We start from the raw sequence: 47,506 nt of genomic DNA on the forward strand, positions 1-47,506 counted from the left end.
CCCTGTCCGAGGCCGGCTTCGGCGCCGAGGTACGGCAGGCGCTGGATCGACGCGCGGATCATCTGGTCGGACAGGGCTTCGGCGAGCGACACGGCCAGCGTGTCACCTTCAATCGCGGGCTGATCGACACGCTGCGCCGTCGCGAGCTGGAAGCGGCCGGCGAAAAACTCTCCGCCGAAACAGGCCAGCCGTTCAATCGCGCGGGAAGCGGCGAGTATGTTGCCGGCACCTACCGCCAGCGTTTGGCACTCGCCTCCGGCCGCTTTGCCATGCTGGACGACGGCCTCGGCTTCCAACTCGTGCCCTGGTCACCCTCTCTGGAAAAGCACCTCGGCAAGCATGTTTCCGGCGTCGCCCGCGATGATGGCGGCATCGACTGGAGCTTTGGCCGCAAACGAGGGCTCGGCCTCTAACCTCTCTCCGAAAGGACCGTTCCAATGTCCGCCACGAAGATCCTATGGGGCCAGATCCTCACCGTTTTCCTGATCGTCCTCGCCACCACTTGGGGCGCAACGGAATGGGTGGCTTGGCGATTGGCGTTCCAGCCGGAGTTGGGCGCGCCGTGGTTCACGCTGTTCGGCTTTCCTTTCTATCTGCCACCCTCCTTCTTCTGGTGGTGGTACGGCTTCGACGCCTACGCACCCGCGATCTTCGTCGAAGGCGCTTTCATCGCGGCGTCCGGTGGCTTCATCTCGATCGCCGTCGCCATCGGCATGTCGGTCTGGCGTGCACGCGAGGCCAAGAAGGTCGAGACCTATGGCTCGGCGCGTTGGGCCGAGAAGAAGGAGGTGGAGACGGCCGGCCTTCTCGGTCCCGATGGTGTCGTGCTGGGACGCTACGAGCACGCTTATCTGCGCCATGATGGGCCTGAACATGTTCTGTGCTTCGCGCCCACCCGAAGCGGCAAGGGTGTTGGCCTCGTTGTGCCCTCGCTGTTGACCTGGCCGGGCTCGGCGATTGTTCACGACATCAAGGGCGAGAACTGGCAGCTCACCGCCGGCTTCCGCGCCAGGCACGGCCGCGTGCTGCTCTTTGACCCGACCAACACAAAATCCGCTGCCTACAATCCTCTGCTCGAGGTGCGCCGCGGCGAATGGGAGGTTCGCGACGTCCAGAACATCGCCGACATCCTGGTCGACCCAGAAGGGTCGTTGGACAAGCGGAACCATTGGGAAAAGACGAGCCATGCGCTGCTAGTCGGCGCGATCCTCCACGTCCTCTATGCGGAAAAGGACAAGACTCTGGCCGGCGTCGCGGCGTTCCTCTCTGATCCGAAGCGACCAATTGAATCCACCCTCGATGCGATGATGAAGACGGCGCATCTCGGCGACGCCGGACCGCATCCCGTGATCGCCAGCGCCGCACGCGAGCTCCTCAACAAATCCGACAACGAACGCTCAGGCGTGCTCTCTACCGCCATGTCGTTCCTGGGACTCTATCGCGATCCCGTCGTCGCCGAAGTGACGCGGCGCTGTGACTGGCGGATCTCCGATATCGTGGGCGGAAAATACCCGGCAACACTCTATCTCGTCGTGCCACCATCCGACATCAACCGCACCAAACCGCTTATCCGACTGATCCTCAATCAAATCGGCCGACGCCTGACCGAGGATCTGCAAGCAAAGGGCGAACGCCATCGTCTCCTGCTGATGTTGGACGAGTTTCCGGCGCTGGGGAGGCTCGACTTCTTTGAGTCAGCACTGGCCTTCATGGCCGGCTACGGTCTGAAGAGCTTCCTGATCGCGCAATCCCTAAACCAGATCGAAAAGGCCTACGGGGCGAACAATTCGATCCTCGACAATTGCCATGTGCGCGTCAGCTTCGCGACCAACGACGAGCGTACCGCCAAGCGCGTTTCGGACGCCCTCGGCACCGCCACCGAGATGAAGGCCATGAAGAACTATGCCGGCCACCGGCTGTCCCCCTGGCTTGGCCATCTGATGGTTTCGCGCTCGGAAACAGCTCGGCCACTGCTCACACCTGGCGAAATCATGCAGCTCCCTCCCACCGACGAGATCGTCATGGCGGCGGGCACGCCGCCGATTCGTGCGAAGAAGGCGCGCTATTACGAGGATGCTCGGTTCAAGGAACGCCTGCTGCCGCCGCCCGCGCTCACAACGTCGCAGCAAGGACAGCCCGACGATTGGACCACGCACCAGTTGCCAGCCCGACCACAGATTGCCGAGGCCACCTTGCTAGCGCAGCCCGCCGATGAAGATCCAACCGAGTCGGAACGCCGCCAGCAACCGGAACTCAATCGGGTGAACCCCGTCGAGAAGAAAGTGCCAATCGACAACCCGTTCGAGATCGATACCGATCGGGACGAGTCTGACGACGATGCCGTGCGCACCAGCCGTATGAACCGGCTCATGCAGGGCGTCGCGCGCCAGGTCTCGCTCGACCCCGGTGACGGCATGGAGCTGTGAGACGCCCGTGACGAAACCACCCCGCAAGCAACGCCTCTCCGTCTATCTCGACCCCTCTGTCATGAACCGGCTCGCAGATCACGCCGCGCGCCGCGACCATTCGCGATCGTTGGTCGCGGAGGCGGCGATCGAGTCATTCCTCTCACCCGATGCCGCCGAACGCCAGGAGGCCGTCATCACGAAACGCCTCGACCAGCTCGACCGACGCATGTCGCGGATGGAGCGCGATATCGGAATATCGGTCGAGATGCTCGCAGTCTTCGTGCGCTTCTGGGTGACCACCACACCGAGTTTGCCAGAACCTGCTGCGCAGGCCGCGCGCGCCAAAGCTGGCGAACGCTATGATCAGTTTGTCACAGCTCTCGGCCGCCGTCTCGCGAAGGGCCCGAAGCTTCATCAGGAGATTTCTGAGGACGTTGATGGCGAGGCAGAATAGCTCGTCAGATCGCGCACGCTCCTGCGTGAGCCCAAGCTGCTCTCCAAGGCCGCATTGAAGTCAGCAATAATCGACTGCCTCTCAATCCCTTATTCTTTCCAATCTCTCGGACATCCGCCCGAGTTCAAGCAAGGATGCCGCCTCCATCTTCCGCATGATCTGCGCCCGACACACCTTCACCGTGATTTCGCTGAGTGCAAACTTCGCAGCAATTTGCTTTGTGAGTTTTCCATCAAGTATCATGTCCATAACTTGGCGCTCGCGAACAGAAAGCGAATCGTACCGCGCGCGAAGATCAGCTGTCATTGTCTTCTCGTTTCGTCGGATTTGCGAAGTCTGGAGACCGAGATAGATCGCATCAAGTAGGTCTTGGTCCCTAAACGGCTTGGTCAGAAATTCGATCGCGCCAAACTTCATAGCCCGGACCGACATCGGGATATCCCCGTGCGCCGTAATGAACACGACCGGGATCTCCACACGCGTTCTGAAAAGCTCTTGTTGGAAATCCAAGCCGTTCTGACCCGGCATTCTAACGTCCAATACCAAGCAAATCGGCGTATCAGGAATCGACCACGCCAAAAACTCGTGCGTAGACGCAAAGGTGTGAATATCAAGTCCGACAGAACTCAGGAGATTTCTGAGCGCTTCACGCACGGAAAGATCATCGTCGACGACGGCTACCGTGCCGCCCACAACGACGGGCTGTTTCGACTGTCTCATAGTATTTTCTCCCTGTCGCCAGGCAGAGTAAAACAAAAGGTAGCGCCGCGCGGATTGGTCGGCTCAGCCCAAATATTACCGCCGTGAGATTCAATAATTGATCGGCATATTGAAAGTCCAATTCCCATGCCATCGCTCTTGGTGGAGTGAAAGGCATCGAAAAGATGCCTTACGAAGCCAGGATCGATACCGCCTCCCGTGTCTTCTATCGTGATCATCACGCCGGACGCGCTTGATTTAGCGGAGTTTATTCGAATCTCACGAACACTGCTCTGCAGCGTACCCATCGCATCTATCGCGTTCACGAGAAGGTTGAGTGCAACCTGTTGAAGTTGAATACGATCACCGAAGATCATGGGCAGATCACTCGACAGGTTCGTATAAACGGAAACTCGGCTTTCTCGGAAACGGCTTTGCAAAAGCCCCAGCACCTCTCTGATTACGACGTTGATCTCAATCCAGGACCTCTTTGGTTCTGCACGCATAGACAGCGCTTGGACGCGCTTGATGATTTCACTTGCTCGGTTTGCGTCGCTGACGATGCTATCTATCGAAGACGCGGCTTTTTCTAGGTTCGCGGGATCTCCGTGAATCCAGCGTGTACATGCATTGGCGTTGGTCACGATTGCGGCGAGCGGCTGATTGACCTCATGGGCGATTGAGGCAGCGATCTCGCCGAGAGTCGTGATCCGAGCGACGTGCGCAAGGCGGGTCTGCGCCTGTTCGGCCGCCACACGAGCGGTCTCCATCTTGACAGCGAGATAGGTCGTTGCCGCGATCGCCAGCAGGCTGATCGAGGTGTTGACGACTCCGGTTCCGAAGCTTCCACTCGGCGTCAGGATGTAGCTCGCGATCGTCAACGCGATGCATATTCCAGAGACCGTGCCCATGCCCCGCGTGTGGCTGAAGCGAGCCGACAATAGAACGACAATCACATAAAACGTCGCAGCGGATATCTCGTAAGGGGTTATGGTGTCGATGATGAAGATGCCGATAGTGAGGATGCCGATCAGCAAGGGAAGCGTTCCAGACCTAACGAGGCGCCATAGCCCATCGATGAACGTCAGTAGTTCCCTTGAACGGGTGCCGAGCGGGTATCGATGCGTCAAGTTTGCCTCGTGATCTATAGGATCGACGTGGGCAGGCTGATTGACTGGTGTTTTTTGTGGAGCCATCGCAGTTCACTTGATGTAGGTGTGCAAAACGTCGACTAATTCGAGCGCGGCATTACGTTCAGCTTCTGTGGGCGTGCGGTTCGCATCGACCATATGCGCTTGAATGTGCCCATTGACGACTTCGGCCATGATTCCGTTGATCGCACCGCGCGTGGCCGTGACTATCCGCATCACGTCGCCGCAACTCTCATCCGCGATGAGGGCCCGTTCAATCGCATCGACCTGACCTCGAAGGCGTCGGACCCTATTCAGCAGCTTCTGCTTCTCAGCCACCGCATGCGCCATCGCGTCCCTCCGCTATACCCGGGTATAGTTGTAATATACCCCCCAGAGTATATATGAATGTCGCGCGAAGTGAAGACCGGCAGGGTTGTTCGCGTCGTGGTCCAGTTCGTCGTGAATTGGATCCGGATTGGCACAGCAGAGGATCATATGAACCCGCGATCTAGCAACGACCCCTCGGAGGGAGATAGTAGGCGTCAGTCACCTGCTATCGACGCTCCGCTGGGTTGCATCATCGCTCGGGTCGGTTCTGCCGACGTAACTGCGCCAGCACTTCGACGCTGAGCACCGTCCGTCCAGGCCACCCGGGTTCGAGCAACTGCTTGAACAGACGGAGGTGGCCATGGCCGCTCATCTCAACATCGACACACGTCGGGCGCCACCGGTGGTCGCCCATGATGATATTCAATTCGCCGGGGTGTTTCCCGGCTTGAAATTGGGCGCTCGCAACTTGGCGAGACCAAAGCTTCTTGCCCATTGGCATCAGGAATCCGATGGCCGGCTGATTGGGGGCTGGCAATTGCAGACATCCGCCACTCTGAAGAATCCTGACGATTGATCATAGCGACACACGGCAATGCCGTGCGCAGCGTAGCGCTGCTGTTGGCAGCAAAGTTCAAACGAAGGGATTAACTAATGAATGCAGTGGTGGCTTTGCTGCCTGCGCGCCCCGCAGGCACTAATACGACTTGCGCGAATACTATCTTCGCCAACGATTTAGAGCAGCTCTACAACGCGCTGAATGATGTGACATTGACGGAGCATGCTCGCACGGCAGAGCTGATGAATGCCGGATTGCGGAAGATCTCGCAGAAGGTTGTCGAGGAGGCTGCCGAGGTCGCTCTCGAGGCGGTGAGGAAGCGGACCCAAAAGACGGTCAGCGAAAGTGCCGATCTTCTCTATCACTTGGTCGTTCTGTGGCACGCACTCAATATTGAACCCAGCGAAGTCTGGGCCGAGATGCGGCGCCGCGTGGAAAGCATGGGCATTGCCGAAAAGCTTCCTAAGCCGCGTCGGGGAACGACTGATCCCGCCCCGGTCAACGACAGCTCGGAAGGAAATCGCGTACCTGCGCCCTGCATCACCGCCAACTCGCGCGCACCAGCACCGTGTCCCGAAGAGCAGCCCGAAAGGACACGGCCATGCGCCTCCTAGTCTGTGGAGGACGTCACTTCGAGGACGCCGAGATGGTGCATCACGAACTAACTGCACTGCATTGGCGAAAGCCAATCAGCGTTGTGGTCCACGGCAGCATTGCAGGCGTCGGCATCATCGCTGAGGCGTGGGCGCGTCGCCATGGGATCGCTGTGGTGCGTTACCCGCCAAATTGGGAGTTTTACGGCAAGAAGGCCGAAGGGCTGCGCAGCGATTTCATGCTGACAGACAGCCGACCCGACTTTGTCGTGGCTTTCCCAGGGGGGCGCCACACCGCCGATCTCGTCCAACGGGCAATCAACGTCGGGCTCGCCGTGCTCGCCATTCCGCCCAACACGGCTGGAGCTTGCCCAGTCGCAAAGCATCCGCCGCAGCGGGGCCAGCCAACAACCGCTTCGCTCTGATCCAGTGAATTCACCCAAAAACGAGCAAAACTCAACGGAGTTTGAAATGTCCGATACCTCTGCGACATCGCTTGAACAAATCGAATTGGCCTCAAGCGCGCCCGCTGTCCTGGATAGCGCGCATATTGGCGACATCCACGGCGCGTTCGGCACCATCCGGCAGCACGACACCGGTGTACGAAAGACTTGGCGGGCTAGGCTGGCGACCTTGATGGCAATCGTCGGCCCGGGACTGATTGTCATGGTCGGCGACAATGATGCCGGCGCTTTTGGAACCTATACGCAGGCAGGTCAGAACTACGGCACCTCTCTGCTGTGGACGTTGATGCTCTTGATCCCGGTGATTTACGTGAATCAGGAGATGGTGTCACGGCTAGGTGCTGTGACGGGCGTTGGCCATGCACGACTGATATTCGAACGTTTCGGAAAGTTCTGGGGTGCCTTCAGCCTTATAGACCTAGTTCTTCTCAACGGACTAACCATTGTAACCGAGTTCATCGGCATCGTATTCGCACTCCAATATTTTGGTTTGCCAAGAGTTCCGGGACTGATTGTCGCGGCGGTGCTCATAGTGGCCGCCGTCAGCACCGGAAGTTTCAAGCGGTTTGAACGCTTCGCGATGGTTTTGGTCTTTGGCAGTCTGTTGCTAATACCTGTGCTCCTCGCCATCCATCCACCAATCGGTGAGATCGCCCATGGACTGCTCGTGCCGCAATGGCCCGCTCACTCCGACATGGCGGCAGTCATGCTGCTTGTCATTGGCATCGTTGGCACGACCGTCGCACCTTGGCAGCTCTTTTTCCAACAAAGCTATGTTGTCGATAAGCGGATCACGCCCGCCTTCAACGGCTACGAGAAAGTCGATCTTTGCCTCGGGATCCTCCTGGTAGTAATCGGCGCCGTTGCCATGATGGCGTTCTGTGCCGCATTGTTTGCCGGACGGCCGGAATTCGGCAATTTCACGGATACAGGTGCGGTGCTTACGGCGCTGGACAAATATGTGGGTCCATATTCGGCGACGATTTTTGCAATCGCTCTTTTGGATGCTTGCCTCATCGGCGCAGCAGCCGTCTCGCTCTCGACGTCTTATGCGATCGCCGACGTCCTCAGGGTGAGGCACTCATTGCATCGCAAAGTTACGGATGCCATCGGATTCTACGTTGCTTACGGGATTCTCATATTCATTGCCGCAGGCCTTGTTGCCTTCGCAAGTGATGCGCTGCTGGGCCTCTTTGTCAGTGCCGTGCAGGCTCTCGCTGGCGTGCTGCTACCAAGTGCCACGGTCTTCCTGCTCCTCCTTTGCAACGACAAGGCGGTTGTCGGCCCCTGGTCCAACGGTCCTAAGCTCAATGTATTCACCGGAGCAATAATCTGGTCCCTTGTGTTGCTCTCGATCATCCTCACCGTGGCGACCGTCTTCCCAGATGTGGCTGACAGCACAATTCTGAAAATACTGATTGGCGGCTCTTTGCTGGGGCTTTGCGGGTTCGTCTTTTCGTTCGCAGCACGCAAGCGTAGTTATGACGTGCCCGCTGCCGCATATGGCAACGATCAAGATCACCGCTTCGCCAAGATGACGATGCTCGAGCGCCGGAACTGGCGCATGCCGCCGCTTAATCGGCTGCCTGCCCTGCATATGACGTTGATGACGAAGGTCTGGATGGGCGTGCTACGCGGCTATCTTCTGATTGCTGTCGCGCTGATCGGCTTCAAGGTCTTCGTCGCCGCGACCGGCGTCGAGGTCAGCATCCCCCAGATCGGCGGAACGCCAACCAGCAACGACGCTGCTACAAGCAATACCGGCTCGAAGTAGCACGCAAGAAGGCGGGTGACGACGTTGACGCACGGGCGCGAGCACCGACATGTCCGCAATAGCCTCGCGGACGTTGCTATACCCCGCGTCGTCGCCTGCCAACCAAAACGAAAAGGAAACAATCTGAATAGACAAAACTCTTTTGTTCTAACTAGCTGATGGGGGCGCCTCATGTCTGAACAATTCAAGACTCTTCCCGAACGCATCCAGGCGCTTTCCGATGCAACTTCTTGTAGTTCTTTTTCGCTGACCTCAGTCGAGCAGACCAAGGGCTTTCAGATTATCGCTTTTGTCGACAGCTGTTTCGGCGATTCTCAATGCGAGATCGATGCTTGCGGATTGATCGCCGCTATGCTGATCGCTTTTGCCAAAGCGCGCAGCGATCCGTTCACGTTTCATTATTTTGCAACGCGTGCTCTCCATGACGGACTAGAACGTTGCATCGCTATCCTTGTCCAACGCGGCGAAAGGCTGCCCGTTGTCGCCTATGCGCTCATCGCAAATTATATCCGCTGGACGGCTCGACGCCGAGAGATGGCTTTAGCCGCGGCGTTTGAGCGTCTGCGCCTTTATCCGACACTTCCAAACATGTTGATCTGGCCGCCGAAGCGCACGCCAGGATAGCGTGCCAGCGCCTGAGATTCATCGAACAAAAAAAGCCGTGGCAGATTTTCTCAAAGGAGACGCAAAACAATGAGTAATCAACTATCGCATTGGCCTCCGCCACTTCGGATCCGCCTTCTGCTTTTTGTGGTGTCTCGCATCGAACACTTTCTCCTCTTAAGGTGTCCGAAAGGTCGCATCAGGCGATTGGGATTGGCTTGGGTCGACCAGATTCATGCGCGCGTGCGCAAAAAGCTCAGCCGTGCAGAGCTACCCGAAACGCGTTGATGTTTCTTCCGCGTTCGATCGCGCGTCAAATAGCCTTGAATCAGCGCTGAATGGTGAGGAAGCCTACAAATCTCTTTCCGCGCCGATCGGTCCGTCACCGTGATCTATAATCGACGAGGGCTTCATTGCGCCGCGCCGGTGTTAAACTGTCAAGGAGGGCGTTGGCCTTCTCAATTACCTTGCTGCCGATCTCGCGCTGTTGCCCTTGATTGGCTTTTCGGGCGCCCTCGGCGAACACCGATTCCGCGGGGAGTACCGCCGCAGCAAATGCGGCGGCGGCCAAAACCGATCTAAGAAACATAGGCTACTCTACTCGGCTGGGGTTCATGGCTGCAAAGATGCTATCGTACGTACCGTCCCGTTCAGCCCAACGCCGTGCATGATCCCGATTAAGAAGGATCTCACCCCCCGGATGATCTCCGCGATCGAGGATGTCCATCACCTCCACAACAAATGCATTGAGCGGTCATTGTGCGAGGATCAGACGCTTGCGCAGAGCCGGTCAAGCTCCGCGAGCGTATTGGCGTATCGTGCGTCCGACACCGCCGTTCTCCTGTATTTGCACGCTACACTACTACGTCGATGAATCTTTGTTGAATCGCCCCGAAATCTGGCCCCTTTAATCATCCCCGTCTGGGGAAGGACTGTATCGGCCCCGATAGAAACGGGGCACTATGACAGCATCACACCACAATTCGGAAGGCCTCGCGCGCGGCGCAAGGATGCTGCGCACTGCGCTCGGTCCTGCAATCGCGCGCTATCTTGATGACGCCAGCATCGTCGAGGTGATGCTCAATCCCGATGGGCGCCTCTGGATCGACCGACTCTCCGAAGGACTTTCCGATACCGGTGAGCGGCTGTCACCAGCGGACGGCGAACGTATCGTTCGCTTGGTTGCGCACCATGTCGGAGCCGAGGTTCATGCTGGTGCTCCTCGGGTATCCGCAGAGTTGCCTGAAACCGGCGAGCGGTTCGAAGGCCTGCTGCCACCCGTCGTCGCTGCCCCCGCATTCGCGATCCGTAAGCCCGCTGTCGCGGTGTTCACGCTCGACGACTACGTCGCGGCCGGCATCATGTCAGCGACGCAGGCCGAGATACTCCGCCGGAGTGTCTCCTCACGCGCCAACATCCTCGTCGCCGGCGGGACATCCACCGGCAAGACGACGCTGACAAACGCGTTGCTCGCCGAAGTTGCGAAGACCGCCGATCGCGTCGTCCTCATCGAAGACACCCGCGAACTGCAATGCGCCGCGCCGAACCTCGTGGCGATGCGAACAAAAGATGGCGTTGCCTCACTTTCCGATCTCGTTCGCTCTTCGCTGCGTCTGCGGCCCGATCGCATACCCGTTGGCGAAGTGCGCGGCGCCGAAGCGCTCGAACTGCTCAAGGCCTGGGGCACCGGCCATCCTGGCGGGGTCGGCACCATCCACGCCGGCAGCGCGATCGGCGCACTGCGCCGCATGGAGCAGCTCATTCAGGAGGCAGTCGTCACGGTCCCGCGCGCATTGATCGCGGAAACGATCGACCTCGTTGCCGTCCTCTCCGGTCGCGGGTCCGCGCGGCGACTCTCCGAACTCTCGCGCGTCGAAGGCCTCGGTCTCGACGGCGACTACCGCATCGCGCCGGCCACCACGGATGGCGACGGCAGCTCGAGCTTGTTCGTCCCAGCACCTGAAGGAGAAAGCCTGTGATCCAACGCCTGCGGCGCGCGCGCCATCATCTCGTCTTGACCGTTTCCATCGCCACTCTGTCGGCGGTGATGGCAGCCCCCGCTCACGCTTCCGGTTCGTCGATGCCGTGGGAACAGCCTCTCCAACAGATCCTGCAGTCGATTGAAGGTCCCGTGGCGAAAATCATGGCGGTGATCATCATCATCGTTACCGGCCTGACGCTGGCCTTCGGCGATACCTCCGGCGGCTTCCGCAGGTTGATCCAGATCGTGTTTGGTCTCTCGATTGCCTTCGCCGCGTCGAGCTTCTTCCTGTCGTTCTTCTCGTTCGGCGGCGGGGCGCTGGTCTGATGACGGGCGCTGTCGATCAGGGCGGCGACGTCCCAGGCTATACCGTCCCCGTTCACCGGGCACTGACCGAGCCGATCCTGCTCGGCGGCGCCCCACGGGCTATCGCCATCATGAACGGGACGCTCGCTGGCGCGGTCGGCCTAGGGCTTCGCCTCTGGCTGGTGGGGATCGCGATCTGGGCGATCGGCCACGTCACCGCGGTGTGGGCTGCCAAGCGCGATCCGCTCTTCGTCGACGTTGTGCGCCGCCATCTGCGCGTCCCCGCACACCTTTCGGTCTGAGGGGAGCGCGGCCATGATGAACCTTGCCGAATATCGCAATCGCAACAGCCGCCTGGCCGACTTCCTCCCCTGGGTCGCGCTGGTGGGCTCCGGCATCGTCCTCAACAAGGACGGCAGCTTTCAGCGCACCGCGCGGTTTCGCGGCCCCGATCTCGACAGCGCCGTACAGGCTGAGCTAGTCGCCATCGCCGGCCGCCTCAACAATGCGTTCCGTCGCCTTGGATCAGGCTGGGCAATCTTCGTCGAGGCGCAGCGGCAAGCTTCGAACCTCTATCCCGACAGCCGCTTTCCCGATCCCGCCTCGGCGCTGGTCGACGCCGAGCGCAAAGCGGATTTCGAGGAAGCTGGCGCACATTTCGAGTCGAGCTATTTCCTGACCTTCACCTATCTGCCGCCGGCCGAGGACGCCGCGCGCGCGGAATCCTGGCTCTATGAAGGCCGGGAAAAGTCGGGCCTCGACCCCAACGAGGTGATGACCGGGTTCGCCGATCGCACCGATCGCATCCTGCGCCTGGTCGAAGCCTTCATGCCCGAATGCCGCTGGCTTGATGACGCGGAGACGCTCACCTATCTCCACGGCTGCGTCTCGACCAAACGGCACCGTGTCCGCGTCCCCGAAACGCCGATCTATCTCGACGCGCTGCTCGCCGACCAGCCGCTCACCGGCGGGCTCGAGCCGCGCCTTGGCGCGTCGCATCTGCGCATCCTCACCGTCACAGGCTTTCCAACGGCGACGACACCTGGCCTGCTCGACGAGCTGAACCGTCTCGCATTTCCGTATCGTTGGTCGACGCGGGCGATCCTGCTCGACAAGACCGACGCGACCAAGCTGCTGACCAAGATCCGCCGGCAATGGTTCGCCAAGCGCAAGTCGATCGCCGCGATCCTCAAGGAGGTAATGACCAACGAGGCGTCCGTCCTCGTGGACACCGACGCCGCGAACAAGGCCGCCGATGCCGACATGGCGCTCCAGGAACTCGGCGCCGACTATGCCGGGATGGCCTACGTCACCGCGACGGTGACGGTGTGGGACGAGGATCCGCGCGCTGCCGACGAGAAGCTGCGCCTCGTCGAGAAGGTCATTCAGGGCCGCGACTTCACTGCCATGGCCGAGACGATCAACGCGGTGGACGCCTGGCTCGGATCATTGCCCGGCCACGTCTATGCGAACGTCCGCCAGCCGCCGATCTCCACGCTCAATCTCGCCCACATGATCCCGCTGTCGGCGGTGTGGGCGGGGCCGGAACGGGACGAGCATTTTGCAGCGCCCCCACTGCTCTTCGGCAAGACCGAAGGCTCCACCCCGTTCCGGCTTTCGCTTCACGTCGGCGACGTCGGCCACACGCTGATCGTTGGCCCGACCGGCGCGGGCAAGTCGGTCCTGCTGGCGCTGATGGCGCTGCAGTTCCGACGCTATGCTCGCGCCCAAGTCTTCGCCTTCGACTTCGGCGGCTCGATCCGCGCGGCGGCGCTCGGCATGGGCGGCGATTGGCATGACCTCGGCGGCGATCTCAGTGACGGCGCGACCGATAACGTCAGCCTTCAACCGCTCGCCCGCGTTCACGACGTGCCCGAGCGCGCCTGGGCGGGCGACTGGATCGTATCGATCCTGACCCGCGAGGGCGTGGCGATCACGCCCGAGGTGAAGGAGCATATCTGGACGGCGCTGACCTCGCTGGCATCGGCGCCCGTCGAGGAGCGCACGATCACCGGCCTGGTCGTGCTGCTCCAGTCGAACGATCTCAAACAGGCGCTCAGGCCCTATTGCGTCGGCGGTCCCTACGGCCGGCTGCTCGACGCTGAACGCGAGTATCTTGGCTCGGCGTTCGTTCAAGCGTTCGAGACTGAGGGGCTGATCGGCACCGGCGCGGCGCCGGCGGTTCTCTCCTATCTCTTCCATCGGATCGAAGATCGGCTCGACGGTTCGCCGACTCTTCTCATTATCGACGAAGGCTGGCTGGCGCTGGACGATGACGGTTTCGCCGGCCAGCTCCGCGAATGGCTGAAGACGCTGCGCAAGAAGAACGCCAGCGTCATCTTCGCCACGCAATCGCTCAGCGACATCGACGGCTCGGCCATCGCGCCTGCCATCATCGAAAGCTGCCAGACCCGGCTTCTGCTGCCGAACGAGCGCGCGATCGAGCCGCAGATCACGGCGATCTATCGGCGCTTCGGCCTCAACGACCGCCAGATCGAGATCATCGCGCGGGCAATGCCCAAGCGCGACTATTACTGCCAGTCGCGGCGCGGCAACCGCCTCTTCGAGCTCGGTCTGTCCGATGTCGCGCTCGCTCTGTGCGCCGCGTCATCGAAGACCGACCAGGCGGCCATTGCCCGCATCGTCGCCGAACACGGCCGCGACGGCTTCCTCGCCGCATGGCTCGATCACCGTGAGGTCGGTTGGGCCGCCGATCTCATCCCCACGCTCACCAACAAGGAGACGTCCCAATGAAACTGCGCAATTCCCGCGCAGCGCGTTTTGCTGCCGCGCTGCTGACCGCTCCCGTCGCGCTCGCGCCCATGCTGGCGACGCCCGCTCACGCCATCATCGTATTCGATCCCTCGAACTATGCGCAGAACGTGCTCACGGCGGCGCGATCGCTTCAGCAGATCACCAACCAGATCACCTCGCTTCAGAACGAAGCGCAAATGCTGATCAACCAGGCACGCAACCTTGCGAGCCTGCCGTTCTCGTCGCTGCAACAGCTTCAGCAGTCCGTCCAGCGCACGCAGCAGCTTCTCAACCAGGCGCAGAATATCGCCTACGACGTCCAGCAGATCGACCGGATGTTCCAGCAGAAGTACGGGAACGTCTCGCTGTCCGCTTCGGATCAGCAACTCGTCACCGATGCCCGCTCGCGCTGGCAGAACACGGTCGGCGGCCTGCAGGACGCAATGCGGGTGCAGGCGGGCGTCGTCGGCAACATCGACACCAATCGCACGCAGATGTCGGCGCTGATCGGCCAGAGCCAGGGCGCGACCGGCGCGCTGCAGGCGACGCAGGCCGGCAACCAACTCCTTGCGCTCCAGGCGCAGCAACTCGCGGATCTCACCGCCGTCGTGGCGGCCAACGGCCGGGCGCAGGCCTTGCAGTCGGCCGAGCAGGCCGCCGCCGCCGAACAGGGCCGCGAGCAGCGCCGGCGTTTCCTGACGCCGGGCTCGGGCTACCAGCCCGGCAATGCCCGCATGTTCCCGAACAGCGGCAACTGAGGCTGGCACGATGGACGGCAAGACCCTCGCTCGCGTCGGCGCCATCGTCTTCGTCGCGGTCGCCATCACGGCGACCGCGATCGAGATGAACCGCAAGGACGTTTCGACGGACGTCCTCGCGACGCGGGGCCGTCCAGTCACAGCCTTAGATCCACTCACCGCAGAACTGCTTCGCTGTTCCGAGATCGGCGAGGCCGGCACGCGTGACCCCGGTTGCCTGAAGGCGTGGGCGGAGAACCGGCGCCGCTTCCTCGGCCGGCCGGCACCGGTTTCATCACCGTCGCCGGTTGCGCCAGCCACGCTGTTTCCAAGCGCGCCCGCGTCGGCCGCTCCCATCCACAAAGACAGTGCGCCAGCGGACGTGACCGGGCCTGCGATGCAGGCCGAGCCCGCTCAGCCAGAGGTTCGCTGACATGGGCGGCACCGGTGTCATCGACCATTTCCTCGAGGTCTTCACTCGCTACATCGACGGAGGATTCGGGCTGCTCGGCGGCGAAGTCGGTTTCATCGCCACCACCTTGATCGTCATCGACGTCACGCTCGCCGCGCTTTTCTGGTCATGGGGCGCCGACGACGACATCATGGCGAGGCTGGTCAAGAAGACGCTCTTCGTCGGTGTCTTCGCCTACCTGATCTCCAACTGGAACAATCTCGCCCGCATCGTCTTCGAGAGCTTCGCGGGCCTCGGCCTGAAGGCTTCGGGAACGGGCTTTGCCGTGAGCGATCTCATGCGCCCCGGCAAGGTGGCGCAGACTGGTCTCGATGCCGGCCGGCCGCTGCTCGACTCCATCTCCAGCCTGATGGGCTACTGGTCGTTCTTCGAGAACTTCATCCAGATCGCCTGCATGTTTTTCGCCTGGGCGCTGGTGCTGCTGGCGTTCTTCATCCTGGCGATCCAGCTCTTCGTCACCCTGATCGAGTTCAAGCTGACCACGCTCGCCGGCTTCGTCCTCATTCCCTTCGGCCTGTTCGGCAAATCGGCGTTCATGGCCGAGCGCGTGCTCGGCAACGTCATCTCCTCCGGCATCAAGGTGCTGGTGCTCGCCGTCATCATCGGCATCGGCTCGACGCTGTTCTCCGAGTTCACCTCGGGCTTCAACGGCGCAACGCCATCGATCGACGATGCCATGGCGATCGTGCTTGCCGCGCTGTCGCTGCTTGGTCTCGGCATCTTCGGTCCCGGCATCGCTAACGGCCTCATCTCCGGTGGCCCGCAGCTCGGCGCCGGCGCGGCCATTGGCACTGGTCTTGCCGCCGGCGGCGTTGTCGCAGCAGGCGCGGCCGCTGCCGGCGCCGTCGTGACAGGCGGCGCTGCACTTGCTGGCGGCGCTGCCGCCGCCGCGCGTGGCGGTGCAGCCCTCGCCGGTGGCGCCTCCACCGCCTACAGCCTCGGCGCGGCCGGCCAGGCCGGCGCATCCGGCGTCGCGTCGGGTCTTGGCAGTGTTGCCAGCACCGGCGCGAAGGCGGCCGTCTCACCGCTGAAGCGCGCAGCCGGTCGTGCCGCCGACAGCCTGAAGCAGAGCTATCAGGCCGGTGGCCAGGCCGCGACGGAGATCGCCACCGGCGCATCCGGTGCTGCGACGACCGCCACCGCGGAGGCCGCATCTCCCGGAGCTGCGTCTTCCACCAGCGACGGGCCGCCGGCCTGGGCGAAACGCATGAAGCGCTCGCAGCAGATGTCCCATGGCGTTCAGGCCGCCGCCCACGCCGTGCGTAGCGGCGACAGCCATGGCGGCGGCTCCTCCGTCAACCTCTCCGAAAGCGACTGACCATGTTCAAGCGACCATCCACCCACTACGGCAAAGCCCCTCAGCCCGAGACTCCCTATCAGCGCGCCGCTCAGGTCTGGGACGATCGCATCGGCTCCGCCCGCGTGCAGGCCCGTAACTGGCGCTACATGGCCTTCGGATCATTGGCCCTCGCGGGCGGCCTTTCGGCCGCGCTGGTCTGGCAGTCCGCCAACGGCTCGATCGTGCCTTGGGTAGTGCAGGTCGACCGGCTCGGCCAGGCGCAGGCGATCGCGCCGGCGACCGCCGACTATCAGCCAAACGATCCGCAAATCGCCTTCTACCTCGCGCGCTTCATCGAGCAGGTCCGCTCGATCCCGTCCGACGCCATCATCGTGCGGCAGAACTGGCTGCGCGCCTACGACTTCACGACACAGGGTGGCGCGCTCGCGCTGAACGATTATGCGCGCGCCAACGACCCCTTCACCAAGGTCGGCAAGCAGCAGATCGCGATCGAAGTGTCGTCGGTGATCCGCGCCTCGCCGTCGAGCTTCCGCATCGCCTGGATCGAGCGACGCTATCAGGACGGCTCACTGGCCTCCACCGAACGCTGGTCCGCGATCCTCACCGTCGTCGTGCAGCCCCCACGCGACGCCGACACGCTGCGGAAGAACCCACTCGGAATCTACATCAACGCCATCAACTGGTCGAAGGAGCTTGGACAATGACGCCCGCACTCCGCAAAGCCGCCCCTTGGAGTGCAGGGCTCCCGGCTTTGCTCATCCACGTAGTTCCGGTTTTCCGCAAATCCGCTTTGCCGGGAATCTTGCTCGCCGGTTCGGCGCTGGCAGGGTGCGCCACTCACACCCCGCCGCCGGAGATTTCCTACGACAATGCGGTGCCGGCTGTGCAGACCTCCGATCCGCCAGCGCCCGTCCGGGTGGTGGAGCTTCCCAAACCGCTCCCGCTGCCTGGTCAGTTGAAGCCCATCGGCAAGGACGGCAAGCCCGAGCCGGAACCGTCCGATCCCGCCGCGCGCGTCAACCAGGCCAATGCCGCAGCGCGCGTCCAGCCCGTCCGCAACGGCTTCATCAACTCGATGCAGGTCTATCCCTTCGTCGATGGCGCGCTCTATCAGGTCTACGCCTCGCCGGGGCAGATCACCGACATCGCGCTTCAGCCCGGCGAGCAGCTCGTCGGCTCCGGTCCTGTCGCCGCTGGCGACACAGTGCGCTGGATCATCGGCGATACCGAGAGCGGCGTTGGCGCGGCCAAGCAGGTCCATATCCTCGTGAAGCCAACGCGGGCCGAGCTGATGACCAATCTCGTCATCAACACCGACCGGCGCACCTATCACATGGAGCTGCGCGCGACGCCATCGACCTATATGGCATCGGTGTCTTGGCAATATCCGCAGGACCAGCTCATCGCGCTGCGCCGCCAGAACAGCCAAGCCGAGGCCGCGCAGCCGGTGTCGGGCGGCATCGATCTCGCCCGTGTCAATTTCCGCTACGAGGTGACCGGCGACCGCGCACCGTGGCGGCCGCTGCGCGCCTTCGATGACGGCAAGCAGGTGTTCATCGAATTCCCCCGCGGCATCGGACAGGGCGAGATGCCGCCCTTGTTCGTGGTCGGACCGGAGGGCGACACCTCCGAGCTGGTGAACTATCGCGTGCGCGGCAACTACATGATCGTCGATCGACTGTTCGCCGCCGCCGAACTGCGGTTCGGCGCGGGCAAGAACCAGAAGCGTGTCCGCATCTCCCGCACCGACGGGAGGCCGGCATCGTGAGCGACGAACGCGATCCCGAAAAGGAGGAAGGCCGGACGCCCGGTTCGGCGCCCCAGCCTCAGCCGACCGACGACGACGCTCGGCCGCTGACCGGCGAGCCGGCCGCGACCATGCGGCTGCGCGCCGAGCCGCCGCGTGTGACCCGCCTGTCCCGCAAGGTGCTGGCCGGTCTGGGTCTTGCGGCAAGCCTCGGTGTCGGTGGGGCGCTGATCTATGCGCTCCAGACTCGTCACAGCGGCCAGGGTCAGGAGCTTTACTCTACGGACAACCGCTCGACACCGGACGGTCTGGCTGGATTGCCGAAGGATTATTCCGGCGTCCCGAAGCTCGGCCCGCCGCTGCCCGGCGACCTCGGTCGCCCGATCCTCAACGCGCAGAACGGTGGCACAGTGCCGCCGATCGGCGCACCGGCATCAGGTCCGACGGGACCGAGCCCCGAGGAACAGCGCCGGGCGCAGGAACTGGAGGCGGCTCGGACCGCACGGCTGTTCGCATCCACCGAGACTCGGCCCGCTACGGCTGGAGCTTCGACACAGCCGACTGCGACCGCCACGCCGTCGGCCGATCTCGCCAGCCTCGGCCTTGCGCCGCAGCCAGCGACACCCTCCGCGCAGGATCGTCAGCTCGCATTCCTCAATCAGACGCCCGACAAGCGCACTGTCTCGCCGGATCGCGTTGCCGCGCCAGCGTCGAAGAACGTCCTGCAGGCCGGCGCCGTCATCGCGGCCGCGCTCATCACCGGCATCCGCTCCGACCTGCCGGGTCAGATCACCGCACAGGTGACGGAGAACATCTATGACAGCCCGACCGGCAAGATCCTGCTTGTGCCACAGGGCACGCGCGTTATCGGCCAGTATGACAGTGGCGTCGGCTTCGGTCAGAGGCGCATACTTCTCGTCTGGAACCGGCTGATCTTCCCCAATGGCCGCTCCATCGTTCTGGAGCGTCAGCCTGGTGCGGACGCCGAGGGCTATGCGGGCCTTGAGGATGGCGTCGACTATCACTGGGGCGAACTGTTCAAGGCCGCTGCACTTTCCACGATTCTGAGCATCGGTGCGGAGGCGGGCTCGTCTGGCCAGGACAGCGATATTGTGCGGGCGCTGCGACAGGGTGCCTCCAATAGCGTCAGTCAAACCGGCCAGCAGATCGTCCAGCGCCAGCTCAACATCGCACCGACCCTCACCATCCGGCCAGGCTTGCCCGTCCGCGTCATCGTCACCCGCGATCTCGTTCTCGAACCCTACGGAGGCTGACATGACCAAGCTGAAATTGGGAGCGATCGTCGACGACAAACCGGTGAAGGTCACGGTGGAGTTACCGGCAAGCCTGCATCGCGACCTAACGGCCTACGCAGAAATTCTCGGCCGCGAAGCGAGGCAACCGCCGGCCGATCCCGTTCGCCTCATCGCTCCGATGCTGGAGCGGTTCATAGCCACGGATCGGGGATTTGCGAAAGCGAGGAAGTCAAAAGAACTGCCGAAACCGTCTGAATGATTGTGGCGGCAGCCGAGCGCGACATTGAACGCGCAAGACTGAGGAGGCGGCGCCAGGCCGGGTTATCATTCCGCGGCGACCACACCGCGCAGAACGGCAGAACCTCGCCGGCAAGCTGCCGATAGGCAGTTCCCGGAAACTGAGCCGCCGTCCCGGCCTCGCTCATGACCGTGACGCCTTGGCCGATCGCCACAAGCGACAGGAGATTGTCCCTCCCGACGTATTGGGTATCGATTTCTGGGTGACGCCCAAGATCGGCGAGGCGTTGAACCAAATAGTCGTGAATTTCCGATCCAGGGGCACCGTCACTTACAATGAATCTCTCGTCCACAAGATCACGCCAGCCAAGCTCCGATTTCTCAGAGAGAGGATGATCGCTGGGAAGTACGGCGAATACTCGCTCGGACCAAAGTTGCTCTGTTTCACAGTCCGACCACTGTGTGGTTCCCGTGATAAAAGCCACATCGAGTTGAAGTCGCCGGATCGAGGCAACGTGATCCGCAGGATCGCCGTCAAAAAATTCGACCCGTACACTTGCATGCTCCTTGCCGTAGGCTCCCAGCAGATCGGACAGGAATCCAGACGCGAGCGACGAAAAGATGCCGACCTTGATATGCCCCCGCTCGGAGCGACCTATGGCGGCCACATCCTTCGCGCCGCAGTCGATCTGTTGAAGTGCTTTGCGTGCTCGACGCACAAACTGCTGTCCTGCCAACGTCAGGCAGACGCCGCCGTTGTGCCTCTGAAATAGGGAAGCGCCGAGTTCGTCTTCGAGATCGCGAACGCGACGGCTGATCGCCGATTCCTGTATTCCCAAGGCCAAGGCCGCCTTTCGGAAGCTGCCATATTCGGCCGCCGCAAGAAAATACCGGATCTGGCGGAATTCAAGCATCGGTCAATTGCGACCGAGATCTATTCGAAATGATTCCTGGCCTCGCGACGGTCCATCGTCCGCTCGTTGCGAGCATCGCTCTGTAAGCACCATCTACCACGACCATCGCGCCCCGACCGCAGCTAAGGCAAGACCTCCCGATTCTCACCCTAGAATAGACGGCTACAGACGCTCATTGGCCGATGATCTTATATAGATTCGATATACCAACGTATCTTCGAAATATACCGTGTTCTGAAAGGGGGGGGGGTGGCACGCCCGCGCAGATCGCGCACCAGTTCGCGGTGCAGGGGCTCTCCTCTCAGTCGAGATTCAAACGCTCAAACTGTCCGACATTCTAACAAGGTCAATAATCGTCTTGGCCTGCATCTTCTGCATGAGATGGCTACGGCGAACCTTCACCGTGATCTCGCTAACATTCAGGTCGGCGGCGATTTGTTTATTGAGGAGGCCCTTTACAACGAGCTTGAAAACGTCTCGTTCGCCGGGCGTCAATGTCTCCCAACGCGCATTCAAATCCAGCGAACGCGCTTCGCTCTCGCGCCTTCGCCGGTCTTTTTCGATCGCTTGTTGGATAGCATCCAGCAGGTCTTGGTCGCGAAACGGCTTGGTCAAGAACTCGAAGGCGCCATTCTTGATGGCGTTCACGCCCATCGTGATGTCCCCATGTCCCGTGATGAATATCGTCGGCAGATGAATGCCGTATTCAGGCATTTGCCGATGAAAATCGATCCCGCTTTGTCCGGGCATTCTCACATCGAGCAGCAGGCAGCCGGGCGCGTCCGGCATGGAGCTTTCCAGAAATTCGGCAACCGAGCTATACGAGCGCACCTGTAGCCCAACGGATGCGAGCAAATCTTCGAGCGCGGCGCGAACGGACCGATCGTCATCGATGACATAGACGATGGGCTGCGGCCGCGAATCCGCCGTCGGTTCATTTTTCATCAGGCTGCCTCCATGTGGCGCGGCAGGCGCACCTCAAATACGGTCCCGCCTCCAGGGACTGGAGCCGCGGAAATCTGTCCGCCATTCGCTTCAACGATCGTCTGACTGATGGTAAGGCCAAGACCCATGCCTCCCTCTTTCGTCGTCCAGAAGGCGTCAAAGAGGTGCTCACGAGCTCCCGGCGCCAGACCGGTGCCGGAATCGGCCACCGCGAGAACGATCGCATCCCGTCCATCCTGCGAGGCGGCAATTCGCAGACGACGCTCGGGCAATGCGCGGTCCGACATCGCCTCGGTCGCATTGAGGACGAGATTGCTGATGACCTGCTGGATCTGGACCCGATCGGCAAAAACGCGAGGTAGGCCGTCATGCAGGTCCAGTTGCAAGGCGACGCCGCCACGCTCGATCTCGCCGCGCGACAAGGTCGCGATTTCCATGACAGCTTCCCTGAGGTCGAATGGTTGTCGGCGCGGCGCCTCGCCCTTCGAAAGGGCGCGAATGCGCGCGATGACCTGGCTTGCCCGGTTGGCATCGCTGACGATGCGGTCGAGCGCGAGGCGGGCCTTGTCGAGATTTGGCGGCTCCTGGGCAAGCCATCGGGTGCACGCGCCGCCGCTGGCGACGACGGCAGCCAGGGGCTGGTTGACTTCGTGCGCGATCGACGCCGACAGTTGACCGAGCGTCGTGACCCGCGCAATTCGCAAAAGCCGATCGCGCGCCTCCAGCGCCTCGGCCTTCGCAGCCACCATCCTTAAACTGAGATAGGTTGTAACGCCGATCGCAACGATACTAATCCCGGTATTGACGATGCCGACCTCATACGCACCGGAGTGGGTCAAGAAAAAACTGATCAGGGTCAGCGCGACACAAATGCAAGCGAGGGCCACTACAGCCGTGCCAGACAAGATGCGTGTCGCAACGAGAATGACCGCTGTGTAGAATACGGCCGCTGCGATGGCGTAGTCCGTGACCGTATCGGCGATAAAAATGCCGGCCATCGCAACGCCCATCGCGATCAACGTCAGCGCCGATCCGGGACGTATATCATTGGCGATCTTGAGCATTGTTCACCTTCTCGATCAACTTACCTACTTTCAATATTCTTCCCTGGAGAATCTACTCCGCCGTGTACCTAGATAACTATTGCTTCTCGGTCACTCGCCTGGCTCGAACCGCCACCGAGCAGATGTTACCAGCGGCTCCAGACTGAGACGACCGATAATCTGTTCCAAAAGGCGATCCTGCCGAGTGTCGGCTCGCACTGTCGCGCTCACCTGGACTCGGTTTGTGTCCTCGATATTCGTGCTTTCGAGGTCGCGGATGTGCAGCGCACCGGCGAGATCGCGAAGAAGAAGCGCCCGAACATGCGCCTCAGCCTCTCCATGGCAGATGATGCTGATCGCATATGCGCTGTCCAACGGGCTTGCGGCGAATGACTGGCGCTCAACGAGGCGCACGAGCGGGCGCAGAACTGCGTTGACGGCGATGACGAACGTCGTCGCAATCAATGCATGAAAGAAAAATCCGGCCCCACACAGCGCGCCGATCGCGGCGGAGCACCACAGCGTCGCGGCGGTGTTGAGCCCGCGCACATTCAACCCTTCCTTGAAGATGATGCCGGCGCCCATAAAGCCGATGCCGGAAACAATCTGGGCCGCAACGCGCGTCGGGCTCGCCTCGCCGGGGAACAGCCCGGCAAAGAGGACGAAGATGGCCGCGCCGAGCGCGACGAGGGTATTGGTTCGCAGCCCGGCCAGGCGCTGGCGCCATTGCCGTTCGAAGCCGATCAAGCCGCCAAGAAGGAATGCGCCCCCGAGCGTGAGTGCGGTGTGGCCAAGGCTTTGCCAATCCATCTGAATGTGTTCCCATCTCGTTGCGTCGGTCGCGCCCTCCCGAGGCGCAAGCCCGCGCTATTGCTGGAATTGCCACTCCACTCGCTGTCAGAATTCGGCGTGGGCGCGAAGCGACAGAATCGAGGCTGGTCCGCGGTCGGCGTTGTAGGCGGGGTTTGCAACAAACTGATAGTCGAAGGTGACGGTGCTCCAGCCGTTGACCCGCAAGGCGTAATACGCCTCGACGATCGACTCGTGGCCGTAGCGCAGTCTCCCATCACCGATCAGCAACCCCGTGCCTCCGGCGGCGAGGAAGTTACGATGTGCACTCGAGAGGCCGTTGACCGCAGCACCGACTCCGATCGTGTCCGCAGGCCGTCCCCATGCAGAACCCTTTAGGGAGAAACCACCGGAAATGCTGCGGTCGATGTCCGTGAAGGAGAGGATTTCGGTGCGGCCGTCGTTCCAGCTTGCACGGGCGAAAAGCCCGAGGTCAGCTGTCAAAGCCTGTTCGATATTTCCATAAAAGCCATACTTATTCTGATTGCGGCGCAGGGCCGTCATCGCATCGTTGATATCTGTTTGAGGGCTCGCTTGCGCGAGGTTGATAGCGTCGCGATACGCGCCGGTGTAACCACGGTTGATGAAAGCGCCGATCCGAACCTTACCCGGCTGCCCGAACAGGCTGTGCCGTTCCTCGAACTCGACGGCGCCACCGCCGCCCCCATTGAAGACCAAAACATCACTGTTCGGCTCCCTGGGCACTTGGAAGGCCCCGGCTCGCACAGCCCAATCCTTACGATTCAGCTCGATGACCGCACCGCGCGTCATGCCGGGAAGGTCGGCGGGGAAGTCATAGGCCCCCGACGACCAGATTGCCCAATTCATGAAATCCGCGCGCGGATCCTTGGCATAGGCATTCGCGTCGAAGAAATCGCCAACCGCGAAACGACCAACCGTGACAGTGACGCGATCGATATCGCGTCGCCCCGCCAGTTGCAGGGGGCCGTCTGCGACATCCTCCTGCTCGCCACCAAGACCGAATGTCTGCTGAAGATAGTAGCGCTGTGGCCGAAATTTCGGAAATTCAGCGCCGCCTTTTTGCGCTTCTCCATTTGGAAAGCCTGCGAGTCCGAGCGTCCCGTTCAGCCCGAAGCCTTGGGCTAGCTCGGGATTGAAATAGAACGCACCACCGTCCCAAAGCCTCACGCCAAGAAATGCGTCCGCGGTCCACGTCTCACGAACTTGCCCACCACCGGGCAGGCTGGCGCTGGAAGCGTAGGGGGAACGAATCGCGGGATAGCCTTGGGCGATGAATGTGGTCTGGCCATGAATATTCCAGTCCGGCGACATTTCGACAGTTGCCGGTGGTCTTGGGAGTGTCGAGGCCACATCGCCCAGTCGGTAGTTCAGGCCAAGCGTGAACCTCTGGGTTCGGGGGCGGACGGACACATCGCGCAGTCCGGCACCATCGAGTCGATAGGTCGAGGAAGCCAGATCGAGGTAGTCGTACTGGACGCGTGCCGTCCATGGTCCGCCTAAGGCCATTTCGACACCTGCGCCTGCCGTCCACCCAGCGTGCCAGCGCCCCAGTTTTGACAAAACGCTGCCGTCATCGCCATTGATGTCGACGTTCGTTCGTGTCCAAGCGAGGCCTCCCGTTGCATAGGGGAGGAATGGGCCAAAAGCATAGCCGATCCTGCCACGCACCGTCCCCACGACATCCAGGGATGTGTTGAAGGGAGCCGGTATCCGTCGCGTCTCATCGGGCGGGCTCACAAAAGTGACATCGGCTTCCGCGCCGAGCACCCAACGATCGCTGGCCTGAAAGTTGTAGCCTCCCTGAAAGCCGCCGATCATTCCTGTCACCGTAGGCGGCAGGCCAACGGACTGATTCAAGACGGGGTTCGTTCCCGGGCCAAGGCTGCCAGCCCCGAAACCGGTGTGTCCGCCAAAATAGACGCCCGACCAGTCGGGCCCGCCCGATTCCACCTTATTGTCACGCGAGGCCCCCGGTGCCTTCGTTGGCATCGCCAGGATGGGTTGCGGTCCACTAGTGTTGAGCCGTGCCGCATCCGGATGGCCGGGAGTCGTTTGAAGTTCTTGCGCGTGCGCTTTGGTTACCTGAAGAACCGCTACAAGACCGAGCGCCAGCAAGTAGAAAGCGATCACCATCAGTCGGCAAAAAAGAACCCGACGACGCCTGAAAACCTTCAGTCCGGTGGTGATAGTGAAATTGGGAAGTCCGTGGGTCGTAAAATAAGTCATGGGCTACTCCTGGCGTCGGGTTGCGAGAGCGCCCGGCGCCAATAGCCGCGAGCTGCCCTCCTAGTTTTCTCGTGAATTCAAGCGGCGCGAGTTGTTGGTCGCGCCGCGACTAGATGGGTCGTCCATTTGAAGCTCCTTGCTGATCGAAGTCCGGTTCAGGTCCGGGCCTCGTGCTTTGGTTCCATGCAAGCGATCGTTTTGCGCTTGTGTGGCTCACCAGCGGCAACGCCGCATTCGCGATATCGCCGCTCTGTTCAACCGTGCGCCGCAACGCAGCAGGAATCTGAGCTTGAAACCGTCCAGCAGACGGCGACGAGCAAGGTGAACGGCCGCATGCGTCACGAACATCGCCAAAACCGCCAAAGCCCAACACAAACGTCTGTCCAACCGATTCCGAAGCGACGACCTGGCATCGCCCGGCTCGCGATTGTGGGGCGGACGCGGCGCTTGTCGCCTCGGCGGTGGCGGCCCTTGTCGCGGGCAGTCTCCAGCCTGCGGCGGCGCAAATCTCAGGATCAACGGTGATGTGGACATGATCAGGACCTCTCATGCGCTTGGCCGTCAGAACCATTGTCCGAACCGGCGGATGTAGACGGTCTTCATCAGTTGAGCGACGAGGCAGTAGCAGAGCAGCGTTCCGGCCAGCCACGGGAAGTAGGCGATAGGCAGGGGCTGCAATCCGATGGCTGCTCCCAGCGGAGAGAACGGCAAATAGATCCCCAGTACGCAGATGACGCTCGACATCAGCAAGACCGGCAAAGCCGCTGTGCTGTTGACGAAGGGAATCTTCTGGGTACGCAGCATATGGACCACGAGCGTTTGAGAAAGCAGGCCCTCGATGAACCAGCCCGACTGAAAGAGCGATTGATGCTCCGGGCTATTGGCGGCAAAGACGAACCACATCAGAGCGAACGTCGTGATGTCGAAGATCGAGGACGTCGGCCCGATCCAGATCATGAAACGACCGATATTCTTGGCATCCCACTTCCGCGGTTTGCTGAGAAACTCCTTGTCCATGTGATCCCAAGGCAGCGCCAATTGGGAAATGTCGTACATCAGGTTTTGCACGAGCAAATGGATCGACAGCATCGGCAGGAACGGAATGAATGCGCTCGCCACCAGCACTGAAAACACGTTTCCGAAGTTCGAGCTGGCGGTCATGTTGAGGTATTTCATGATGTTGCCGAAGGTTTCGCGCCCCTTCAGCACACCCTCCTCAAGAACCATCAGGCTCTTCTCGAGCAGGATGATATCGGCCGACTCCTTCGCAATATCGGCGCCGCTATCGACGGAAATGCCGACATCGGCATCGCGCAGCGCCGGGGCGTCATTGATGCCGTCACCGAGAAATCCGACGGTATGACCGTTAGCCTGAAGCGCCTGCAATACACGCGACTTCTGGAGCGGAGTGAGCTTCGCGAAGATCGTCCGCTCCTCGACCAAAACGCGAAGCGCGGTGTCGTCCAATTTTTCTATGTCGCGCCCGAGTACGGCTTGGCCCGGTTCAAGTCCTACTTCACGGCAGATCTTGGCACTCACGACCGCATTGTCGCCCGTAAGAACCTTGACCTTGACGCCATGCTCCGCGAGCGCAGCGATTGCTGGTCCAGCCGTCTCCTTTGGCGGGTCGAGAAAAGTAAGGAACCCCTGAATCGTGAGATCGGCTTCGTCCGCGATGGCATAATGCGTCTTGGCCTCGGACGCCACAAACCCTCGGGTGGCGACGACCAGCACACGGAATCCGTCCTCGTTGTACGCCCGAGCCATCGCAGCCAGATTCTTGCGCTCAACGTCACCAAGGCGGATCAGATCTTTGCCTCTTCTGACGTGCGTAGAGATCGACAGCATCTCCTCAACCGCGCCCTTGCAGATGAGCAAGTGATCTCCGTCCTCGCCCTCGACGACCACTGAGAGTCGGCGGCGCACGAAGTCGAACGGAAGTTCATCGACTTTTCGGTAGCTCGCGGCCGTGTTCGTGATGGCTGGCTCCGCCCCGGCGAATCGCACGACGGCCTGATCCATCAGGTTCTTCACGCCGCTCTGGTGGTAGCTGTTCAACCAGCCCAACCGGAGAACGTCAGCGTTGGGTTGCCCGGTAACGTCGACGTGGTGCTCCAGAATGATCTTGTCCTGAGTCAGCGTGCCGGTCTTGTCCGTGCAGAGAACATCCATCGCGCCGAAGTTCTGAATGGCGTTGAGTCGCTTCACGACGACTTTGCGCCGCGCCATCGCTACGGCGCCCTTCGCGAGGTTCGAGGAAACGATCATCGGCAGCATTTCGGGGGTAAGTCCGACGGCGACGGCAAGGCCGAACAACAGCGCTTCCACCCAGTCGCCTTTGGTCAGGCCGTTGATGACAAAGACGACAGGAACCATGACGAGCATGAAGCGGATGAGCAGCCAGCTCACACTGTTGATGCCGCGATCGAACGCCGTTTGAGCGCGCGATCCGACGATCGCCTTGGCTAACGATCCGAAATAGGTGCGAGCACCCGTGGCAACGACAAGCGCGGTCGCCGTGCCGCTCACGACGTTGGTGCCCATGAAGCAGACGTTGGGCATGTCGAGCGCGTTCATTTCGCTGGACGCTACGCTCGCCGCGGACTTCTCGGCGACAGACCCGAGCGTGTCATACTTCTCAACAGGGATGGCCTCACCGGTGAGCACTGCCTGGCTCACAAACAGATCGCGGGATTCGATCAGCCTCACGTCTGCCGGGATCATATCCCCTGCTGAAAGACGCACGATGTCGCCGGCGACGATCTCTCGCATCGGGATTTCGAATGCTTCGGGATTTGACGTTGCCGATCCTCGACGAAGAACCGTCGCCGTCGTGCGGACCATCGCCTTCAGAGCTTCGGCCGCAGCGCTCGATCGGTACTCCTGAACGAAGCGCATCAAGGCGCTGGCAAGCACCATCACGATGATGATGGTGACTTTTGTCGGATCCGCATCCTCGCCATGTTGAAGCCGAAGCCAGATGTCCGTTACAGCGCTGATCCCAGCCAGGATCAGCAGCACTGCAATGAACGGATTCTTGAAAGCGCCAAAAAACTGAACAACCGCTGGCAGGCGTCGCTCTTGCGCAACCTCATTGGGGCCGTCTTTTGCCAGCCGTTCGATCGCATCTCGGGCAATCAGGCCGTTGCGGTCGCCTTTGACGTTTTCGAAGGTGTCATCCAACCCATTCTGGGCTTCACGGACCGCCTTCATCGACAGCTTGCGTTCGTCTTTTCCGCGCGGCTTGAGAGCCGCCTTGAGGATGGGGGCATTCATTGGATGAATCTCCTGCCGCAAGCGCCGAGACCATGCGCCTCTCGGCACGGTCTTCGGCGCTTGGGGTCTTGGTCGGCTGAGGGGATAATGAAACCGATGCATCTTCACGACGCTCGGCATTCGGACCGCGCTTGAGCAGCGCAGCCGCTCTTCACCAGGGAGGGTCCGCACCTTCGCGCGACCGTGCGATTCTGCGCGAGTACGGATTGCCGCCCCGGCGGGGGTGAAGCCCGTCCAGGCCGGCGGACACCAGAACCATCGCCGTGCTGGCCTTATGCAGCGTGAGGGAATGCATCACACGCCTCACGCCGCAAAGCGACCATGCTGGTAAACTGCAAGAAGGAGTCCGGCGCGCTCGATCAATCGGCGCAACCCGCCGCCCGTGTCTGGTTCGGCGTCAAGCATCCAGATGCATTCGAGCCGACCGGTCTCGCCATTGACACGCCACGCCGCGACCAGTCGAGTCCGGTTCGTGCGGGGAGACTTCGTGAAAGGACGGTCACGCTCGCATCGCGGGTCGGCGAATGCGGGATTGCGTTTCGGCGAGGCGATCCGCGAAACGCGGAGCGAAGCCGGCAGAGTAAAAAATTGGAGAGTCATGTCTCACCTCCGTGACGAGCCGCTCGGCCGTCACAGGCGAGACTGATGATTCAGACTCGCGAGAACGACCTGAGCGGCACGCTTGCTCGACTACTGTCGCTTGGCATTGCTCGTTGATCCTCATGCGTCGGCAGCGGGTTGGAGCCGCTAGATGACATTGGCTGGATATCACCGTCATTCCTTGAGTGACAGTGTCTTGCGGGGTTGATCCGATATACAAAACAATATCCGGGATATACCATCGTATATTGTAAGGTCTTCGGCGATAACTACCTGCGCAATATCAAGCCGCTTAGACTCACCGGACACGGGCGCGTCGACTTCACTAGCGATGTGATCGCTCTGATTTATTTCGATCCGAGGTCTAGTGTGGGTATCGATATGGTTCTTGTCGAGCGCATCGTCGCGCGAAGCCCTCGTCTTCGGCGATTGCTTTATTCGTTGTCCTTAACCTTTCTGAAAGCGGCGTTTCGGTTTCGCCGCACGGGCTTGGATGCCTTTGCCCGACCGACATTGCGTTTATCGCAGTGTCTCTTTCGTACTGCCTCTTCGCGGATACGACGTCGTTATGCAGCCGAGCCGAAAATGACGTCGGACTCGCGCTTTGTGCTCCGTCGCCTTTCTCTCAAACTTTTGATCGTGCTGATCTTTGCCGGTGCTCAAAGCCCGCTGCCCTGGGGATTCGGGAAAGCGCTTACGATGATGCTGTTTATGAGCGCGGCTATCAGCTGTGCCTTGGCCCTCATGAACCACCAACGATTCAGATTGGGAGTCTTGAGCTACTGGGACGAATCTTTGGCCTTTGTCCTGCTCGGCCAAACCGCGCGGATGGTGTTTCTACGTTGAAGTATTGCGAGTGCGCTATGCCGGGGGCTCTCGTCTTCAAAATACTCGCCAATAACCTGCCACGCGATACGGGAATCGCGAAGGTGGCCGTCGAGGCGAGACGCGGGGCAGCGACAACCGCCTGCGGCGTCGTTTGGTATTGGTTATGACGGAGCGTCGCACCACTCGCCGTCGCCGCACGCTGTTGACGGGGAAGATCATTCTCAATCAGCGATCGTCCGTGATAAGTTGCGTCGTCCGAAACTTGTCGGACACAGGCGCCTGCCTCGAAGTTCCTGCTGCCCTGAACATTCCGGATGCCTTCGAGCTGAAAATAGAACCTGGCGGCGCTTGCTCACAGTGTCGAATAGTCTGGCGGAGCGCTACGCGCATCGGCGTGGCGTTCGATTGACACAAAGCTAGAACGCGCCTTCACTTTCAAGGGCGAGTGTAAAGGCGCTGGCCCGAGATACTGGCCGCGCGCACGGCGCTGCAGGCGTGACGGCTGATATGGCCGGACGGCAGGCTACAGAAATAACAAGGACAATGTGTGGGGGAAAGAGCCAATCTCACAAGGAGAATGGCGCGCCGTACTGGATAAAAGTGCGAACGCATATGTGATTGAATCTGCGATTAATTTATTTTGGGGCATCGTGATCCTCTCATCTTTCAGCGTTCGCCGGCTGCCGCCAATAGCCCCACCCAAACGGGTGCGCCGAACCGAACGCGGAGCTGATATCGGACCAAGTACAAGGTATCCGGTATTTTGCTTCTCCCGGGTCTATGAGGAAATGACTAGCTCTTTCCAAATCTGGGCCGCGTACGCAGTGGCTCTCTCCTAGTCCTGAAGTCCGCGGCATGTGTGATTGGGTACCGCTGGAATACATCGCAGAAAATCCCATTCTGCAGCGATGCAAATATCGAGTGCAAAATCGATTAAAAAATAGAGAGCTCCGCGAACTAGACGGCTCGACCGATGAGGGCACCAATGGTCGCAGTTGAGGCCATGGCGACTGCTCCCCAAAACACGACCCGAAGAGTGGGTTTCCATATGCTGGCGCCGCCAGCGCGAGCGCCGATCGCTCCGAGAACGCCAAGTCCGATGAGGCAGGCAATGGAGACGGTCCAGGTGGCGGTCCAGGCCGGCGACAGGAGAGCGACGGCCAGCGGCAAAGTCGCGCCAGATGCGAAGGTGACCGCCGAAGTGAAAGCCGCTTGAACTGGCTTCGCCATCACATGACTGGTCAGTCCGAGTTCATCCCGCGCATGGGCCCCGAAGGCGTCCTTTGCCATCATCTGCTCGGCGACCTGTCGCGCCAGTTCGGGCGTTACACCACGCTGCTCGTAGATCGCGGCGAGTTCGGCCAGCTCCGCTTCAGGTTGCGTGGCAAGTTCGCGGCGCTCACGCGCCATGTCGGCTTCTTCCGTATCGGCCTGGGAACTGACCGACACATATTCGCCTGCAGCCATCGACATTGCTCCGGCGACGAGCCCCGCTACGCCAGCAACCAGAATTTCGTGGGAAGCGGCGGTCGCGGCGGCAACACCGACGATCAGACTCGATGTTGAAATCAGCCCGTCATTGGCGCCTAGCACCGCTGCGCGAAGCCAACCTATTCGTTCGATCAGATGGTTCTCTTTATGAAGGGCTCGCATGGAACATGGTCCTGAATTACATTTCTAAGGCTTTGTAACGCGGCGCTGAGCACATAGGAAAAGGCGCCTTGCCTTCGAGATCGATCTGGAAACTTGGCCGGTCAGGCTGATCAATGATGCTATCTTCCGATGAAACGCCTACCGTTCCATCGCCACATACGCTGTAGTCCAAAGCCGCATTCAACTTCAATCGCCGGAGTGTTGTCCAGGCCTCTCAACGTGACTTCATTTGCCCTGACACTCATCACCAGATGATATCGTCCGTGGTGCGACATGTAGACCTGATGGAGGCATTTTCCGCTGCTACAAAACGTAAGGCGGTCGCCACATCTGAGTTCATGAAGATGAAGAGCGATGAGACGAACGTTCCCAACGTCAATGAAGCGGCTGAAGCCACGCGTTGTTGTCAATTCATCGCCACATACCTTCCTGTATTTTTGAAGGCCTGCCCGCACTTCCGCCGGCAGGTTTTGCACGTAGAAAGGACTGGGTTGATTGTCATGGACAGGAGAACTTGCGAGCGAGAGGGCCGGCGAGACAAAGAAAAGTGACGTCATAGCGGCTAAGATTGCCACGTCACGGAGCCGATTCGATCTTTTCATGCTGAAACCTCCACTTCCAACGGCTGTTTCTCTCGTTCGACGACGGCTGCGGAGCGGCGCTCCATCCATCGGTAGATCGCCGGCAACAGCAGCAGCGTCAGAACGGTGGACGACAGGACGCCGCCGATGACGACAGTGGCGAGCGGTCGTTGCACCTCCGCTCCCGCGCCCTGTGAAATCGCCATCGGTACGAAGCCGATTCCCGCGACCATGGCGGTCGACAATACCGGACGGAGCCGATCCGTGGCGGCTTGCCGGACTGCCTCGATAACAGGCAGCTTCCGCCGCAACGCATTGATATGATCGATCAGAACGAGACCATTCAGCATCGCGATGCCGGAGACCGCGATAAAGCCGATCGCGGCGGTGATCGAGAATGGCATGTCACGTAGCCAGAGTGCCAGCACGCCACCGGTGATCGCAAACGGAATACCGGTATAGACGACGGCGGCATGACGGACGCTCCCCAACGCCGAATAAACGAGCAAGAAGATCATCAGCAGCGCCGCCGGCACGACGATCATCAGACGGGCTCGGGCCGCTTCTAGCTGACGGAACTGGCCTCCGAACTCGATGCGATAGGATTCAGGCAGCGCAAGCTTGCCGTCGAGGCGTGCACGCGCTGCGGTCACATAACCTTCGATGTCGCTGGTGTTGAGATTGACCATCAAGGCGGCGCGGCGCTTACCATTGTCGTGCAGGATCGGTTCGACCGTTCTCATCTCGCGCAGACTTGCAACGCGGTCCAGCGGCACAAGGCCGGACGCGCCGACGCGCAATGGAAGGGAGAGGATCGATTTTGTGTCCGCGCGTAAGGACTCGGGCATACGAACGACGATCGCGTGTCGATGCTCTCCGTCCGCGATGAAGCCGACCTCGTCCCCACCGATCGCTGACGCAATGGCACGGTTGACCTCGGCGGTTCCCAGCCCCAACCGCACCATCGCGTCGTGATTGATCTCGACCACCACACTGTGGGTGCGGCTGGCCGCTTCGAATGCGGCATTGGCGGTGCCGGGCACGCCTTGCAATTCCTCTCGCGCCTGCGCGGCGAGCCGCTCAAGCACGTCGTAGTCGTCTCCGAATATCTTGACCGACAGATCCGCCCGCGTGCCCTCCAACATTTCGTTGAAGCGCATCTCGATAGGCTGCGCGAAAAGGAATGACTGCTCCGGCGCCAGCGCAGTGGCAGCCTTTTCGATCGCCGCAACCAGCTCGCTCTTGTTGCGCGGCATGTCCGGACCTTGCGGCCATTGGTCGAGCGGCTTGTAGAAGATGTAGAGGTCGTTCTCATTCGGCGGCATCGGGTCGGTCGCAACCGCGCTGGTGCCGATGCGGGAGAAGGTTCGGGTCACTTGCGGAAAGCGACGCAAAATTTCACGCTCGGTTTGCTGCTCGATCTCAAGGCTACGGTCGAGCGACATCCCCACGGGCTTGTAGACCATCGCCGTGATGGAGCCCTCATCGAGGCGTGGCGTAAACTGCGAGCCAAGGGTCAGGAATATCCTCAATGCCACGGCCAACAGGACTGCCGATGGAACGAGAAGGGCAGCGGGATGACGGAGGGCGAAGTCCAGGACGGGACGGTAGCCCCGGATCACGAGGCCGGCGAAGCCACCGTTATGCGTGATGTGGTTGTCGGCGGTTATCTCCGGGAGAGAATCTTCCTTTTCACTGACGCTCGGCTGACGCACCTTCTCGCCTCGTAGCAGCCGGGCGCACAGCGCCGGCACTAGCGTAAAGGTAACGATCAGCGCCGCTGCCAGCGCCAGCATCACGGCTTGCGCCATCGGCTGAAACAGCTTCCCCTCGACGCCGCCCAGGCTGAGTACCGGCACATAAACCAGCGCGATGATGGCCATGCCGAAGAACACGGGCCGCGCCACGCCCCCCGCAGCGTTGATGACGATGCGACGGCGTTCATCGGCCGTCAGCTCGCGCCCCTTGAGGCGCTGTGCCTCGCCCATCAGACGCAATGTGTTTTCCACGACGACGATCGCGCCATCTACGACCAGGCCGAAGTCGAGCGCGCCGAGGCTCATCAGATTGCCCGATATACCGAGCGCATGCATGCCCGAGATCATCATGAGAAAGGCCAGCGGGATGACCGACGCGACGATAAATGCCGCGCGCCAGTTGCCGACCACGATCAGCAATACGACGGCGACCAGCAACGCTCCCTCGCCAAGGTTGCGCTCGACCGTCGCGATGGTGCGATCCACCAATTCTGAACGATCGTACTGAACCTGAAGGATCATGCCTTTGGGCAGCGCGGCGCGCAGGTTCGGCAATTGCGCATCGACGCGCCGGGCAACGTCCCGGCTGTTCTGCCCGACCAGCATCATCACTGTGCCGAGCACGGTTTCCTTGCCGTTGGTGGTCGCGGCGCCATCGCGTGGAGCATGGCCGATGGTCACGGTCGCCAGATCCGCTACAGTCAGCGGCCGCACGCCACCTGCGAATTTCACGGGTAATGCGCGGATCATCTCCGCCGTCGTGACACGCGCTTCGGTTCGGACGGTGAAGCGTTGGCCGTTCTTGGTGATGGTCCCGCCGCCGGCATTGGCGACGTTGGCGCCAACAGCCTGGGCAAGCTCGCTCGGCGTGATGCCCGCTGTCGTGAGCTTCTTCAGATCAGGCTCGATGACAAACTGACGTTCGAGGCCGCCGTTGGAATTGACGTCGGCGACCCCCTCGATCGCGCGCAGCATCGGGCGCACGATATATTCCTGAGCCTCGAACAACTCCATCAGTTGTTGCCGCTCGTCCAAATCGGACGGCGGTTGCGCCCATTCGAGTGTGTAGTACCAGATTTCGCCAAGCCCGGTGGTGATCGGAGCGAGGCGCGGCGATGATCCGGCTGGCAGCATGTCGCGCACTGCGGAAAGCCGCTCGTTGACGAATTGGCGTGCGCGAAGCTGGTCCGTGCCGTCCTGATAGATGAGCGTGACCTGTGACAGTCCGGTCTTGGTGAGCGATCGCATTTCCCGCAGGCCCGGCTGACCACCCATGCTGCGCTCGATGGGCAGCGTCACAAGACGCTCGATTTCCTCTGGCGCCAGGGCAGGAACAGTCGTGTTGATCTGCACCTGCACGCCTGTGATGTCGGGAATGACATCGATTTGCAGATTCACGAAAGACCAGATTCCAAGACCAGCGATCAGCAAAGCGATGATCATCACCGTGGCTGGTCGACCGGTTGTCCATTCCAGAATCCGCCGCGTCATCGGGACACGCCGTCGAAGCTGCGGCCGCCATTGAGCGCCCGAAGTTGAAGCATCGCTTCCATAGCCTCACGTCGCGTGTCGAGCAGAGCCGACAGCGCGTCCAGATACTGGCGCTGCATCTCGACGTAAGTTGCGATCGGGATCGCTCCCTGGCGATAACTATCGGCGGCGGCGGTAGCTGCGGCCGCAAATTTCTCGGTGGCCCCGGCTGGCCAGCCCGCAAGGGCTCGACGCTTCGCCTCGTAGTAGGCTGCCTGTTCGTAAACCTGCCTCGCGATCCGTCGGTTGGCGGCGAGCAGGGCCGCATCGCCCTGGGATTGACGGCTCAACTCCTGTGCGAGGCCAGCAGCCTGGCTATTCCAAAGCGGCAACGTCGTCGTCAGCCGTATGCCGAAATTGGTCTCGCGGCTGTCTGACTTCGCGCGATTGAAGTAGGGACCGACTGAGACGTTCGGCACACGCGCTGCTTGTGCGAGGTCAACGCGCAACCCTTGCTGCTGCAATTGCGCGCGCAGCGACTGAATCTCGAAATTGTTGATGCCAGCTTGTTGCGCCATGCGCTCGACCGACGGAAGGCCGGGCAGCGTGATATCGGGCGGAGCAATGCGGAGCCGCGCTTTGAGCGGCGCGCCGCGAAGTTGATTCAGTTCGTAGACGATCGTGCTGGTCTCGGAATCAGCCATCGCGGCATTTCGCTCCGCCGTGATGGCACCCGCATCCAGAATGGCCGTGTCCAGCGTGGTGGCGATGCCCGCCGGATCCCGCTGCTCCACAACGCGTGCAAGCTCGCGCATCCGCGCGGCAACGTCGCGTGCCGCGGCGGCTTTCCGCTCGGCCGCGAACAAGGCATATCCCAAAGAGCGTGCCCGGCTTGCGAGCGTTGCGTCGAATTGCGCAAGACCGAGCCGCGCCAGCGCGATCTGATGCTCGGCGATGGCGCGACGGAGCGCCCCGCGTCCGGCAAAGTCGAGCGGCTGCATAATCGACAAGCCATATGTCGGCCCGGCGCCTTTCGGTGCACCTGTCAGGCCGTCGGCCATCCGGCGTTCGCCTAACTCGAATGCAGCTTCAGGGTCCGGCAGGCGATCAGCCGCGTCGCGCTCAACACCTGCAAGCCCGATCTGCTGGAAATAAAAGCGTCGTTCGGGGTTACTTGCCACGACGGAATTGGCAAGTGCATCAATCGACAGCACGGCGGCCTGCTGAGCGAAGGCTGGGGTCACCAAGATAATTGTTGATATGCGAACGATTATCAGGAGCAATTTTAACATTGGCACGAGTCTCAACACTGACTTCTAGACGCCTGATTGCCACGCTAGTCTGAACACAAGCTGTCAGCGTAAATGCAGGTTGATCCAGTATCGGACTGCAGCAATCAGGAGACATGACCATTCGCATTCTTCTTGTCGAAGACGATCAGGACATTGGCGCCCGCCTGAAGGAAGGGTTGGCCAGCTTTGGCTTTGTCGTTGAGCATGTGGAAGATGGTGAGCACGCCCTTTCCTTCGCGCTGCAAGAAGAATTCGACGCGATCGTTCTCGATCTCGGTTTACCCGGCCTGTCAGGCATCGAGGTCTTACGGAGGTTGCGACGTACCGGGGCCGCCACACCGGTCCTGATCCTGACTGCGCGCAGCAGCTGGACTGAGAAGGTGGAAGGTCTCAATGCAGGGGCTGATGACTATGTGGCGAAGCCGTTTCACGTCGACGAAGTCGCAGCTCGCCTGCGCGCGCTGATGCGGCGCGTCGCGGGCCAAGCCACCTCCGAATTGCGCCACGGAGATATCGTGCTTGACCCCGTTGCCGGCACCGCCAATGTTGCGGGCCAGCCGATCGAATTGACGGCACAGGAATTTCGCCTGCTCCACCTCTTCCTGCATCGCGTCGGCCGCGTCGTGACGCAAGCCGAGTTGCTCGACCATCTCTACGGCCTGAATGAGGAACGCAGCTCGAATACGATCGAGGTCTATGTCGGTCGGCTGCGACGCAAAATCGGCCGCGATACCATCAGGACCCTGCGCGGTCTGGGCTACAGGTTCGGCTGATGGTCAGAAGTCTGCGCGCCCGGCTGCTGGTTGGCGTTATTCTCACGACCGTGACAGGTATCGCTGTCGCTGGCGTTTCGATTTCCGCGCTGTTCCGGGCGCACGTCACGGAGCTTGTCAATGCCGAGCTGATCGGTCATCTCGACGAGCTCGAAGGTCTGTTGGCCCGCACGGCCGACGGACATGTCGCTCTGGCACAAAGGCTCAGTGATCCGCGCTTCGCGCAGCCCGGGACTGGCTATTACTGGCAGGTGAGCGATCGCAACGGCATCGTCCTACAATCAGCCTCCCTCGAACCGCAACGGCGTTTTCCGCCACCCGCGCGGGGGGCGGATCGGCAGCTTACTCGCTCAGTCGAAGCTGGCCCGGCTGGTGAGCCGATGATCGCATATGAGCGACCGTGGCAGACCGCTGAAAACGGTTACGTGCTTCAAATTGGCGCCGACCAGCGGATCGTCGATGATGTACTGAGACATTTTAATCAGGCGCTGGCCCTGTCACTCGGCACACTGGCAATAGCCCTAATTGGGGCCGGCACGTTGCAGGCCTGGTTTGGTCTGCGTCCCATGCGCCGTCTGCGCGACGCGCTGGGCGACATTCGCGCGGGCAAAGCAGAAACCCTGCCTGGTGACTTCCCGTCCGAAGTTCGGCCGCTGGTCGATGATCTCAACGCTCTGATCGACGCCAATACCCAGATGGTTCGCCGCGCCCGCACGCAGGCGGGCAATCTCGCGCATGGCCTGAAGACACCATTGGCCGTGCTGACGGACGAAGCGCGCCGGCTGCTCGCGAGAGGTGATACCGAGGGCGCCGCGGTCCTGACTCAGCAAACAGGGCGGATGCAGCGCCAGATTGATTTCCAGCTTGCCCGAGCCCGTGCCGCAGCCAACGCCGGCCTGCCTGGCGTCATCACGCAGGTCGAACCTGCCTTCGCATCAATAGCCGCGGCGATGCGGCGGCTCTATGCTCATCGTGAGCTGACGATCGTCCATACAGCCGAGACGGAATTGCTTGCCGCCGTCGATCCCAACGACCTTGACGAGATGGTCGCCAACCTGGTCGATAATGCCTGCAAGTGGGCTCGTGGTGTTGTCTCGATCAAGGCTACGCGCGATACCCCGACGGGGCAGCTCCTTATTACGATCGTTGATGACGGGCCAGGCATCCCGGCTGATGCACTAAACCGCGCGTTCGCCCCAGGCGAGCGGCTCGACGAGGCCAAACCGGGAAGCGGGCTCGGACTCGCAATCGTCCGCGATCTCGCCACACTGCACGGCGGCTCTGTCGAACTATCCAATGGCAGAAATGGAGGCCTTCACGCGGAGTTGCGGCTCCCATCAGCCTGACAAGTTCAACGGCGTCTAGGTTGGGCGAGTTTCATCGTGGCCGCGTCGTCCGCGCACCATTCGACCTGAGCGATTCGGCGCGCTCGAAATCAGCATCCGCGCCGCTCTGATCTCCAGCGTTCGCTTTCATCGTTCCGCGTTCGAACAAGAAGGTCGGATTCTTCGGATCAGCCTTGATGACCAGATCATAATCCGCGATGGCACGATCAAAGAGTCCTTTACGCCCGAGTGCCTTCCCGCGATTATAATAGGCACCGAGGTAGTCAGTCCTCAGTTGTACGGCGCGATCGAAATCAGAAATCGCGCGATCAAGCTCTCCCTTGCTCATTAAAGCAACGCCTCGGTTGTTGAGCGCGACATAGTAGTCGGGGGACAAACGAAGTGCTCGATCGTAATCCTCCATGGCACGGTCGATATCTCCACTCGACCGCAGCGCGACACCGCGATTGTTATAAGCCGCCGCCAACTGGGTGATCATCCGCTCGCCTGCCTGGATAACCGCTGTGCATCCCCGGATCGAGCGATCGGGTACGATTTCGGCCGCATGCACGCACGAGTCCCAATCCTCGTCGCTCAAAGCTGATGTGGGCGACGAGTTAATTGCAAAGTACGCAATAAATATCGTTGTGCTCAATAACGTAAGAGCACAACGCTTCCAGCGGGTGGTTCGCGCTAGGATCGATGCAGTTCGTGTTCTCGTATACAGCGGCGTAATGCAAATGAGCAAAGAGTAGCCTCAAGTACGTGCATTATATTATTCCCAGTTTGTTCTCTAACAATCCTGTCTGAATTTTCCCTGACAATCGACGTTTGAGACATCCGATCTGGTCGCTTCCCGAACGAGAGTACACCCGTCGAGTGCTATAGAGATTACCAAGCGAGCGCCGTGCGTGCCATCCGACAGGGACAGATCCAAGACTCCCGGACTAAGCCTCAGTCTGGTAGCATGAAGACATCAGCGGTGTTTGATGTACTAGCAGCGGCAATCGACGGGACGGGATGGATCCGGACTCGGTCACGGGAGGGCAACGAGGAGCCGCTATCCGGAAGAAATCGTCCTGCAAGAATTGAACATCGCGCTCTGCGGCGCTGCCAACTTGAATGACCTCTGAAATATCTGGAGGTCAATACGGCGAATTGCTCTGCAACGGCGCTCCGCAAATATGCAAGATATCAACCTAATATTAAGTTGGCGCGCCACTCAGAACAAAACTACGAATTTATATGTAATTGAAGTCGCAGTCTAATTCTACTCTTCTTGAGCGCACCAGTTGCTTAGGGGGGACGCCTTTCGTCCGTCGGGAGTTCGAGTCGGGGCGCGCTACCGCCTTTCCTCACCCCGGCGGAGCCAATGATACATCAACCAATCTTCTGCGCAGGCAGCTCGTCGAAAGCTGCTTCACGTGTTCAGCGAGAGGAAGGGGATAGTCGTGAGCAGGTCATGCGAAGCAGGTGGTATCAATCTTGGCCATTGAAGCAGGTGGTATCAATCTTGGCCTTTATCGGCACGTCCGCGCGGCTGCGGCGCGGCGATGGCTGATCTGAGGTCGTTCTCTTTGGCTCCGAACCCAAAATGGTGTCCAGGAAAGGATTGGGGCCAAATCCATCGAATTGCAGCAAAAACAACTACTTATTAAGTCCGCTCGTTTATCGTTTGTACCACTGGGCTGTGCTTCTGTCGACACTGCTCAGATCGCCACGCCGCGCGCTCTGCTAAGCGGGGCCGACCAGCAGACAGTCCCCGGTAGTCTAGACGAATGCGCCCCTATGCTCCGTTAGCACGGGATCGACGCCCAGCGGATCGCTCCGCGGGCCGCCAAAGTGCCGACTTCATCGCCGCCATGAGGCGGACCAGAAGAGCCGGGAATTGCCGTTCCGTACGCACGCCAGCCACTGATGACCAGTGTTTTTCCTATCCCGGCTCAAACCATAATTTGCGAACCTTGCGGCCTTAGCAAACCTGCAGCGAGGGAGATGGTTTTTATCCAAATCCGCCTGGTTCGCGCCATGTATTGCGACTGGTCTGCTCTCATGAGCGGACCAGTTCCTGATCCACGCGGAAGGACAGCTAAGGGCCAATAGCCGATTTTCACTCGCGTCCACTCCTCTCAGGACAGAGAAGCGGACTCCTCCAATTTCGGCCAGGGTACGAAGGGATGGCTTCCGAGAAACAGCGATGGAAGCGGCTGCCGCAACAGCGCCTCCGAAAGGGCTAACTGATTGCGCCCTCGGGCAATCATCTCTGCTTCGAATGATGCAACGAGGCGCCGGCGATTGATATGGTCGGTCATGATCTTGAGCGTGCCCAACACAGCGCGTCTCCCTCGAGTAGCAGGCGGGAGCGCGAACATCTCTCAGGCACCGACGCCTACGGGCAGAGCCTCAGCCGGTGACAGAGGGAAACTAACACAGATTAATTTGGTTCCACAGCCGTTTGGCGTCACGGCTGGCGGTTGCCGCGACGAGCCTTGCTTTCCGCCCGCTCCATGGCACTTTCGAGGACAGCGCGCCTGAGCTCCGATCGCTCAAATCCGCACTCTTCAACGAGCAGATGGCGCTCGCGCTGGAGTGCCTGGCTATCTGCAATGGCGCGTCTGGCGCGATCTGCGAGTTCGTCCACGCCGCAGAGCGTGCGCCTATTGCAGCGCATCTCCAATAACTTGAATTAGCAATTCTCCCTCAGGCGAGGCCCACCACTCGTTGGGAAATGGCTCCAGCGGAATCTCGACTTGGTTGTCGTTCGCAGGGTGCGGGAGCGGAATACGGCCAGTACGCGATAGCAGGCTCCCGCTCATCCCAGTAGCGGCGAAAAGACAGCGCGATTGCCTTCCATGACAGGCGTTGTTGGACTGGTGGGCGCTCCCCGCTAGAGCAGATGAGTCTCCGTTGACGGCGCCGGCTCTTCAGCTCCATATTGTCGAAAGTAGGTTGTCGAGCTCTTGAGAAGCCGGATGACGCTGTCGGATCGCGTGAAGTCGACTATGGAAGTCGTGTTGGAAGAGACGTGCCGTGAGCTTCCGAACGGCGGTGACCATGAGAGCCGGAAGGTCATTGCTGAACAGCTTCTTGCAGTTGCCGAAGCGGGGCACACCACCCTGGAGGAGCTGCGGGCTGCTGCGCTGCGTGTATTCCCCAGCGCAGCAAAGATCACTCGACAATAGAAGCCATTGGAGACGGCTTGTGGCTTCGGTGCTGCTTGTTGAGGATGAAGCACTCATCCAGATGATGATAGCCGACGTGCTCGCAGAGCTGGGCCACACCGTTGTGGCCGAAGCCAGTGATCTGGCCACCGCCCTGGAGCTCGCCAACAACGCCAATATGATTGCGCTGTGGTGGATGTTTTGCTTGGCCGCACTAGCAGGTCGCGGCGGTCCTCGCCGAGCGTAAGATCCCGTTCGCCTTTGCGAGTGGCTACGGGGCTGACGGAATGCCGGACGGATTTCAGGATCGCCCGCTTCTCACCAAACCTTTTCAGATAGATCAGCTCGAACGCTGTAAAGCCAGGCTTGTGGATCGAGGGTGAATGCGGAACGGCTAGCAAACAAGGACGTTGCGAAAGTACCTTTGAAGTTGGGGTCATTCGCGATGCCGCGCTATTGCCTCAATGTTACTCACGAACACACGGAGGTTGATCGCATCGGCGAGGAATTGCCGGACAAGCACGCGGCGTGGAAAGAAGCGACCGTAGTGGCGGGGCAGACGCTGCAGGGTATTGATGGAAAGCTGGTGCCCGGCAGGAATGGCGGATGGAGGTCTGACGAGTTTCAAAACACTCCCTTTATCCTGCACATCAACGCCGAGAAGCCGGACTGATGGATCGAGCGACCTGGTGGTGGAATGAAGTGCTTGATCCGTGGCGGGCTTAGGAACGCGATAGAAGCGTCCGCAACTTTTCATTCAATTGGTCTATGGAGAAGGGCTTACCAATCGCGGGGGCACCCTTGAACTCCTCGTCGAGGGGGGGTGCCCCGTAGCCCGTGCTGAATAGGAACGGAATCCCCCGCTCGCGTAAGACGCGAGCCACCGGGAAAACAAGCTCTCCAGCCAAGTTGACATCCAGAAGGGCCAGATCGAATGAGCCGGTCGTCGCCAACTCGCATGCCGTATTGAGATGAGCCGCAGAGGCAACAACCTTAAGGCCCAATTCCTCCAGCATGTCTTCGATCATAAGGGCGACCAAGCCCTCGTCCTCGACGAGGAGAACCCTGGCGGCCGATACTTCAGACATTGGTGGACGTGACCCTAATGGGAAACTTCATGCGGCAGCGCGTACCCTCCGCCTCGAACACCAGGTCGAACTCGCCGGCGAGATCATGTTCGACGCAACGCTCCATCAGCCGCGTGCCGAACCCGCGCCGCTTAGGTGGCGCAACCGGGGGACCTCCGCGTTCGCTCCATTCGCATGCTAACATGAATTGAGCCCGTTCGCCGTCGACGACCCTCCAGACGAGCGACACGGATCCACCCGGTACAGATAGGGAGCCGTACTTTGCCGCGTTCGTCAAAAGCTCGTTGAGCACCATGGTGACGCTTAGCGCCGTGCGCGCGTCTAGATGGACGTTCGGCCCGCCCGTGACAACCCGACCGCCGGAGACCGGCGCGACGATATCGTGGACCATTTGCTCGAACGGGGCATCTTGCCAATTTCGTCTTGTCAGAAGGTCATGGGCACGCGCGAGGGCCAACAGCCGTCCTGTAAAAGTCGGCAGAAATTCCTGCAGATCGGCAGCATGGCGGGCGGTCTGGCTCGCGAGGGACTGTACAGTGGCAAGCGTATTTTTGACACGGTGGTTCAGCTCGTCGATGAGCACCTTCTGGGCATTCTCTGCCAGCTTACGCTCACTGATGTCGACGAGCATGTTGATGGCGCCGACCAAGTTTCCGTCCGCGTCGCGCAGCGGCGTCGGATAAGGAATGAAAGGCACGCGTTTGCCGTCCGGACGCTCGGCAATGGCCTCCGCCCCGCGAACCGAGCGATTTTCACGCAGCGCGACAGCCATTGGACATTCATCGTGCGGCAGAGGCGAACCGTCGGGCCAATAGAGTTTCCAGGTTACGCACCATTCATCGCCAGGCTGGGGGGTTCTACCCGCCATCTCGACCGCGGCGCGATTGAAGAAATTGATCCGGCCCTCTGCATCGGTGGTGTAGATCGCCGCGGGCAGAGCCTCAAGGAGATCGCGCATGCGCTGCTCGCCTTCACGCAGTCGATCCTCCAGCTGCTTTGTGGCGGTGACGTCCTGGGCAACACGCACGCCATAGAGGAAGCGACCACTCGGGTCGCGCACCGACGAACTCGATATATCGAGATGGCGTACCGAGCCGTCGGGCCGCAGAGCACGCTTGCGGATCGTGTAGTTCTCGACCTCGCCGCGCACCTGAGCTGCATAGAGTTCGGCGTCCTTTGCCCGGTCATCCGGATCGGTGTAGTCGAGGAACGTCATTCTGAGCAATTCATCGCGTGAGCGCCCAGTTATTCCACAAAGTGCATCGTTCACCCGCAAGAAGCGGCCGCTCTCGTCTGCCTCCGATATGCCGACGATTGCAGCCTCGTACGTTGCCGCAAGTCGGGCATCACTGGCCTGCCGTGCTTCGTTGGCAGCCTGCAATTCCGTGACGTCGAGGGTGAAGCAACGTGTGTTGACGAACTTGCCGTCGACAAATCGGCTGTTTGACGTAATCAGTACATGCTTCACCGAGCCGTCGCGCGCCCGCAACCGCGCGGGATAACGTTCGAGCGGCTGGCCGCAGGAAAGGCGCTGAAGGATGTCGCCGATCACGGGAGCGTCCGCATGAAACTCCGCGATGTGACGGCCAATGTACTCCTCTGGGCTGTACCCGAGCAGAGCCAGCTCGGCTCTGTTTGCACGAAGGATGATGCCTTCGCCGCTGACGATATGAAGACCGACCGCGCTGTTCTCGAAGAAGTCCTCCAGGTCCCGCGTTTTCTGTCGAACCTCTTCTTCGATCCGCTTTCGTTCAGTGATGTCTTGAAAGCAGTTGATGGCGCCCTGGATGACGCCCGAGTGGTCGCGCAACGCTCGGATGTTGACCAGGGCCGTAAAGCGAGAGCCGTCCGGCCGCGCCATGATGACTTCGGCGTTGCGCGTGGGCGTTCCAGCCCGAACCGCCGTGGCCATGGGACAATCGCTGTGGGCCAGCGGACTTCCGTCGAGAAGGTAGAGTTGGTGCGAACCGCAGAATCGTTCCTTTCTGGCAGGGTTGGGGGTCCTGCCCCACAATTGCACCGCCTCGGTGTTGTAGGCGACCAGCAATCCCTCGGCATCGCAAAGGTAAACCGCCCCAGGAATGGCATCCAGCGCGGCTTGGCCGGCTGCCACCAGCGCCTCGAACTCCGTCGGTTGACGACGGGAGGAGAGCGGAAATTCCTCGACATTGGACATAGGGTAAGCTCTCGGGGCGAGAGGAGGCCCAACGCCGGGCCGCTGTTCGGGAGGAGATTGGCAGACACCCCCGTTGGCCAGCCAACAAGCCAGAACGCCTAAGAACGTCGATGGTTCCCTTCTACCTCAACGGCTGGGCGATGGGTAGGCACCCACTGAAGCTTTGACCATCGACCCTCGGTCTTGAGGGCAGGCTGTGAGTTCCAATGCTCGTTCCGCGGAGGAACCTAAGTCGAACGTCGCGCGTTGGATGTCAAGACTGCCAGGCGGGGGAGTTCGGGGAGATTCCGTTATGCGGCGCCGCATCAAGCAATCCATTCCTTTTAGTCAGCGGCTCGCGGATGAAGCTGCAAAATTTCGGAAAGCCGCTGAAGAGTTGCCGCCCGGCACTACACGAGAGCTGCTGATGAAGCGGGTTAGGCAGGCTGAAGCCGCACTGCAAATCAATGACTGGCTGGCCACGCCCGGCTCAGCGCCACCCTCTGCGCTTGAGCAACTCAACGCGAGAACGACGCGCGACATCCCATGAAGCTGCACGGTGGTGACCTCAAGGGACCGGAATGTGACTACGCAGCGAAAGTCGTCGCATCCCGGCGCTGGAATGAGTCAGGCCGATGCGGATAAGCGCGTCGAAGACGTCCTGACTCCAGTGAAGGCTGATATTGATACCGCGCGCAAGGCAATAGCGTCTCTTGCCTTCTGGCTGACTGCAGCACTGCCTCGCGGCGACGAGGGCGGCAGTCTCCGTGATAGTACCCGGCATCTGCGGCATTGAAATCAAGGAAGATACCGCGCCCATTCTGCTTTGGCTGATCGGAATCCCGATCCCCCTGAGAGCTGCATCCAAACGAGAGAATTGCGTCGTCAGGGCGGCTGGTTGTGCGGAAGCGGAGTTGGTCACTTCTCGTCGAGTATCTTCCGGACTTTCTCGGCCAATGCCCGAAAGGTAAACGGCTTGCTGATGAGATTGACGCCGGCAACGAGGCGGCCGTCGTGGACTATTGCATTGCGCGTGTAGCCTGTTGTGAATAGAACCTTGGTCGCGGGATGCAGCCTCTTTGCGTGATCAGCAATGTTTTTGCCGTGAAGCCTATCCGGCAGAACAACATCGGTAAAAAGCAGATCAATGGACCGAGAGGATTCAAGAAGAGCTAGAGCTGACGCCGCATCGGCCGCTTCAAACACTTGGTATCCGAGGTCACGGAGAACTCCGCAGGAATACGCCCGCAAGTCGTCATGGCTTCGACAACCAATATAGCTTCGTTGCCACCTAACATTGTTACAGTCGGTGAAAGGCGGTTTACCTGCTTATCGGCGGCGTCGGTCTGGGATCGAGGAAGATAGATCTTAACCGCTGTGCCATGACCCAATTCACTATAGATCCTGATGTGCCCTCCCGTTTGTCGGACGAAGTGGTCTGAGCCCCTCGCTTCATCCAGCAATGGAAAGAGTCCCGGTTGAATATGAGCCCAAGGGGCTCGGTGAAGCAACGGGGCGGGGCGCGGAGCCCTCGGCATAGCGCAGCGTCCCGTCCCGTTGCGGCCCAAGAGCGTTGCGTTTGGCGTATTCGGTCGGCGTGAGGTTGCCCAGGGCGCTGTGCGGCCGGGCGTTGTTGTAGTCGTCTTTCCAGGCGGCCAGCACGGCTCGCGCCTGTGCGAGCGAAGTGAACAGCGTCTCATTGAGGAGTTCATCGCGCAGGCGGGCGTTAAAGCTCTCGATGAAGGCATTCTGGGTCGGTTTGCCGGGCGCGATGTAGTGCCACT

Annotated in this window: 46 protein-coding genes; 27 read left to right on the forward strand and 19 right to left on the reverse strand. The window is 60.7% G+C overall.

What is annotated here, in order from left to right:
* The 3 genes from K408_RS39715 to K408_RS0135065 form a co-directional block, all read left to right on the forward strand.
* Positions 1-413: DUF3363 domain-containing protein (locus tag K408_RS39715; protein WP_035698859.1), on the forward strand; the 413-nt coding region annotated here is incomplete at its 5' end.
* A 24-nt stretch (positions 414-437) separates the two neighbouring features.
* Entirely contained in the window at positions 438-2,426 is a 1,989-nt protein-coding gene (locus K408_RS0135060) for a conjugal transfer protein TraG (protein ID WP_006022599.1), read from the forward strand.
* Between the two features lie 7 nt (positions 2,427-2,433).
* Entirely contained in the window at positions 2,434-2,862 is a 429-nt protein-coding gene (locus K408_RS0135065; protein WP_006022598.1) for a hypothetical protein, read from the forward strand.
* A gap of 81 nt (positions 2,863-2,943) precedes the next feature.
* Here the strand turns inward: K408_RS0135065 and K408_RS0135070 are convergent, their stop codons facing one another.
* The 3 genes from K408_RS0135070 to K408_RS0135080 form a co-directional block, all read right to left on the reverse strand.
* Positions 2,944-3,582: a response regulator transcription factor gene (locus tag K408_RS0135070; RefSeq protein WP_006022597.1), complete on the reverse strand. Its 639-nt coding sequence runs from the start codon at positions 3,580-3,582 to the stop codon at positions 2,944-2,946.
* Positions 3,579-4,598 (reverse strand): sensor histidine kinase, encoded by a 1,020-nt coding sequence (locus K408_RS0135075; protein ID WP_197057830.1) that lies wholly within the window; start codon positions 4,596-4,598, stop codon positions 3,579-3,581. Before K408_RS0135075 ends, K408_RS0135070 begins: the two co-directional genes overlap by 4 nt.
* Before the next feature lie 165 nt (positions 4,599-4,763).
* Positions 4,764-5,042 (reverse strand): metal/formaldehyde-sensitive transcriptional repressor, encoded by a 279-nt coding sequence (locus K408_RS0135080; RefSeq protein ID WP_006022595.1) that lies wholly within the window; start codon positions 5,040-5,042, stop codon positions 4,764-4,766.
* Between the two features lie 340 nt (positions 5,043-5,382).
* On the opposite strand from K408_RS0135080, the gene K408_RS42480 reads away from it, so the two are divergent.
* The 5 genes from K408_RS42480 (at position 5,383) to K408_RS0135105 (ending at position 9,035) form a co-directional block, all read left to right on the forward strand.
* Positions 5,383-5,598, forward strand: coding sequence for a hypothetical protein (locus K408_RS42480; RefSeq protein WP_155248796.1), 216 nt, complete (start codon positions 5,383-5,385; stop codon positions 5,596-5,598).
* Positions 5,599-5,675: 77 nt separating this feature from the next.
* A complete protein-coding gene (gene hisE / locus K408_RS40800; RefSeq protein ID WP_006022593.1) occupies positions 5,676-6,194 on the forward strand; it encodes a phosphoribosyl-ATP diphosphatase in 519 nt (172 codons plus the stop codon).
* Between the two features lie 32 nt (positions 6,195-6,226).
* The gene (locus K408_RS39725; protein WP_242443339.1) at positions 6,227-6,598 is read left to right on the forward strand and encodes an SLOG family protein; all 372 of its coding nucleotides are present in this window, start codon (positions 6,227-6,229) and stop codon (positions 6,596-6,598) included.
* A gap of 46 nt (positions 6,599-6,644) precedes the next feature.
* A complete protein-coding gene (locus K408_RS39730) occupies positions 6,645-8,411 on the forward strand; it encodes an NRAMP family divalent metal transporter (protein WP_006022591.1) in 1,767 nt (588 codons plus the stop codon).
* Between the two features lie 171 nt (positions 8,412-8,582).
* On the forward strand, positions 8,583-9,035 hold the full coding sequence (locus K408_RS0135105; RefSeq protein ID WP_006022590.1) for a hypothetical protein: 453 nt from the start codon (positions 8,583-8,585) through the stop codon (positions 9,033-9,035).
* A gap of 361 nt (positions 9,036-9,396) precedes the next feature.
* Here K408_RS0135105 and K408_RS0135110 read toward each other — a convergent pair whose 3' ends face one another.
* Complete coding sequence (locus tag K408_RS0135110) at positions 9,397-9,603, reverse strand: hypothetical protein (RefSeq protein WP_006022588.1); 207 nt, start codon at positions 9,601-9,603, stop codon at positions 9,397-9,399.
* 373 nt (positions 9,604-9,976) lie between these two features.
* On the opposite strand from K408_RS0135110, the gene trbB reads away from it, so the two are divergent.
* The 11 genes from trbB to K408_RS41630 are packed head-to-tail and all read left to right on the forward strand — an operon-like array spanning position 9,977 to position 19,826.
* Positions 9,977-10,993 (forward strand): P-type conjugative transfer ATPase TrbB, encoded by a 1,017-nt coding sequence (trbB, locus tag K408_RS0135120; RefSeq protein WP_024343194.1) that lies wholly within the window; start codon positions 9,977-9,979, stop codon positions 10,991-10,993.
* Complete coding sequence (locus K408_RS0135125; protein WP_006022586.1) at positions 10,990-11,322, forward strand: TrbC/VirB2 family type IV secretion system protein; 333 nt, start codon at positions 10,990-10,992, stop codon at positions 11,320-11,322. The genes trbB and K408_RS0135125 overlap by 4 nt, the downstream gene beginning before the upstream one ends.
* The gene (locus K408_RS0135130) at positions 11,322-11,603 is read left to right on the forward strand and encodes a VirB3 family type IV secretion system protein (protein WP_006022585.1); all 282 of its coding nucleotides are present in this window, start codon (positions 11,322-11,324) and stop codon (positions 11,601-11,603) included. Before K408_RS0135125 ends, K408_RS0135130 begins: the two co-directional genes overlap by 1 nt.
* Positions 11,604-11,616: 13 nt before the next feature.
* Complete coding sequence (gene trbE, locus K408_RS0135135) at positions 11,617-14,055, forward strand: conjugal transfer protein TrbE (RefSeq protein ID WP_006022584.1); 2,439 nt, start codon at positions 11,617-11,619, stop codon at positions 14,053-14,055.
* Complete coding sequence (trbJ, locus tag K408_RS0135140; protein WP_006022583.1) at positions 14,052-14,813, forward strand: P-type conjugative transfer protein TrbJ; 762 nt, start codon at positions 14,052-14,054, stop codon at positions 14,811-14,813. Before trbE ends, trbJ begins: the two co-directional genes overlap by 4 nt.
* Positions 14,814-14,823: 10 nt before the next feature.
* On the forward strand, positions 14,824-15,225 hold the full coding sequence (trbK-alt, locus tag K408_RS0135145) for a putative entry exclusion protein TrbK-alt (RefSeq protein ID WP_024343195.1): 402 nt from the start codon (positions 14,824-14,826) through the stop codon (positions 15,223-15,225).
* Position 15,226: 1 nt separating this feature from the next.
* Positions 15,227-16,582 (forward strand): P-type conjugative transfer protein TrbL, encoded by a 1,356-nt coding sequence (trbL, locus tag K408_RS0135150; protein WP_006022581.1) that lies wholly within the window; start codon positions 15,227-15,229, stop codon positions 16,580-16,582.
* Between the two features lie 2 nt (positions 16,583-16,584).
* Positions 16,585-17,268 (forward strand): conjugal transfer protein TrbF, encoded by a 684-nt coding sequence (gene trbF, locus K408_RS0135155; protein ID WP_006022580.1) that lies wholly within the window; start codon positions 16,585-16,587, stop codon positions 17,266-17,268.
* Positions 17,265-18,332: a P-type conjugative transfer protein TrbG gene (gene trbG, locus K408_RS0135160; RefSeq protein WP_006022579.1), complete on the forward strand. Its 1,068-nt coding sequence runs from the start codon at positions 17,265-17,267 to the stop codon at positions 18,330-18,332. The genes trbF and trbG overlap by 4 nt, the downstream gene beginning before the upstream one ends.
* Positions 18,329-19,585: a TraB/TrbI/VirB10 family type IV secretion system protein gene (locus K408_RS0135165; protein WP_006022578.1), complete on the forward strand. Its 1,257-nt coding sequence runs from the start codon at positions 18,329-18,331 to the stop codon at positions 19,583-19,585. The genes trbG and K408_RS0135165 overlap by 4 nt, the downstream gene beginning before the upstream one ends.
* Position 19,586: 1 nt before the next feature.
* Positions 19,587-19,826, forward strand: coding sequence for a DUF2274 domain-containing protein (locus K408_RS41630; RefSeq protein WP_006022577.1), 240 nt, complete (start codon positions 19,587-19,589; stop codon positions 19,824-19,826).
* Here K408_RS41630 and K408_RS0135170 read toward each other — a convergent pair.
* The 6 genes from K408_RS0135170 to mgtA form a co-directional block, all read right to left on the reverse strand.
* Positions 19,759-20,718 carry a LysR family transcriptional regulator gene (locus K408_RS0135170; protein WP_024343196.1) on the reverse strand — a complete coding sequence of 320 codons (960 nt, stop codon included), beginning with the start codon at positions 20,716-20,718 and terminating at the stop codon, positions 19,759-19,761. The genes K408_RS41630 and K408_RS0135170 overlap by 68 nt on opposite strands.
* Before the next feature lie 312 nt (positions 20,719-21,030).
* Positions 21,031-21,663 (reverse strand): response regulator transcription factor, encoded by a 633-nt coding sequence (locus tag K408_RS0135175; protein ID WP_006022575.1) that lies wholly within the window; start codon positions 21,661-21,663, stop codon positions 21,031-21,033.
* A complete protein-coding gene (locus K408_RS0135180; RefSeq protein ID WP_006022574.1) occupies positions 21,663-22,727 on the reverse strand; it encodes a sensor histidine kinase in 1,065 nt (354 codons plus the stop codon). The genes K408_RS0135175 and K408_RS0135180 overlap by 1 nt, the downstream gene beginning before the upstream one ends.
* Before the next feature lie 90 nt (positions 22,728-22,817).
* Positions 22,818-23,516, reverse strand: coding sequence for an MgtC/SapB family protein (locus tag K408_RS0135185; protein WP_006022573.1), 699 nt, complete (start codon positions 23,514-23,516; stop codon positions 22,818-22,820).
* Between the two features lie 87 nt (positions 23,517-23,603).
* On the reverse strand, positions 23,604-25,763 hold the full coding sequence (locus tag K408_RS0135190) for a carbohydrate porin (protein WP_006022572.1): 2,160 nt from the start codon (positions 25,761-25,763) through the stop codon (positions 23,604-23,606).
* Positions 25,764-26,324: 561 nt separating this feature from the next.
* A complete protein-coding gene (gene mgtA / locus K408_RS0135195; protein ID WP_006022571.1) occupies positions 26,325-29,039 on the reverse strand; it encodes a magnesium-translocating P-type ATPase in 2,715 nt (904 codons plus the stop codon).
* A gap of 969 nt (positions 29,040-30,008) precedes the next feature.
* Between mgtA and K408_RS42485 the strand changes: the two genes are divergently transcribed.
* Both K408_RS42485 and K408_RS44505 read left to right on the forward strand, forming a co-directional pair.
* Positions 30,009-30,485, forward strand: a complete 477-nt coding sequence (locus tag K408_RS42485; RefSeq protein ID WP_124810153.1) for a hypothetical protein — start codon at positions 30,009-30,011, stop codon at positions 30,483-30,485.
* Between the two features lie 145 nt (positions 30,486-30,630).
* The gene (locus tag K408_RS44505; RefSeq protein WP_080655009.1) at positions 30,631-30,876 is read left to right on the forward strand and encodes a PilZ domain-containing protein; all 246 of its coding nucleotides are present in this window, start codon (positions 30,631-30,633) and stop codon (positions 30,874-30,876) included.
* A gap of 548 nt (positions 30,877-31,424) precedes the next feature.
* On the opposite strand, the gene K408_RS0135205 is transcribed toward K408_RS44505, so the two are convergent.
* The 3 genes from K408_RS0135205 to K408_RS0135220 form a co-directional block, all read right to left on the reverse strand.
* Entirely contained in the window at positions 31,425-32,120 is a 696-nt protein-coding gene (locus tag K408_RS0135205) for a VIT1/CCC1 transporter family protein (protein WP_006022566.1), read from the reverse strand.
* A 598-nt stretch (positions 32,121-32,718) separates the two neighbouring features.
* Positions 32,719-35,949, reverse strand: a complete 3,231-nt coding sequence (locus K408_RS0135215; RefSeq protein ID WP_006022564.1) for an efflux RND transporter permease subunit — start codon at positions 35,947-35,949, stop codon at positions 32,719-32,721.
* A complete protein-coding gene (locus K408_RS0135220; RefSeq protein WP_006022563.1) occupies positions 35,946-37,220 on the reverse strand; it encodes a TolC family protein in 1,275 nt (424 codons plus the stop codon). Before K408_RS0135220 ends, K408_RS0135215 begins: the two co-directional genes overlap by 4 nt.
* A gap of 119 nt (positions 37,221-37,339) precedes the next feature.
* On the opposite strand from K408_RS0135220, the gene K408_RS0135225 reads away from it, so the two are divergent.
* Both K408_RS0135225 and K408_RS0135230 read left to right on the forward strand, forming a co-directional pair.
* On the forward strand, positions 37,340-37,993 hold the full coding sequence (locus K408_RS0135225; protein ID WP_024343199.1) for a response regulator transcription factor: 654 nt from the start codon (positions 37,340-37,342) through the stop codon (positions 37,991-37,993).
* A complete protein-coding gene (locus K408_RS0135230) occupies positions 37,993-39,339 on the forward strand; it encodes a sensor histidine kinase (protein ID WP_006022561.1) in 1,347 nt (448 codons plus the stop codon). The genes K408_RS0135225 and K408_RS0135230 overlap by 1 nt, the downstream gene beginning before the upstream one ends.
* 31 nt (positions 39,340-39,370) lie before the next feature.
* On the opposite strand, the gene K408_RS0135235 is transcribed toward K408_RS0135230, so the two are convergent.
* Both K408_RS0135235 and K408_RS0135240 read right to left on the reverse strand, forming a co-directional pair.
* Entirely contained in the window at positions 39,371-39,817 is a 447-nt protein-coding gene (locus K408_RS0135235; protein ID WP_209612057.1) for a tetratricopeptide repeat protein, read from the reverse strand.
* A gap of 1,630 nt (positions 39,818-41,447) precedes the next feature.
* Positions 41,448-41,648, reverse strand: coding sequence for a hypothetical protein (locus K408_RS0135240; protein ID WP_024343201.1), 201 nt, complete (start codon positions 41,646-41,648; stop codon positions 41,448-41,450).
* Positions 41,649-42,290: 642 nt separating this feature from the next.
* Here K408_RS0135240 and K408_RS39735 point away from each other — a divergent pair.
* The 3 genes from K408_RS39735 (at position 42,291) to K408_RS0135260 (ending at position 43,152) form a co-directional block, all read left to right on the forward strand.
* Positions 42,291-42,500 carry a hypothetical protein gene (locus tag K408_RS39735; RefSeq protein WP_024343203.1) on the forward strand — a complete coding sequence of 70 codons (210 nt, stop codon included), beginning with the start codon at positions 42,291-42,293 and terminating at the stop codon, positions 42,498-42,500.
* Between the two features lie 19 nt (positions 42,501-42,519).
* The gene (locus K408_RS43780; protein ID WP_051160783.1) at positions 42,520-42,726 is read left to right on the forward strand and encodes a response regulator; all 207 of its coding nucleotides are present in this window, start codon (positions 42,520-42,522) and stop codon (positions 42,724-42,726) included.
* A gap of 132 nt (positions 42,727-42,858) precedes the next feature.
* The gene (locus K408_RS0135260) at positions 42,859-43,152 is read left to right on the forward strand and encodes a DUF6894 family protein (RefSeq protein WP_230646536.1); all 294 of its coding nucleotides are present in this window, start codon (positions 42,859-42,861) and stop codon (positions 43,150-43,152) included.
* Positions 43,153-43,201: 49 nt separating this feature from the next.
* Here K408_RS0135260 and K408_RS0135265 read toward each other — a convergent pair whose 3' ends face one another.
* Together K408_RS0135265 and K408_RS0135270 are read right to left on the reverse strand one after the other, a co-directional pair.
* Positions 43,202-43,567, reverse strand: a complete 366-nt coding sequence (locus K408_RS0135265; protein WP_024343205.1) for a response regulator — start codon at positions 43,565-43,567, stop codon at positions 43,202-43,204.
* The gene (locus K408_RS0135270) at positions 43,560-45,743 is read right to left on the reverse strand and encodes a PAS domain-containing sensor histidine kinase (protein ID WP_024343206.1); all 2,184 of its coding nucleotides are present in this window, start codon (positions 45,741-45,743) and stop codon (positions 43,560-43,562) included. Before K408_RS0135270 ends, K408_RS0135265 begins: the two co-directional genes overlap by 8 nt.
* A 292-nt stretch (positions 45,744-46,035) precedes the next feature.
* On the opposite strand from K408_RS0135270, the gene K408_RS41640 reads away from it, so the two are divergent.
* Positions 46,036-46,272 carry a hypothetical protein gene (locus tag K408_RS41640; protein ID WP_024343207.1) on the forward strand — a complete coding sequence of 79 codons (237 nt, stop codon included), beginning with the start codon at positions 46,036-46,038 and terminating at the stop codon, positions 46,270-46,272.
* A gap of 368 nt (positions 46,273-46,640) precedes the next feature.
* Here K408_RS41640 and K408_RS40605 read toward each other — a convergent pair whose 3' ends face one another.
* Positions 46,641-46,928: a response regulator gene (locus K408_RS40605; protein ID WP_051350491.1), complete on the reverse strand. Its 288-nt coding sequence runs from the start codon at positions 46,926-46,928 to the stop codon at positions 46,641-46,643.
* 246 nt (positions 46,929-47,174) lie between these two features.
* A partial coding sequence (locus tag K408_RS0135280; RefSeq protein WP_028146141.1) for an integrase core domain-containing protein occupies positions 47,175-47,506 on the reverse strand: 332 nt, incomplete at its 5' end.

Origin of the sequence: Bradyrhizobium sp. in8p8, assembly GCF_000426845.1 — a bacterium.
In the GTDB taxonomy this organism is placed as follows: Bacteria; Pseudomonadota; Alphaproteobacteria; order Rhizobiales; family Xanthobacteraceae; genus Bradyrhizobium; species Bradyrhizobium japonicum_C.

Excerpts from the sequence above, each read along its gene's own strand:
- K408_RS0135060 (WP_006022599.1), top strand. The coding sequence starts at position 438 with ATGTCCGCCACGAAGATCCTATGGGGCCAGATCCTCACCGTTTTCCTG.
- K408_RS0135070 (WP_006022597.1), bottom strand. The coding sequence starts at position 3,582 with ATGAGACAGTCGAAACAGCCCGTCGTTGTGGGCGGCACGGTAGCCGTC.
- K408_RS0135080 (WP_006022595.1), bottom strand. The coding sequence starts at position 5,042 with ATGGCGCATGCGGTGGCTGAGAAGCAGAAGCTGCTGAATAGGGTCCGA.
- K408_RS42480 (WP_155248796.1), top strand. The coding sequence starts at position 5,383 with ATGGCCGCTCATCTCAACATCGACACACGTCGGGCGCCACCGGTGGTC.
- hisE (WP_006022593.1), top strand. The coding sequence starts at position 5,676 with ATGAATGCAGTGGTGGCTTTGCTGCCTGCGCGCCCCGCAGGCACTAAT.
- K408_RS39725 (WP_242443339.1), top strand. The coding sequence starts at position 6,227 with ATGGTGCATCACGAACTAACTGCACTGCATTGGCGAAAGCCAATCAGC.
- K408_RS39730 (WP_006022591.1), top strand. The coding sequence starts at position 6,645 with ATGTCCGATACCTCTGCGACATCGCTTGAACAAATCGAATTGGCCTCA.
- K408_RS0135105 (WP_006022590.1), top strand. The coding sequence starts at position 8,583 with ATGTCTGAACAATTCAAGACTCTTCCCGAACGCATCCAGGCGCTTTCC.
- K408_RS0135110 (WP_006022588.1), bottom strand. The coding sequence starts at position 9,603 with ATGTTTCTTAGATCGGTTTTGGCCGCCGCCGCATTTGCTGCGGCGGTA.
- trbB (WP_024343194.1), top strand. The coding sequence starts at position 9,977 with ATGACAGCATCACACCACAATTCGGAAGGCCTCGCGCGCGGCGCAAGG.
- K408_RS0135130 (WP_006022585.1), top strand. The coding sequence starts at position 11,322 with ATGACGGGCGCTGTCGATCAGGGCGGCGACGTCCCAGGCTATACCGTC.
- trbE (WP_006022584.1), top strand. The coding sequence starts at position 11,617 with ATGATGAACCTTGCCGAATATCGCAATCGCAACAGCCGCCTGGCCGAC.
- trbJ (WP_006022583.1), top strand. The coding sequence starts at position 14,052 with ATGAAACTGCGCAATTCCCGCGCAGCGCGTTTTGCTGCCGCGCTGCTG.
- trbK-alt (WP_024343195.1), top strand. The coding sequence starts at position 14,824 with ATGGACGGCAAGACCCTCGCTCGCGTCGGCGCCATCGTCTTCGTCGCG.
- trbL (WP_006022581.1), top strand. The coding sequence starts at position 15,227 with ATGGGCGGCACCGGTGTCATCGACCATTTCCTCGAGGTCTTCACTCGC.
- trbF (WP_006022580.1), top strand. The coding sequence starts at position 16,585 with ATGTTCAAGCGACCATCCACCCACTACGGCAAAGCCCCTCAGCCCGAG.
- trbG (WP_006022579.1), top strand. The coding sequence starts at position 17,265 with ATGACGCCCGCACTCCGCAAAGCCGCCCCTTGGAGTGCAGGGCTCCCG.
- K408_RS41630 (WP_006022577.1), top strand. The coding sequence starts at position 19,587 with ATGACCAAGCTGAAATTGGGAGCGATCGTCGACGACAAACCGGTGAAG.
- K408_RS0135170 (WP_024343196.1), bottom strand. The coding sequence starts at position 20,718 with ATGCTTGAATTCCGCCAGATCCGGTATTTTCTTGCGGCGGCCGAATAT.
- K408_RS0135175 (WP_006022575.1), bottom strand. The coding sequence starts at position 21,663 with ATGAAAAATGAACCGACGGCGGATTCGCGGCCGCAGCCCATCGTCTAT.
- K408_RS0135180 (WP_006022574.1), bottom strand. The coding sequence starts at position 22,727 with ATGCTCAAGATCGCCAATGATATACGTCCCGGATCGGCGCTGACGTTG.
- K408_RS0135185 (WP_006022573.1), bottom strand. The coding sequence starts at position 23,516 with ATGGATTGGCAAAGCCTTGGCCACACCGCACTCACGCTCGGGGGCGCA.
- K408_RS0135190 (WP_006022572.1), bottom strand. The coding sequence starts at position 25,763 with ATGACTTATTTTACGACCCACGGACTTCCCAATTTCACTATCACCACC.
- mgtA (WP_006022571.1), bottom strand. The coding sequence starts at position 29,039 with ATGAATGCCCCCATCCTCAAGGCGGCTCTCAAGCCGCGCGGAAAAGAC.
- K408_RS44505 (WP_080655009.1), top strand. The coding sequence starts at position 30,631 with ATGACGGAGCGTCGCACCACTCGCCGTCGCCGCACGCTGTTGACGGGG.
- K408_RS0135205 (WP_006022566.1), bottom strand. The coding sequence starts at position 32,120 with ATGCGAGCCCTTCATAAAGAGAACCATCTGATCGAACGAATAGGTTGG.
- K408_RS0135215 (WP_006022564.1), bottom strand. The coding sequence starts at position 35,949 with ATGACGCGGCGGATTCTGGAATGGACAACCGGTCGACCAGCCACGGTG.
- K408_RS0135220 (WP_006022563.1), bottom strand. The coding sequence starts at position 37,220 with ATGTTAAAATTGCTCCTGATAATCGTTCGCATATCAACAATTATCTTG.
- K408_RS0135230 (WP_006022561.1), top strand. The coding sequence starts at position 37,993 with ATGGTCAGAAGTCTGCGCGCCCGGCTGCTGGTTGGCGTTATTCTCACG.
- K408_RS0135235 (WP_209612057.1), bottom strand. The coding sequence starts at position 39,817 with ATGATCACCCAGTTGGCGGCGGCTTATAACAATCGCGGTGTCGCGCTG.
- K408_RS39735 (WP_024343203.1), top strand. The coding sequence starts at position 42,291 with ATGACGCTGTCGGATCGCGTGAAGTCGACTATGGAAGTCGTGTTGGAA.
- K408_RS0135265 (WP_024343205.1), bottom strand. The coding sequence starts at position 43,567 with ATGTCTGAAGTATCGGCCGCCAGGGTTCTCCTCGTCGAGGACGAGGGC.
- K408_RS0135270 (WP_024343206.1), bottom strand. The coding sequence starts at position 45,743 with ATGTCCAATGTCGAGGAATTTCCGCTCTCCTCCCGTCGTCAACCGACG.
- K408_RS41640 (WP_024343207.1), top strand. The coding sequence starts at position 46,036 with ATGCGGCGCCGCATCAAGCAATCCATTCCTTTTAGTCAGCGGCTCGCG.